This is a genomic window from Dactylosporangium sp. NPDC049742 (assembly GCF_040674675.1).
Lineage (GTDB): Bacteria > Actinomycetota > Actinomycetes > Mycobacteriales > Micromonosporaceae > Dactylosporangium > Dactylosporangium maewongense.
Map to the genome: position 1 here is coordinate 1 of NZ_JBFANF010000026.1, position 56,632 is coordinate 56,632.

General features: G+C 72.2%; 49 protein-coding genes and 4 pseudogenes (1 of these 53 cut by a window edge). 30 read left to right on the plus strand and 23 right to left on the minus strand.

Annotated elements, in window-relative coordinates:
- The first annotated feature begins 11 nt into the window (after positions 1-11).
- The 4 genes from AB0J72_RS28615 (at position 12) to AB0J72_RS28630 (ending at position 3,377) form a co-directional block, all read left to right on the plus strand.
- Complete coding sequence (locus AB0J72_RS28615) at positions 12-122, plus strand: hypothetical protein (RefSeq protein ID WP_363404094.1); 111 nt, start codon at positions 12-14, stop codon at positions 120-122.
- Positions 123-209: 87 nt separating this feature from the next.
- Positions 210-839, plus strand: a complete 630-nt coding sequence (locus tag AB0J72_RS28620) for a hypothetical protein (protein ID WP_363403852.1) — start codon at positions 210-212, stop codon at positions 837-839.
- Positions 836-1,645 carry a protein phosphatase 2C domain-containing protein gene (locus tag AB0J72_RS28625; RefSeq protein ID WP_363403853.1) on the plus strand — a complete coding sequence of 270 codons (810 nt, stop codon included), beginning with the start codon at positions 836-838 and terminating at the stop codon, positions 1,643-1,645. Before AB0J72_RS28620 ends, AB0J72_RS28625 begins: the two co-directional genes overlap by 4 nt.
- Positions 1,646-1,682: 37 nt before the next feature.
- Positions 1,683-3,377 carry an Hsp70 family protein gene (locus tag AB0J72_RS28630; protein WP_363403855.1) on the plus strand — a complete coding sequence of 565 codons (1,695 nt, stop codon included), beginning with the start codon at positions 1,683-1,685 and terminating at the stop codon, positions 3,375-3,377.
- Positions 3,378-3,387: 10 nt separating this feature from the next.
- On the opposite strand, the gene AB0J72_RS28635 is transcribed toward AB0J72_RS28630, so the two are convergent.
- Both AB0J72_RS28635 and AB0J72_RS28640 read right to left on the minus strand, forming a co-directional pair.
- Entirely contained in the window at positions 3,388-3,801 is a 414-nt protein-coding gene (locus AB0J72_RS28635) for a GntR family transcriptional regulator (protein ID WP_363403856.1), read from the minus strand.
- Positions 3,802-3,953: 152 nt separating this feature from the next.
- Positions 3,954-4,556, minus strand: coding sequence for a TetR/AcrR family transcriptional regulator (locus AB0J72_RS28640; protein WP_363403857.1), 603 nt, complete (start codon positions 4,554-4,556; stop codon positions 3,954-3,956).
- A gap of 91 nt (positions 4,557-4,647) precedes the next feature.
- Here AB0J72_RS28640 and AB0J72_RS28645 point away from each other — a divergent pair, with 91 nt between their 5' ends.
- The gene (locus AB0J72_RS28645; RefSeq protein ID WP_363403859.1) at positions 4,648-5,268 is read left to right on the plus strand and encodes a (2Fe-2S)-binding protein; all 621 of its coding nucleotides are present in this window, start codon (positions 4,648-4,650) and stop codon (positions 5,266-5,268) included.
- A gap of 165 nt (positions 5,269-5,433) precedes the next feature.
- On the opposite strand, the gene AB0J72_RS28650 is transcribed toward AB0J72_RS28645, so the two are convergent.
- From AB0J72_RS28650 to AB0J72_RS28660, 3 genes are all read right to left on the minus strand, one after another.
- Positions 5,434-6,159, minus strand: a complete 726-nt coding sequence (locus AB0J72_RS28650) for a zf-HC2 domain-containing protein (RefSeq protein WP_363403861.1) — start codon at positions 6,157-6,159, stop codon at positions 5,434-5,436.
- On the minus strand, positions 6,156-6,665 hold the full coding sequence (locus AB0J72_RS28655) for a sigma-70 family RNA polymerase sigma factor (protein ID WP_344503270.1): 510 nt from the start codon (positions 6,663-6,665) through the stop codon (positions 6,156-6,158). Before AB0J72_RS28655 ends, AB0J72_RS28650 begins: the two co-directional genes overlap by 4 nt.
- A 100-nt stretch (positions 6,666-6,765) precedes the next feature.
- Positions 6,766-6,930 carry a hypothetical protein gene (locus AB0J72_RS28660; protein ID WP_363403863.1) on the minus strand — a complete coding sequence of 55 codons (165 nt, stop codon included), beginning with the start codon at positions 6,928-6,930 and terminating at the stop codon, positions 6,766-6,768.
- 532 nt (positions 6,931-7,462) lie between these two features.
- Here AB0J72_RS28660 and AB0J72_RS28665 point away from each other — a divergent pair.
- Positions 7,463-8,374, plus strand: a complete 912-nt coding sequence (locus tag AB0J72_RS28665; protein WP_363403865.1) for a CHAT domain-containing protein — start codon at positions 7,463-7,465, stop codon at positions 8,372-8,374.
- Positions 8,375-8,950: 576 nt separating this feature from the next.
- Here AB0J72_RS28665 and AB0J72_RS28670 read toward each other — a convergent pair.
- The 3 genes from AB0J72_RS28670 to AB0J72_RS28680 form a co-directional block, all read right to left on the minus strand.
- Positions 8,951-9,658: a YcnI family protein gene (locus AB0J72_RS28670; RefSeq protein ID WP_363403867.1), complete on the minus strand. Its 708-nt coding sequence runs from the start codon at positions 9,656-9,658 to the stop codon at positions 8,951-8,953.
- An 80-nt stretch (positions 9,659-9,738) separates the two neighbouring features.
- Complete coding sequence (locus AB0J72_RS28675; RefSeq protein WP_363403869.1) at positions 9,739-10,203, minus strand: vitamin K epoxide reductase family protein; 465 nt, start codon at positions 10,201-10,203, stop codon at positions 9,739-9,741.
- 2 nt (positions 10,204-10,205) lie between these two features.
- Positions 10,206-11,072 (minus strand): DUF929 family protein, encoded by an 867-nt coding sequence (locus AB0J72_RS28680; protein ID WP_363403871.1) that lies wholly within the window; start codon positions 11,070-11,072, stop codon positions 10,206-10,208.
- A 248-nt stretch (positions 11,073-11,320) separates the two neighbouring features.
- Between AB0J72_RS28680 and AB0J72_RS28685 the strand changes: the two genes are divergently transcribed.
- The 4 genes from AB0J72_RS28685 to AB0J72_RS28700 all read left to right on the plus strand — a co-directional run bounded on the left by AB0J72_RS28685 (position 11,321) and on the right by AB0J72_RS28700 (position 14,850).
- Positions 11,321-12,136 (plus strand): cyclase family protein, encoded by an 816-nt coding sequence (locus tag AB0J72_RS28685; protein WP_363403873.1) that lies wholly within the window; start codon positions 11,321-11,323, stop codon positions 12,134-12,136.
- 61 nt (positions 12,137-12,197) lie between these two features.
- Positions 12,198-12,671 carry a M15 family metallopeptidase gene (locus AB0J72_RS28690; RefSeq protein WP_363403875.1) on the plus strand — a complete coding sequence of 158 codons (474 nt, stop codon included), beginning with the start codon at positions 12,198-12,200 and terminating at the stop codon, positions 12,669-12,671.
- A 32-nt stretch (positions 12,672-12,703) separates the two neighbouring features.
- Entirely contained in the window at positions 12,704-13,156 is a 453-nt protein-coding gene (locus tag AB0J72_RS28695; protein ID WP_363403877.1) for a hypothetical protein, read from the plus strand.
- A 764-nt stretch (positions 13,157-13,920) separates the two neighbouring features.
- Positions 13,921-14,850 (plus strand): helix-hairpin-helix domain-containing protein, encoded by a 930-nt coding sequence (locus AB0J72_RS28700; RefSeq protein WP_363403879.1) that lies wholly within the window; start codon positions 13,921-13,923, stop codon positions 14,848-14,850.
- A 565-nt stretch (positions 14,851-15,415) separates the two neighbouring features.
- Here AB0J72_RS28700 and AB0J72_RS28705 read toward each other — a convergent pair.
- The 4 genes and pseudogenes from AB0J72_RS28705 to AB0J72_RS28720 form a co-directional block, all read right to left on the minus strand.
- Positions 15,416-16,036, minus strand: a complete 621-nt coding sequence (locus AB0J72_RS28705; protein ID WP_363403881.1) for an LUD domain-containing protein — start codon at positions 16,034-16,036, stop codon at positions 15,416-15,418.
- A gap of 395 nt (positions 16,037-16,431) precedes the next feature.
- Positions 16,432-17,886 (minus strand): annotated as a pseudogene (locus AB0J72_RS28710) (LutB/LldF family L-lactate oxidation iron-sulfur protein); the annotation flags it as partial.
- On the minus strand, positions 17,883-18,608 hold the full coding sequence (locus tag AB0J72_RS28715) for a (Fe-S)-binding protein (RefSeq protein WP_363403883.1): 726 nt from the start codon (positions 18,606-18,608) through the stop codon (positions 17,883-17,885). The pseudogene AB0J72_RS28710 and the gene AB0J72_RS28715, both read right to left, overlap by 4 nt.
- Positions 18,609-18,611: 3 nt before the next feature.
- Positions 18,612-19,643, minus strand: a complete 1,032-nt coding sequence (locus AB0J72_RS28720) for a LacI family DNA-binding transcriptional regulator (protein ID WP_363403885.1) — start codon at positions 19,641-19,643, stop codon at positions 18,612-18,614.
- A gap of 115 nt (positions 19,644-19,758) precedes the next feature.
- Between AB0J72_RS28720 and AB0J72_RS28725 the strand changes: the two genes are divergently transcribed.
- The 8 genes from AB0J72_RS28725 to AB0J72_RS28760 all read left to right on the plus strand — a co-directional run bounded on the left by AB0J72_RS28725 (position 19,759) and on the right by AB0J72_RS28760 (position 29,415).
- Complete coding sequence (locus tag AB0J72_RS28725; protein ID WP_363403887.1) at positions 19,759-21,270, plus strand: sugar ABC transporter ATP-binding protein; 1,512 nt, start codon at positions 19,759-19,761, stop codon at positions 21,268-21,270.
- 168 nt (positions 21,271-21,438) lie between these two features.
- A complete protein-coding gene (locus AB0J72_RS28730) occupies positions 21,439-22,458 on the plus strand; it encodes an ABC transporter permease (protein WP_363403889.1) in 1,020 nt (339 codons plus the stop codon).
- Positions 22,455-23,468, plus strand: coding sequence for an ABC transporter permease (locus AB0J72_RS28735; RefSeq protein WP_363403891.1), 1,014 nt, complete (start codon positions 22,455-22,457; stop codon positions 23,466-23,468). Before AB0J72_RS28730 ends, AB0J72_RS28735 begins: the two co-directional genes overlap by 4 nt.
- 53 nt (positions 23,469-23,521) lie before the next feature.
- Positions 23,522-24,574 carry a rhamnose ABC transporter substrate-binding protein gene (gene rhaS, locus AB0J72_RS28740; RefSeq protein ID WP_363403893.1) on the plus strand — a complete coding sequence of 351 codons (1,053 nt, stop codon included), beginning with the start codon at positions 23,522-23,524 and terminating at the stop codon, positions 24,572-24,574.
- Between the two features lie 11 nt (positions 24,575-24,585).
- Positions 24,586-24,909: an L-rhamnose mutarotase gene (locus tag AB0J72_RS28745; protein WP_363403895.1), complete on the plus strand. Its 324-nt coding sequence runs from the start codon at positions 24,586-24,588 to the stop codon at positions 24,907-24,909.
- Positions 24,906-26,084 (plus strand): L-rhamnose isomerase, encoded by a 1,179-nt coding sequence (gene rhaI, locus AB0J72_RS28750; RefSeq protein ID WP_363403897.1) that lies wholly within the window; start codon positions 24,906-24,908, stop codon positions 26,082-26,084. Before AB0J72_RS28745 ends, rhaI begins: the two co-directional genes overlap by 4 nt.
- Entirely contained in the window at positions 26,081-28,066 is a 1,986-nt protein-coding gene (locus tag AB0J72_RS28755) for a bifunctional aldolase/short-chain dehydrogenase (protein WP_363403899.1), read from the plus strand. The genes rhaI and AB0J72_RS28755 overlap by 4 nt, the downstream gene beginning before the upstream one ends.
- The gene (locus AB0J72_RS28760; protein ID WP_363403901.1) at positions 28,063-29,415 is read left to right on the plus strand and encodes a rhamnulokinase family protein; all 1,353 of its coding nucleotides are present in this window, start codon (positions 28,063-28,065) and stop codon (positions 29,413-29,415) included. Before AB0J72_RS28755 ends, AB0J72_RS28760 begins: the two co-directional genes overlap by 4 nt.
- Positions 29,416-29,795: 380 nt before the next feature.
- On the opposite strand, the gene AB0J72_RS28765 is transcribed toward AB0J72_RS28760, so the two are convergent.
- The 7 genes and pseudogenes from AB0J72_RS28765 to AB0J72_RS28795 all read right to left on the minus strand — a co-directional run bounded on the left by AB0J72_RS28765 (position 29,796) and on the right by AB0J72_RS28795 (position 36,606).
- Positions 29,796-30,443, minus strand: coding sequence for a 4'-phosphopantetheinyl transferase superfamily protein (locus tag AB0J72_RS28765; RefSeq protein ID WP_360566979.1), 648 nt, complete (start codon positions 30,441-30,443; stop codon positions 29,796-29,798).
- Between the two features lie 761 nt (positions 30,444-31,204).
- On the minus strand, positions 31,205-31,858 hold the full coding sequence (locus AB0J72_RS28770) for a transposase (protein WP_363403903.1): 654 nt from the start codon (positions 31,856-31,858) through the stop codon (positions 31,205-31,207).
- Between the two features lie 89 nt (positions 31,859-31,947).
- Positions 31,948-32,283 (minus strand): annotated as a pseudogene (locus tag AB0J72_RS28775) (transposase); the annotation flags it as partial.
- A gap of 239 nt (positions 32,284-32,522) precedes the next feature.
- Positions 32,523-32,627: pseudogene (locus AB0J72_RS28780) on the minus strand (IS5/IS1182 family transposase); the annotation flags it as partial.
- A gap of 346 nt (positions 32,628-32,973) precedes the next feature.
- On the minus strand, positions 32,974-33,978 hold the full coding sequence (locus AB0J72_RS28785; RefSeq protein WP_363403905.1) for a hypothetical protein: 1,005 nt from the start codon (positions 33,976-33,978) through the stop codon (positions 32,974-32,976).
- Between the two features lie 79 nt (positions 33,979-34,057).
- The gene (locus tag AB0J72_RS28790; RefSeq protein ID WP_363403907.1) at positions 34,058-35,497 is read right to left on the minus strand and encodes an FAD-dependent oxidoreductase; all 1,440 of its coding nucleotides are present in this window, start codon (positions 35,495-35,497) and stop codon (positions 34,058-34,060) included.
- Positions 35,494-36,606, minus strand: coding sequence for a polysaccharide pyruvyl transferase family protein (locus AB0J72_RS28795; RefSeq protein ID WP_344503305.1), 1,113 nt, complete (start codon positions 36,604-36,606; stop codon positions 35,494-35,496). Before AB0J72_RS28795 ends, AB0J72_RS28790 begins: the two co-directional genes overlap by 4 nt.
- Positions 36,607-36,692: 86 nt before the next feature.
- Here AB0J72_RS28795 and AB0J72_RS28800 point away from each other — a divergent pair, with 86 nt between their 5' ends.
- From AB0J72_RS28800 to AB0J72_RS28820, 5 genes are all read left to right on the plus strand, one after another.
- Positions 36,693-37,709, plus strand: coding sequence for a potassium channel family protein (locus tag AB0J72_RS28800; protein WP_344503306.1), 1,017 nt, complete (start codon positions 36,693-36,695; stop codon positions 37,707-37,709).
- A gap of 1,473 nt (positions 37,710-39,182) precedes the next feature.
- Positions 39,183-39,770 carry a hypothetical protein gene (locus AB0J72_RS28805; RefSeq protein ID WP_363403909.1) on the plus strand — a complete coding sequence of 196 codons (588 nt, stop codon included), beginning with the start codon at positions 39,183-39,185 and terminating at the stop codon, positions 39,768-39,770.
- Positions 39,771-39,843: 73 nt separating this feature from the next.
- Positions 39,844-40,407: a sigma-70 family RNA polymerase sigma factor gene (locus AB0J72_RS28810; RefSeq protein ID WP_363403911.1), complete on the plus strand. Its 564-nt coding sequence runs from the start codon at positions 39,844-39,846 to the stop codon at positions 40,405-40,407.
- 141 nt (positions 40,408-40,548) lie between these two features.
- On the plus strand, positions 40,549-41,529 hold the full coding sequence (locus AB0J72_RS28815; RefSeq protein ID WP_363403913.1) for a hypothetical protein: 981 nt from the start codon (positions 40,549-40,551) through the stop codon (positions 41,527-41,529).
- Between the two features lie 89 nt (positions 41,530-41,618).
- On the plus strand, positions 41,619-44,525 hold the full coding sequence (locus tag AB0J72_RS28820) for an RICIN domain-containing protein (RefSeq protein ID WP_363403914.1): 2,907 nt from the start codon (positions 41,619-41,621) through the stop codon (positions 44,523-44,525).
- Here AB0J72_RS28820 and AB0J72_RS28825 read toward each other — a convergent pair.
- A complete protein-coding gene (locus tag AB0J72_RS28825; protein WP_363403916.1) occupies positions 44,522-45,421 on the minus strand; it encodes a pirin family protein in 900 nt (299 codons plus the stop codon). The genes AB0J72_RS28820 and AB0J72_RS28825 overlap by 4 nt on opposite strands.
- Positions 45,422-45,477: 56 nt before the next feature.
- Between AB0J72_RS28825 and AB0J72_RS28830 the strand changes: the two genes are divergently transcribed.
- The gene (locus AB0J72_RS28830) at positions 45,478-46,044 is read left to right on the plus strand and encodes a hypothetical protein (protein WP_363403918.1); all 567 of its coding nucleotides are present in this window, start codon (positions 45,478-45,480) and stop codon (positions 46,042-46,044) included.
- Here AB0J72_RS28830 and AB0J72_RS28835 read toward each other — a convergent pair.
- Positions 46,041-47,075, minus strand: coding sequence for an ROK family protein (locus AB0J72_RS28835; RefSeq protein WP_363403920.1), 1,035 nt, complete (start codon positions 47,073-47,075; stop codon positions 46,041-46,043). The two genes, AB0J72_RS28830 and AB0J72_RS28835, sit on opposite strands and share 4 nt — an antisense overlap.
- Positions 47,076-47,174: 99 nt before the next feature.
- Here AB0J72_RS28835 and AB0J72_RS28840 point away from each other — a divergent pair, with 99 nt between their 5' ends.
- The 5 genes from AB0J72_RS28840 to AB0J72_RS28860 all read left to right on the plus strand — a co-directional run bounded on the left by AB0J72_RS28840 (position 47,175) and on the right by AB0J72_RS28860 (position 53,944).
- Positions 47,175-48,497 (plus strand): hypothetical protein, encoded by a 1,323-nt coding sequence (locus tag AB0J72_RS28840; RefSeq protein ID WP_363403922.1) that lies wholly within the window; start codon positions 47,175-47,177, stop codon positions 48,495-48,497.
- A gap of 99 nt (positions 48,498-48,596) precedes the next feature.
- Entirely contained in the window at positions 48,597-50,912 is a 2,316-nt protein-coding gene (locus AB0J72_RS28845) for a hypothetical protein (RefSeq protein ID WP_363403923.1), read from the plus strand.
- Entirely contained in the window at positions 50,909-51,991 is a 1,083-nt protein-coding gene (locus tag AB0J72_RS28850; RefSeq protein ID WP_363403925.1) for a DegT/DnrJ/EryC1/StrS family aminotransferase, read from the plus strand. The genes AB0J72_RS28845 and AB0J72_RS28850 overlap by 4 nt, the downstream gene beginning before the upstream one ends.
- Positions 51,992-52,037: 46 nt before the next feature.
- The gene (locus AB0J72_RS28855; protein ID WP_363403927.1) at positions 52,038-53,003 is read left to right on the plus strand and encodes a glycosyltransferase family 2 protein; all 966 of its coding nucleotides are present in this window, start codon (positions 52,038-52,040) and stop codon (positions 53,001-53,003) included.
- Positions 53,003-53,944 carry a WxcM-like domain-containing protein gene (locus AB0J72_RS28860; RefSeq protein ID WP_363403929.1) on the plus strand — a complete coding sequence of 314 codons (942 nt, stop codon included), beginning with the start codon at positions 53,003-53,005 and terminating at the stop codon, positions 53,942-53,944. The genes AB0J72_RS28855 and AB0J72_RS28860 overlap by 1 nt, the downstream gene beginning before the upstream one ends.
- Here AB0J72_RS28860 and AB0J72_RS28865 read toward each other — a convergent pair.
- Entirely contained in the window at positions 53,912-54,553 is a 642-nt protein-coding gene (locus AB0J72_RS28865; protein ID WP_363403931.1) for a response regulator transcription factor, read from the minus strand. The two genes, AB0J72_RS28860 and AB0J72_RS28865, sit on opposite strands and share 33 nt — an antisense overlap.
- Positions 54,517-56,346: a sensor histidine kinase gene (locus AB0J72_RS28870; protein WP_363403933.1), complete on the minus strand. Its 1,830-nt coding sequence runs from the start codon at positions 56,344-56,346 to the stop codon at positions 54,517-54,519. Before AB0J72_RS28870 ends, AB0J72_RS28865 begins: the two co-directional genes overlap by 37 nt.
- 133 nt (positions 56,347-56,479) lie before the next feature.
- Between AB0J72_RS28870 and AB0J72_RS28875 the strand changes: the two are divergent.
- Positions 56,480-56,632, plus strand: a pseudogene (locus AB0J72_RS28875) (ABC transporter ATP-binding protein); its annotated part runs 489 nt beyond the window's last position; the annotation flags it as partial.

A 56,632-nucleotide genomic window follows, 5' to 3' on the forward strand; every position in this document is an offset into this window, starting at 1 on the left:
CCGAGAAAACCGTGAAGAACCACCTGAACCACGTCTTCGCCAAACTCCACGTCCGCAGCCGCACCGAGGCCGTCGTACGGTGGAGCACGCCCGACGACCCGGGTGGCCCCACCCACGGCTGACTGCGGCGCCGCGGCTCCTGATAGGCTCATCGGGCCGTTCTCCTTCGGCTTTCCTGGCTTCTCGCGGTGCAAACGTGAAGGAGGAGCATGGCGGACACGACCTTGTGCACGTTCGCGGAACTGGAGTTTCTCCTCCGCTCCGCCGCCGGCCCACACGGTGAGCGCACCGCCGCGATGGACGGCGTCCGGCGCCGGCTCGCCCTGCAGCCTGAGGCGGCCACCGACATCGTCACCGCTGCCGGGGTCGCGTCGCTGCTGGCCCGCGGCCTGTGCACCGACGAGGGCGGCGATGTAGTGCCGGGCCCGTTGGTCCTGGGCGCGGTCGCGGCCCTGTCGACGCTGCACACGACGACGGAGGCGGCCGGATCGACCGGCGACAAGACCATCGCGATGCACGTGTTCAGCGGCACCGCCGGCCGCGTCGCAACCTACCCGGGGCCGTTCGGACTCTTCGGGATCGAGGTCCTCGACCCGGCCGAGCCCCTCGCGTCGCCGCTGGCCAGGTTCGTCGACCGGTGCACGGCCGGCGAGGGCGAGGCGGCCGTCGCGATCGCGTCGGACGGCGCGGGAGTCGCGATCGCCCGCGACGCCGACGGGACCTGGATGCTGTCGGCGGACGACGGCTCGGGGCCGCTCTCACCGGTCGGGCGGGACGACGTCGTCGCCGCGCTGGTGTCGCGGTTCGGCGGCATCACGGTGCGGGGCGGTGTCTTGTGACGACAGTTCGGGCCGGCGCCGCCAGTGACGTCGGCCGGGTGCGCCAGCGCAACGAGGACAGCGCCCTGGTCGTCGACGGGGTGTATGCCGTCGCCGACGGCATGGGCGGGCACGCCGCCGGCGACATCGCCAGCGAGCTCGCCGTCGTGGCGCTGCGGCGGCTCGCGGACCTGCCGGACCGCACCCCGCAGGACGTGCACGACGAGATCGCCCGCGCCAACGCCGACATCCTCGCCTCCGCCGTCGAGCACCCCGTCCGCACCGGCATGGGCACCACGGTCACCGGCCTCAGCCTCGTGCTCGACGGCGACACCGAGCGCTGGGCGGTGTTCAACGTCGGCGACTCCCGCGTGTACCGCTTCGACGGCGAGGTCCTCACCCAGCTCACCGTCGACCACACCGCACCCCAGAGCGTCACCCGCCGCCGCGGCGTGATCACGCGGGCGCTCGGCACCAGACCCGCACCCCCCGCCGACCTGTGGGTCCTGTCGCCGGTGCCGGGCGAGCGCTTCGTCGTCTGCTCCGACGGCCTGTCCCTGGAGCTGACCGACGACGAGATCGCCGCCGCCCTGCGGGCCGAACCGGTCGCCCAGGACGCCGCCGACCTCCTCGTGCACCGGGCCGTCCTCGCCGGCGGCCGCGACAACGTCACCGTCGTCGTCGTGGACCACCTCGCGACCGGTCCGGACGCCGGCCCGCGCACCCGTGGCGCCCACGCCGCCCCCGAGGACGAGGACACCGACCCGGGCCTCATCACCTATCTCGGCCTGGACACCGACCCGCTCGGCATCCCCACGCGCCCCTGACCGTCCGCCGCGGCGGGCGGCCTGGCACCATCGGGCGATGCATCTCGGCATCGATGTCGGCACCGGCAGCACGGTCGCCGTCCTCAAGGACGCCGCCGGGCGGGTGACGCCGCTGCTGTTCGACGGGTCGCCGCTGCTGCCGTCGGCGGTGCACCTCGACGTGGCCGACGGGGTGCTGGCGGTCGGCGCCGCCGCGCTCCGGGGCGGGGCCGGGGATCCTGAGCGGTTCGAGCCGCATCCGAAGTCGCACGCCGACGCGGAGAGCGTGCCGCTCGGCGGGGTGGACGTCCCGGTCGTGCACCTGTTCGCCGCGATCCTGTGGGCCGTGCACGCCGAGGCGCTGCGGGTCACCGGCGGGGCCGCGCTGCAGGAGGTCGCCCTCACCCACCCCGCGTCCTGGGGCGCCCACGCCCGCGGCGCGCTGCTGACCGCCGCGTCCATGGCGGGGTTGCCGGCCGTCAGGCTCGTGCCGTCACCGGTCGCGCTCGCCGGCACCCTCGCCGCGCGGGTGCCGGTCACGTCAGGGCGGAGTTTCGTCACGTACGAGCTGGGCGCCGCCACCTTCGAGACCGCCGTCGTCCAACCCTCCGCCGACGGCCCACGGATCGTCGCCTCCGCGGGCCTGGCGGGCGCCGGCGGCCTGGACCTCGACGCGGCGATCGCCGCCCACCTGCGCGCGGCGGCCCCGGGCGGCGGCTCCGGCGCCTGGCGTGGGCTCCTGGAGCAGGCGCGGCGCGCGAAGGAGATCCTGGCCACGGGCGTGCCCGTCACCGTCCGCGTCGCCGCCGGGGTCGACGTGACCCTGACCCCGGCCGACCTGGAGCGGATCGCGACGCCCCTGCTGCGCCCCACCGCCGAGCTGACCCTGCGCACCATGCGGGCCGCCGGCGTCGACGAGACGTCGGTCGAAGGCGTGTACCTGGCCGGCGGCGCCACCCTGCTGCCGCTGGTCGCGACCCTGCTCCACCGCGTCACCGGCATCGAGCCGGTCGCCGCCGAGCACCCGAAGCTCGCCGCGGCCGAGGGCAGCCTGGCGGTCCTGAGCGGGTTCCCCCGGCAGGCGGCCGCCCCCGCCGCCGCGCAGCCGGCGCCGAGACGGCCGGACGGCGACGGCGCGCACCTGTGGAGCTGGCTGCCGGCCTCCCGGACGCCGGTGCCCGGCGACGTGTGGCGGGACGCGCCGTTCCACCCGCTGCACGTCGGCCTGCCCTCCGGGAGCGGCTGGACGATCCGCGCCCGCTTCACCGAACCCGAGCGGACCGTGTTCCTCGCCCGGGCCGGCGGCCCGCTGCTGTTCCGCAGCGTCGAAGGGCTCACGGAGTACCTGCTGGACGACGACACCCACGAGCTCGCCGCCGTCCCGGGCTGGGACGCCGCCCGCGAGCGGTTCGTGACGCTCGTCAGCTACCCCGGCGACGAGGACCTGATCGACCTGGACCTGGTGCAGTACAACCTCAGCCACCCGCCGCAGCAGTGGCTGCCCGACCTGCTGATCGGCGCCCGGGACCTGGCCGTCGAGCTGGCCGAGGAGTTCGACCTGCACGACGTCAGCGCCCTCCTTGCCCCCGGCACGCTCCTCGACACCGTCGACGACCTGCTCCGCGCCGCCGACCAGCCCTTCGCCGCCCGCTCCAGCCGGCGGCGGCTCGCCACCATCGACGCCGACACGGTCCGCTCCACCTGGCACGCCATCGCCACCCGCCTGGACGGCGTCGCCGCCTGGTCCGACTGACCGCGAGGGCTCACGGCAGCCGCAGCCCGTACCGGTCGGCGGGATGGACCTCCTCCGCGGCGCCGGTGCGCACGACCAGCACCGGCACCCCTTCCGGCAGGTCGAAGCGCTCCCGCTCGCGCCGCGTCGGCATCCGGGCCGACACGACCCCGCCGGGCGGCACGTCGAGCACGTCGTCGGGGATGCCCAGCGGCCCGCGCGTGGCCCGGCCCGCGACCGGACCGACCCGGATCGACTTGTCCGGGGCCAGGAACAGCAGCCCCTCCCGCCGGAGGACGGCGATGCCCTTCAACGCCGTGTCCCGGCCGACGCCGTGCTCGTGGGCGAGCGCACCGGCACTCGGGATCAGCGACCCCGGGCGCAGCGTCCCGGCCATGATCTGGGCCCGGAGTGCGTCGGCGACCAGCTCGTACCGTGGCGGCATGCGCTGACTGTAGCCACTAGGCCACAGGTGGGGGAAGCGTCAGTTCGCGACGGCACCAGGGCACGTCGGGGACGCGTCAGTTCGCGGCGGCACCCAGGGCACGTTGGGGAGGCGTCAGTTCGCGGCGGCGCCCAGGGCACGTTGGGGAGGCGTCAGTTCGCGGCGGCACCGAGGGCGCGCAGCGCGAAGTCGGTGACCTGGCCGGCGGCGGCTTCGGCGGCCTCGGGCGACGGGCTGGCGGCCATCCGCTCCTGGAACGCCGCGGACAGCGCCGCCGTGATCGTCCGGGCGTCCGCCTCGGGGTCGGCCCACGGCAGCGACCCGTCCACGCGCCCCCGCTCCAGGATCGCGGCGATCGCGCACCGGTGCGCGCCGAGCTGGCGCGCCCGCTCCGCCGCATAGCCGGCGGTGCCCATCAGCTCGCCGCACGACATGACGAGGACGCCTCGCCGGCGCCGGCTGTCGGCGGTCAGCGACAGGAACCCGCAGATCCACGCCCGCAACGCGTCCGGCGGCGTGGCGGCGGAGTCCGCGGCCGCGGTCAGCTCCGCGTGGACCCGGTCGCTGTCGCGGCGGAACATCGCCAGCAGCAGCGCGTCCTTGGAGCCGAAGTGCCGGTAGAACGCCCTGGTGGACAGGCCTGCGGCGGTGAGGACACCGGTGACGGAGAGGCCTTCGCCGCCGGCGTCGACCAGGCAGCGGTGCGCGGCCTCGATGATCCGCGAACGCTCGCCGGTGTCTGCGGTCACGGACATCAGCCCATGGTATCGCCTGCGCCACGGCGCGATCCGGTCATCGTGCGGTGAACGCGCCATCGGTCCGTGTCACTGGATTACGCTGCGCCTCGTGAACCCGTATTTCGTCTGGGAGGACCGCGCCGGGGACGACTGGCGGCCGTTCACCGACCTGCTCGCCCCGGCCGTCGCGGCGGAGCGGGTCGGGGTGGCGCGCGAGACGCTCCTGACGATGTTCGGGCTCGACCCGGCGGTGGTGCCGGTGCGGGTCGTCGCGTCGGTGACGTTCCTCGGTGTCGCGTCGCGGCTGCTCGCCCCGCCGCTGCTCGCCCCCCGCTATCCGGATCCGGGGCAGCTGTTCTGGAAGCCCGTGCCCGCCGGGCCATGGCCGATCGCGTGCACCGCCGCCCCGGCCGACGGGCCGCTGACGCGCGACGCCTTCCGCGAGCGGATCCTGCTGGGGCTGGTCGCGCCGTTGCTGGAGGTGTTCCGGGCCGAGTTCCGGCTGTCGCCGAAGGTCCTGTGGGGCAACGTCAGCTCGGCCCTCGCCGGCGCCGCCGGCCAGCTCGACGACCCCGCGGTCTGGGCGATGGTCGCCGAGCTGCTGACCGCCGGCCCGCTTGCCGGCACCGCCGACCTGCACGGCCGCGCGCTGCGCCGGCGCAACTGCTGCCTGTACTACCGCATCCCCGGCGGCGGCACCTGCGGCGACTGCGTCCTGCGACGGCCCTGAACCCGGCTCGGTCCTCTCAGCAGGTGGCCGTCGTGGTCGGCGCCGGCTCAGTCCTTGGCGGCCGTGCCCAGCAGGCGGCCGTCGTGGTCTTCGCGGTCGGGCCGGCTCAGTCCTTGGCGGCGGTGCCCAGCAGGTGGCCGTCGTGGTCTTCGCGGTCGGGCCGGCTCAGTCCTTGGCGGCGGTGCCCAGCAGGTGGCCGTCGTGGTCGGAGACGGTGACCTTGTCGACGTTGGGCAGCTGGATCGAGCTGGCGCCCGTCACGCGGGCCGAGGCCGACGTGGTGCGGCCCCAGCACGCGGCCTGCTCCTCCTGGCCGCCGCGGCCCACGACCCGCAGCACGAACGGTCCCTCGCCGGGCAGGCCGGTCAGCTCCAGGGCCACCGACACGCCCCACTGCCGCGGTGTCAGCGTCGCCCGGCCCGACATGGCGCTGCCCGCGGCCGCGACGAACTGGACCACCGTCCCGGCGGCGGGCGACGGTGACGAGGACGGCTGCGTCGACAGCTGGGTCACCGACTGCGGGACCGTCCGTGGTGTCGCCGTCGGTACCGGCGACGACTCCGGCCAAACGGCGAACGCGACGGCTGCCAGCACGACGGCGGCCGTGGCGACCCCCGCGACCAGCCGCGCCCTCCGACGGCGCTCCGGCAGCGCGGCCCGGCGCAGGAACGCGTCGAGGCCGTCGCGGGTCGGGGCCTCCAACGGCGCCGGCACTGGTCCGGCCGGCAGCCGTTGCAGCAGCTCGGGCACGGGGGCGAGCCGGTCGACCTCGGCGCGGCAGCCGGCGCAGCCGCTCAGGTGCGCGTCGACGAGTGCCTGGTCGGCGTCGTCGAGCCCGCCGAGGACGTACCCACCGAGCAACGGACGCACCGCGTCGTGCTCGTCGCTCATCGCAGCACCCCCATCTCCTCGAACACCGCGCGCAGCGCCCGGACCGCATAGTAGGCGCGCGACTTGACGGTCCCCTCGGGCACGGACAGGTGGCGGGCGGTGTCGGCGACGGTCCGCCCGTCGTAGTAGACCGACTCCACCACCTGCCGGTGCTCCACGGACAGCCGGTCGAGCGCGGCGCGGACGAGCCAGCCCTCGACGAGCTCGTCGACGTTGTCGGCGTCGGCGACCGCGGCGATCGCGTCAGGGTCGTCGACGAGCCGGGGCCGCCGCTGGTCGGCCCGCCACGCGTTGCTGACCACGTTGCGGGCGATCGTCAGCAGGTACGCACGCGTGGTGTCCCGGCTGACATCGATCCTCCCGATGTGCTTCCACGCCCGCAGGAGCGTCTCCTGGACGAGGTCCTCGGCACGATGGCGGTCCCGCTCGTACCGTGACACGAAGCCGAGCAGCACACCGTAATGCTCGGTGTACAGCGCGGTCATCAGCTCCTCGTCCCTGGTCAACCGGCTCCCCCTCGTCCGCGCGCGTCCTTGAGAGGTGTACACCACCAAACGGTTGCGGGTTCAACCACCTGCCACCGACGTACTCCGGCGGTGCCGGCCGTCACCACCAGTTGAACGGACTGAGCGCCGCCACCTGATCAGGAGCAATGAGGAGCAGGACACAGCCGCCCAAACAGCACAACATCGCCACCACGACACCCACCGAGACCAGCACCCACGTCACAACCGCCGGCTGATCGTCGCGAGGCGCCTCCACCAGCAACATCCTCCGGCTCACGAACCCGGACCAGTAGCCCTCTGCGCCATGTATCGCCGCCCACTCCCAACCCGCAGGCCGGACCGCGCAAGCGTTACCTCCGGCGTCCAGGGCTGCCCGCACTGGAGCCTCGGCGGCCCAGGATCTCCGGGCCCTCCCGCCGATCCAAACGCAGGCAGGCCGGGCATGTTGACTTTGTTGACTCGGAAGGGGCAACTGGTTCAAATCCACTATCGCCCACCAGCTCAGAGGCCATGTCGAGCGATCGACGTGGCCTCTTTTGCTTGGCGGATGACCAAGTGGGTGACATAGCCCACGTTGCGTCGACATAGATCACCCGTGGGGGTGGCGGCAACGCGAAAACTGGTTAGGTTGACACCCGAAGAAGCTCGCTGAAGCCCGCGCCAGGCAGGCAAAGAAGACCGACGAGGCTGCCGGATACCGGCAGCGAGCGGCAAAGAGTTCGTCTGCTTCCTCGCATAATTCGTATCTGCGGCAAGCGGACTCGGCTGAAAATGCCGCTCTTGCCGAGGGCAAGAAGGTGGCCGACGAGAGCAAGCGTGTCGCGGAGTGCTCCAAGAAAGAGGCCGCGCTCAACAATGATTTGAACGCTGCACTGACGCGCGAGGCTGCGGCAGCCGAGCGGGACCGAAAGCGTAGGGAGGCGGCCGAAAAGCAGAACCGTCAGCGTGAGGCGGACGCGCTGAAGAGGCGCTATGAACAGCAATTGCGCGCGGAACGCAACAAGACGGCAGCCATGATCTCAGCTAGTGAGGGCAGAATGTCGGCGGAGATAAGCAGGCTTCGGCCCCCGCAGGTGGAACCACTTCGCATCCTGTACCTGACAGCAGCCTCGCGGGGAGACCTCCGTGTTGATGAGGAGATTCGCCGCGTCAAGGCAGGTGTGCAGGCAGCAACCCACCGGGACCTGGTGCAGATTGAGCATCTGCCCGCAGCTACCCCATCAGACTTGTTGGACGGCTTGTCCCGTTTCAGACCACACGTTGTTCACTTCTCGGGTCACTCGAACGAGACGGTGTTGGTCTTCGACACGGGGAGCGACGCACCCAACCCCGGTCAGCACATCACTGCCCAGGCCTTTGCTCGGGCGATGAGCGCAGTCGACCTACCGCCAACGCTTGTCGTTCTCAATTCCTGCAAGTCGGAGGCCCAACTCGCTGGGCTCCTCGATGCCGTGCCGATCGCTATCGGCATGAGCAGCAGCGTTAAGGACGGCGATGCGATGACTTTTGCTACGCGGTTCTATACGGCGGTCGCAGACGGTCAATCCGTCAATAGTGCCTACCTCATGGCCAAGGTCCAGATGGAATTCAACGGTCTGACCGGCGCGGATTTGCCCGCCCTGACGAACGCCGACGGGATTGATCCGGCAGAGGTGAAGCTTGTCATCCCGCCGGCTGGTGGCACACCTTCAGTAGACCAATTGGCATAAGCGGTGCTGTCCAGACGCATGCACTGGACGGCACTCCTGGAGGTAGCCCGACGTAGGTTCCGTTTGCTACGTATCGGCGAAGATCCGATCCATCGCCGTCGCCCCGTCGAGCAGCATGGGACGTTCTCTGCGTCCAGCCCGGCAGTCCTTGCCGCGGTCCGGGAGCCTCGGCGGATGTTCGCGGCGTCAAGCGTGGCGCTGCTGGCCGTAGCGAAGACGAGATCACTCTCCTCCAACTCCCGACCGACCTTGGCGCGTGCCTTCTCCTGCCGTTCTCGACCGTCACACCTGTATGGACGGTGGCAGCGGCGGGTCGGCGTCGGGCTGGCCGTCGAGGTCGACGTGCGACCACGTGAGCGCCCGCAGTTTCCCCGTCCGCGCTCCGGTCGGCAGCGACACGACGATGTATGCGTGCAGCTGGGCGCCGTCGGCGCGACCTGCATCGCCACCTCGATCGCCGCGGTCGCGTCGGGGCGGTGGGCTGGCCGCTACCCGCCGGCTGGTGGGTTGATCAAAAAGCGGATCCGGTCGTGGTGGTGACCGGATCCGCTGTTCGATCAAGCGGGGGTGGTGTTGTCAGGAGGTTCGGGAGCGGCGGAGGGACAGGATGGCGACGACCAGGCCGGCCAGGCCGAAGACGAGGCCAGCGATGCCCAGGCCGATGGCCGTACCCTCGCTGCCGCTGTCGCCGTCATCGTCCTTTGCGGCGACCGAAGCGGCAGGTGCGGCGGATGCGGTGGCGTCGGTCTTCTTGGTGAGCTTGAGGACGGGGGCGGGGTGTTCGGCCTCGGCGCCGGCGGCGGGTTCGTCGATCCAGCGGACGATTTCGCCGGTGGAGTAGGTCTGGAGGGCCTTGAAGACGATCTGGTCGGTGGTGGGCAGGGGGCCGAGTGAGACGTCGAACTCCTGGAACTGGTGTGGCTTGATCTCCGCGCCGGCTGATGCGGTCCAGGTGATTTTGGAGACGGCGTCGGTGAGCTCGCCGTCGTCGGTCTTGATCGGTGTGGCGAGTTTGCTGGTCTCGGCGACGGCGGTCCAGCCCTGGATCGGTTTGAGTGACACCGATGCGATCGGCTTGTCGGTGGGCAGCGCGATCTCGAGTTTGGTGGTGGAGGCGTCGTCGCGCTCGTTCGGCACCCGGAACGTCACCTTGGTGTAGCCGCCCTGCGTGGCGGTGTTGGGGTTGACGGTGACGTGAGCGGAGGCGGCGGCGGGGAAGGCGAGTGCAGCGGCGGCGGCCGCGGCGACGGCGACACCCGCGCGGACCACGTGGGTCAGGCGCATGATGCGGGCTGTCCTCTCGGGCAGGAACGACAAGGTCAACCGGGTAGTCGCCCCGGACCACCGGAAAGTTCCCCGCGGTTCTACGCTAAATCCGCCGGGTCGGCGTACGCCGTGCCGAGCGCCGTGACGGCGAAGAGGCCGATCGCCAGGACGTGCACCGCCGTGCACCACAGGCAGATCGCGTCGAGGGTGAAGAGTTCCGCGTAGACGAGCCAGACGACGAACAGCACGCCGACGCCGGTACAGACGAGGCGGGCGAGCCGCACGTCCCGCCGGGGTGTCCGCCACAGGGCCGACAGGGCCAGCATGGCAACGAAGTACAGCAGACCCAGCACCGCCACGGGGATGCCGAGCACCGCGGACTGCTCGCTGGTGGTGACCTTCAGACAGTTGAGCGCTCCCGTGTCCGGGCAGGCGAGGGTCGTCGACGACGTGAAGTGCTCATACGTCAGATACGCGGACACGGCCAGGCCGAGCACGGACAGCACCAGCGAAACGGGCGGCACCCACCGCTGCACCAGCGGGTCGGTGGTGGTCTCGGTCATGCTCAGACCTTTCCCTGGAAGGCGGTCACGGCCTGGGAGGTGCAGACGTTCGCCGGTTTGCCGCCGGTCACCTTGCACAGCACGGCGGTGATCGCGTTGGCGTTGCCGTTGACCGCCTTCGCGATCTCGCTGTTGGGGTCGGACAGCGCCTTGGTCACCTGCTCGGCGGTCATGCCGGCGAGCAGGTCCGGGCTGAACGTCGAGCCGGAGGTGATCGCCTGGTTGGCGTAGTCGACGAACGGGATCGATCCGGCGGACTTCGCGTCCACGTACGGCGGGGCGTTGAACTTCTGCACCAGCTGCGCCTGCTGGGGGGTCAGCTGGTCCAGCGGCGTGTACGAGCCGCCCTTGCGGGTCCTGCCGCTGGTCTCGACACCCTGGAAGGTGAGCACGTCGCTGGTGTACGTGCTGCCGTGGAACGACACCGTCGGCGTGTCGGGGTACACGTCGTCGGACGCCGAAGCGGTGATCGTCAGGCCGCTGAACGTCCCGAACCGGGACAGCGCCACGACCACCGGCCAGCGCTGCGCGGCGCAGAACGGGCAGTACTCGGCGCCGACATACAGCACCAGGGGCTTGCCGCCCTCGGTGAGCACCGGCTGGCCGGTGACCGGCTTCGGCAGGATCTCGGCGGATCCGACGCCGACCTGGTCGAGGACCGCGGGCGGCACCGACGTCAACGCCGCGACGATCGCGGCGGCCGCCTCGCCGGTGGGGAAGGCCGGCGTGGGCTTGGTCTCGGGCCCGCCGGCGCCGCCGAGCTTGGCCACGATCATGACCGCGAACACGACCAGGACGGCGGTGATCGCGGCCGTCGCCTTGCGCATCCTGCCCCGCCTGGCGGTCGCCCGCTCCTGGATCAGTCGCATCCGTCGCGCGTATTCGCGCGAGTCCCGCTGGCGCTTCGACACGCGCAACCCCCCACTCGTCTGCTTATTAGTCGTAACGGACCCGCCCGTTGGTTCCCTCCGTGGCTGAATTTAGGCAGACGCGCGTCCGTCGCACTGGGTCGACGCTCCCGCCACGCCGGGTACAGCGGCAGATCTTGCGCGGGCCGGTGCGGCGGTGCAATGTGGCATGTCGGCACCTGGACACGGACGCGAGGGGCTAAACGACCATGCAGCGACGACATCTTCTGACAGCGGCGGCGAGCGGCGCGGTCGCCGGCGCCGCGGGCCTGGCCGGCACCGCGGCGGCCGCCGAGAGCGGGGGCCCAGCGTTGAAGCCCGGAAAGACCCGGCTGATCAGCCTGTCGCACGTCAACGACCCGGCGACGACCAACATCTACCCCGGCGACCCGGCGTTCGAGCTGGAGACCATCGCCACCATCGAGAACGAGGGCTACTACCTGCAGTACGTCCGCGAGGGCGAGGCGACCGGCACGCACTGGGGCGCGCCCGGGCACTTCAACGCCGGCGAGCCCCTGGCGGACGACCTCGACCCCAACGACCTGTTCCTGCCCGCGGTCAAGATCGACGTGCGGGACAAGTGCGCCCGCAACGCCGACTACGCGCTGACGGTCGACGACGTGAAGCAGTGGGAGCGCCGGCACGGCCGCATCCCCGACGAGTCGATGATCATCATGTGGACCGGCTGGGAGTACAAGTGGGGGACCGACGCGTTCCCGAACCTCGACGCCGACGGGGTCCTGCACCAGCCGGGCTTCGCACCCGAGACGGTCCAGTGGTTCATCGACACCGGCCGGATCGGGCGCAACGGCGGCACCGGCATCGACACGTTCGGCCCCGACCTGGGCACCGACCCCGACTTCAGGGCGTCGCTGCTGGTGTACCGGCGGCACCGCATCAGCCTGGAGATCCTGGCGAACCTGGCCAAGTTCCCGGCGACCGGCGGGTCGATCCTGTGCGGCGGCTTCATCAACGCGAAGGGCTCCGGGTCGACCGCGCTCATCTACGGCGTCCTTCCTCACTAAAGTCGCGCCTCCGGGTGCCGATGCGGTGCGTGTGGAAGGCATCACCGGCATCGCCACCCGGATGGCAGAGATCCGTTCGCAGCTCGCCGCCCTGTCCCCGCCTCCTCCTGCCGTACCTGAGTCGTCCTTCGCCTCCGCGTTGTCGGCGGCGACGTCGTTGCAGGACCGCTACGAGAACGGCCGCATCCCCGTCACGGCGCTCGCCGAGGTCGGCTCGACCGGGCACCGCCTCGCCGCCCCGGCCGCGGCCGCCCTCGAGAGCCTCCTGCGCGCGGCGCAGCGCGACGGCGTGAAGATCGGGATCACCGACTCGTACCGCGGCTTTGACGAGCAGGTCGACCTCGCCCGCCGCAAGGGCCTCTACTCCCAGGGCGGCCTGGCCGCGAAGCCCGGCACCAGCGACCACGGCTGGGGCCTCGCCGTCGACCTGGACCTCGACGCCAAGGCGCAGGCCTGGATGCGGGCCAACGGCGGCCGTTTCGGCTTCACCGAGAACACGCCCCGCGAGCCGTGGCACTGGAAGTTCACCGCCTGAAGTTGTCGTACCCGGCGGCTACGCTGCCGGGCATGGTGTTGTCGTTGCTGCTCACCGCGCATCTCGGCCTGGCCGCCATGTGGTGCGGCTCGATGGGCTACAGCCTGCTGGTCGTCCAGCCGAAGCTGGCCCGCGCCGGGCTCGGCGACGACCAGCTGGAGGAGCTGCTGACGCTGCTCGCACAGGGCAACCGCTGGAAGGTCGTCCCGATCGTCACCGCCCTGCTGGCCACGGCCGCCGCGATCCTCACACTGACGGGCAGTGCCGTCTTCGTCGCGGTTTTGCTCTTGTACGCCGCGGCCGCCGCCGTGTTCGCCGACGTGTCCTGGCGGCACTGGCCGACCCGGGTGTTCGCGCTGCCCGCCGAGCGTCCCGGTCTGCGCCGCGCTCTCCGCTTACGCGCCTGGACGATGCTGGTCCTGGTCGGCGCGGCCTTCACCACCGCACTGTGGACGGCGTCGTGGTCCTGGGCGGGTGCGTCCTGACCCCGTCGGCGGTCGTGGGTGAGCCACCGGTTGCAGCTCGACGGAGCCGTTGCCTATCGACGGGGCCGTGGCCCTCGTCGGCGATGATCAGTGAGGCCGGGCCGTGCGGCGATCGGGGTCCGGGTCGTGTGTAGCCACGTTCATCGGCGCGCTGCTGGCCACGGATGCTGTGATCCTTGCTCTGACGGGCGGTGCTGTCTTCGTCGCGGTTTTGCTCTTGTACGGCGCGGCAGCCGCAACCGCCGTGTTCGCCGACGTGTCCTGGCGGCACCGGCCGCCCCGGCCTTTCACCGGCCGGCGTAGGTCTGGGCGGGTGCGCCCTGAGCCCGGTCAGCGGTCGTGGGTGAGCCACCGGTTCAGCTCGACGGGACCGTGGCCTTCGTCGGCGATGATCAGTGGGCCCGGCCCATGCGGCGATCGGGGTCCGGGTCGTGTGTTGCGATGATCATCGGTGCGCTGTTGGCCGCGGACGCTGTGATTCTTGCCCTCCTGCCGGGCGCTGCTGTCTCCGTCGTGGTGTTTGCTCTTGTACGGTGTGGCCGCCGCCGTGTTCGTCGGCCTGTCCTGGTCGGCGCGGCCTTCGCCTTCGCGCTGTGGACGGCGTCGTGGGCCTGGGCGGGTGCGTCCTGAGCTCGGTCGGCTATGTGTTCCGATCGTCGTTCTGGCGGGTGGTGCTGTGGGCAACGGCCTGGGCCGCCCGCTGTTAGTGTTCGCGGGGCGACCGGCGTCGATGCGTTGGCCGCCCGGCCCGACAGGAGGACCTGATGTATCCGGCACCCGCCGCCCGCCCGAGTTTCGGCTGGAAGCTCCTGCAGAGCTGGTGGGTCCTCATCTCGATCCTGGGGTTCGGCTGCTTCAGCGGCGCGGGCCTGGTCCTCGTCGGCCTGCGCGCCCGGAAGCCGGCGTGGTGGGGCTGCGGCGTCGGGTACCTCCTCATCGGCACCGCCATGGTCGTCCTGTCCGAGAAGGCCACGGTGCCGGACGATCCTTCCAGCGGCGGCGGCTTCGCGGCGCTGTGGCTGGTGCTGTGGGTGGTGTGCGTCGTGCACTCGTTCGTGCTCAACGTGTACTGGCTCCGCTGGCTGGAGCAGCGCCGCGCCGTGGCGGCGTTCGGGTCGCCCGCTGCCTTCGGCTCTCCGGCCGCGTTCGGGTCCCCCGCGGCGTTCGGGTCCCCGGCCGCGTTCGGGTCACCTGCGGCGTTCGGCTCGCCGGTGGGTCCGGCGTCCGCGGTGCCGTACTCCGTGCCGCCGGCCGGCTTCCCTGCCCAGGCGACCCCGCCCGCCGGGTTCAATCCGTACGCGACGCCGGCGGCCGGTTTCCCCGCGCAGGCGACGCCGCCCGCCGGGTTCGGTCCGCAGGCCACGCCGTCGGCCGGCTTTCCGGCCCAGTCCGGCGGGTTCACGTCGCAGCAGTTCACGGTCGACCCGATCCCGTCGACCTCCACCACCCCGTGGCCTGCCCCGACGCCCTGGACGCAGACCGCCGCTTCTGTCGACGTCAACACCGCCGACGCCACGCAGCTCGCCACCCTCGACGACTTCGACCCCGCCCGCGTCGCGTACGTCCTCTCCGAACGCCACCGCCGCGGCGGCTTCACCAGCCTCTCCGAGTTCGCCACGACCGCCCAGCTGTCCCCGCACCAGTTCGACCGCATCCAGCACCGCCTGACGCTCACACCCCCTCGCCGGTACTGATCCGGCGTGTGCCGGCTCCCTCGCACAGCGTGACGCGACTGGATTCGTCGTTGCGCGGGAGGGAGAATGGTGGGGCAGCGCCAATCGGGGGAGGCGGCGCATGTTCGCTCTGCCATTGTCTGAGACGTGTCGATCTGATCTGGTGGCCGGCCAGCACGCCCGCCGCCGCGAGGAACGCCGGCGGGCCAGGGCCGAGTTCGCTGAGGCGCGCACACACGGACTCGCCGCCCGCCACGCTTTGAAGCTGGCCCGCCTCCGCCCGCCCGGACCGCCACCGCTGCACAGGCCACACACTGCCGCCCAGCCCGCTTATCGGCCTGCTGCTGCGGTTCCGCCCACTGCCCGGCCGGCTGTTGTTGTGGTCCCGCACGGTGCGTGTCTTCACCGACGATCGCGCAGACCAGCCGCCCGCACGCGGGTCGCCGCGGTCCAGCTGGCGCTCTTCCCGATCGATCTCGTGCTCGACGCGCTTCCGCCAAAGCTCGCCCCGGTCGACCCAGTTTGTGGAGGAGCTTCGGTCGGGTCGGGCGGGGCTTCGCCGGCGCGTTTGGGTGCGGCGGGGGTGCTAGTGGACGAGGAGGACGACCAGGGTGCGGGGGCCGTGGACGCCTTCGACGCGGTTGAGTTCGATGTCGCTGGTGGCGGAGGGGCCGCTGATCAAGGTCAGGGGGCGGGTCGGGGTGAGGCGGGCGAGCAGGTCGGGGACGGTGTGGACGATCTGGTCGGCGCGGACCACGCAGAAGTGGCGGTCGGGGATGAGGGTGATCGCGCGGCGGCCCTGGTCGGGGCTGCCATCGAGGGCGATCGTCCCGGTCTCGGCGCACGCGGCGGCGCAGGCGGTGGCGACGCCGGCGAAGGTGTCCAGCTCGGCGGCGGTGAGGGTGCCGTCGTCGACGTGGGCGCCCGGGAGCTCGAACGGCAGGGCCGGCGGCACGATCAGCCGGCCGCCGGGAGGCATGGTGGCGTCGAGGGCGGCGCGCAGGTCGGTCTCGAGCGTGGCGGGGGTGGTGGGGACGACCGTGGCCTTGTAGTCGGTCAGGCGGTCGGCGAGCAGGGACAGCAGCTCGGGGGATCCCGCCGGCACCGCCCCCGCGCGCCGGTAGTCCCGTGGCACGGCTGGCACGTCCGGGTCGGGCCCGAGCGCTGCCCGGATGCGGGCCAGCACGTCGGCGCGGGCGTCAGTCATCGGCCCTCCTGCGCATCGAGATGGGGGAGATCACGCCGCTGACCAGAAGACTCACCAGCACGAGCATCAGCGGGCGACCCCGATTCGGGATCAGCTGGCGAACCGGGACGGAGCTCAGAAGCGGGTTCGGGACCGGGGTCGGAAGGCGGACCGGGAAGCGGCTCAGAAACCGGCCCGGGGCGGAGGTCAGCAGGCGAGCCCGGAGGGAGATCGGCAGGCGAGCTGGGCTGAGGGTCGGCAAGCGAGCCGGTCCGGGCGTCAGATGGCGGGCCGGAGTGGGGGTCGGCAAGCGGGCTGGGCTGGGCGTTAGAAGCCGAGCCGGTCCGGGCGTCAGAAGGCGGGCCGAGAACGGGGGCGGCAGGCGAGTTGGGGTGGGTGTCAGAAGGCGGGGCGGGGCGGGTGCGCCACCAGTCGCGGAAGGACTGGGCTGGGGGGCGGGGGAGGTCGCGGGAGGTGGTCCACGCGGACAGGGGTGGGGGCAGGGTCGTGATGTGGTTGGTGCGGCGGCCGAGGAGGCGGCCGAGGCGCAGGAGGCGTTCGGCGCGGCGGAAGCGGGAGGGGCGGGACATCACCCAGGACATGGCGGCCATGGTGATGGCCTCGGGGGAGGGGAGCGGGGAGGCGGCGCGTGCTTCCACGTGGCGGTTTCGCAGGTGTACGAGCATCGAGGGGATGTCGATGCGGACGGGGCAGGCGTCGAAGCAGGCGCCGCAGAGGCTGGAGGCGTAGGGGAGGGAGGCGTTGTCCTCGACGCCGGTGAGCTGGGGGCTGAGGACGGCGCCGATCGGGCCGGGGTAGACCGAGCCGTAGGCGTGGCCGCCGGTGCGTTCGTAGACGGGGCAGACGTTGAGGCAGGCGCTGCACCGGATGCAGTGCAGGGCGGCCCGGCCCGAAGGGTCCGACAGGACGGCGGTGCGGCCGTTGTCGACCAGGACGAGGTGGAAGTCCTGCGGGCCGTCGCCGGGGGTGACGCCGGTCCAGAGGGACGTGTAGGGGTTCATCCGCTCGCCGGTCGACGAGCGGGGCAGCAGCTGCAGGAACACCTCCAGGTCGGTCCACGTGGGGACGACCTTCTCGATGCCCATGACGGTGATCAGGGTCTGCGGGAGGGTCAGGCACATGCGGCCGTTGCCCTCGGACTCGACGACGGCGAGGGTGCCGGTCGAGGCGACCGCGAAGTTGGCCCCCGACACCGCGACCCGCGCGGTCAGGAACTTCTCGCGCAGGTACGCGCGGGCGGCCATCGCCAGCTCGCGCGGATCGTCGGAGAGCGAGGAAGCGGCAGGCATCGTGCGGCGGAAGATGTCGCGGATCTCGGTGCGGTTGCGGTGGATGGCGGGGACCAGGATGTGCGACGGCTTGTCGTCGCCGAGCTGCACGATGAGCTCCGCCAGGTCGGTCTCCCACGCGGTGACACCGCCCTCGGCGAGCGCCTCGTTGAGCCCGATCTCCTGCGTCGCCATCGACTTGACCTTGACGACCTCCGTGGCGCCGGTCGCGCGGACCAGGTCGAGGACGATCGCGTTGGCCTCGACCGCGTCGCGGGCCCAGTGCACGGTGCCGCCGCGGGCGGTCACCTGCTCCTCCAGCTGGACGAGCAGCGTGTCGAGGTTGGCCATGACGTGGCCCTTGATCGCCTCACCGGCGAGGCGCAGCTCCTCCCAGTCGGGCACCTCGGCCACGACGGCGGCGCGCTTGCCGCGAATGGTGCTCGTGGCGTGGCCCAGGTTGCGCCGCAGCTGGTCGTCGGCGAGCGCCGTGCGGGCCGCGACCGGGAACGGGGAGGAGCCACGCAACGCGCCGACACCCCGCGGCGCGTACACCGGCATCCCCAGGAACACGGAGGTCATGTCGCCGCCAGAATTTCTGCGAGGTGCACCGGACGGGCGGCAGTGGACAGGCGGGACAGGCCGCCGCCGATGTGCATCAGGCAGGACGAGTCGCCGGCCGAGACGACCGAGGCGCCGGTGGACAGGACGCTGCGGAGCTTGTCGCTGAGCATGGCCGCGGACGTGTCGGCGTTCTTCAGCGCGAACGTGCCGCCGAAGCCGCAGCACTGGTCGGCGCCGGGCAGCTCGACGAGGTCGATGTCGCGGACCTCGCGCAGCAGCCGCAGCGGCCGGTCGCCGACCCGCAGCATGCGCAGCGAGTGGCAGGTCGGGTGGTAGGTGACGCGGTGCGGGAAGCGGGCGCCGACGTCGGTGACGCCGAGGACGTCGACGAGGAACTCCGACAGCTCATAGGTGCGCTCGCCGAGCTCCTCCGCCCGGTGCGACAGCGCGACCCGGCCGGCCCGGCGGGCGACGGCCGCGTGCTGGTGCCGGATCGAGCCGACGCACGAGCCCGACGGCGCGACGATCGCCTCGTAGCCGGCGAACGTGTCGACCTGGTGCTCGACCAGGCGGACGGCTTCGCGCTGGTACCCCGTGTTGATGTGCATCTGGCCGCAGCAGGTCTGCGCCTCGGGGAAGACGACCTCGTGGCCGAGCCGCTCCAGCAGCTCGACCGTGGCCCGGCCGACCTGCGGAAACATCGCGTCGGCGAGACAAGTCACGAACAGTGCCACACGCATCGATCACCGCCCTTTCGTGGTGGGCCGGCGGGTGCGGGGCCGGCCACTCGACTCGCGGACGATCAGCTCCGGCTGGAACACCACGTGGCGGTGCTCATGGCGGCCGTCGTCCTCGATCTCCTCGAGCAGCAGGGCCGTGGCGGTGCGACCGAGCTGTTCCCGAGGCTGTCGCACGGAGGATAGCGGCACCGCGGCCGCCGCGGCGAACTCGATGTCGTCATATCCCACGATCGCCACGTCCTGCGGCACCCGGATGCCCCGCTGGGTGAGGCCCTGCAGCACGCCGAGCGCGACGAGGTCGTTGGCGCAGAAGACCGCGGTGGAGCCGGCCGCGGCGTCGATCTCGGCGGCGGCCGCCCGGCCGGCGGCGACGGTGAGGTTGGGCGTGGGGACCACCGAGAGCTCGGCCTTCCCGGCCACGGCCGCGGAGATCCCGGCGTGCCGCTCCCGGACCTGGGTGATGGAGGCCGGCCCGCCGACGAACGTGATCCGCCGGTGGCCCTGCTCCACGAGGTGCTCGCCGGCGAGCCGGCCGCCGAGCACGTCATCGACGGCGACCGAGCAGCGGCTGTGCCGGCCGGTGCCGCGGTCGACCAGCACGACCGGGGTGCCGCGCTGGATGAGCAGCTCCAGGCGCGAGTTCGGCGACTCGTCGACGGGCGTGATCAGTACACCGCGGACCCGCTGCTCCTCGAGGAGGTCGAGGTGGCGGTGCTCGCGGCCGGCGTCCTCGCCGCTGTTGCAGACCACGACCATGACGCCGTGCTCCTCGGCGGCCGCCTCCGCGCCCCGGACCACGTCGGTGAAGAACGGGTTGGTCACGTCGAGCACGACGAGCGCGATCTGCCGGCTGTGCCCGGCCCGCAGCTGCCGCGCCGAGTCGTTGCGCACGTAGCCCAGCTCGGCGATGGCGTCGAGGACCCGTTGCCGGGTCGACGAGGCGACCAGCTCCGGTCGGTTGAGCACGTTGCTGACGGTGCCGATGGAGACGCCCGCGCGGCGGGCCACCTCCTTGATGCCGGTCGTGGTGGACATCGATCTCCCGTACCTCTGAAACGTGTCAACTCGAAGAGGGTGTATCCAACCGGTAACGCCATTGAAACCCTTGACGCCATCGACGGTCTGCTTCTACCGTCACTGTAGTCATCGCATGAAACGTTTCACAAGGGAGGACGGCGAGGTGCTGGTTCTCGAGGGCGTGAGCAAGTCGTTCGGCGCCGTGGCCGCGCTGCGCGACGTGCGCCTGGAGCTGCGCGGCGGCGAGGCGCACGCCCTCGTCGGGGAGAACGGCGCGGGCAAGTCGACGCTGGTGAAGATCCTGGCCGGCGCGCACGCCCCCGACACCGGCACGATCACGCTCGACGGGCAGCCGCTGCGGCTCGGCGGCCCCGCCGACGCCCGCGACGCCGGCATCGCCGTCATCTACCAGGAGCCGACGCTGTTCCCGGACCTGACCGTCGCGGAGAACATCTTCATCGGCCGGCAGCCGCTGCGATCGCTGCGCCGCGTCGACACCGCCGCGATGCGGGCCCGGTCCGCCGAGCTGTTCGCCAGGCTCGGCGTGCACCTCGACCCGGACCGTCCGGCCCGCGGGCTGTCGATCGCCGACCAGCAGCTGGTCGAGATCGCCAAGGCGCTGTCGTTCGACGCCCGGATCCTGGTCATGGACGAGCCGACCGCCGCGCTGTCCGGGGTCGAGGTCGAGCGGCTCTTCGCCGTCGCCCGGTCGCTGCGCGACGCCGGGGCCGCGGTGCTGTTCATCTCGCACCGCTTCGACGAGGTCTTCTCCCTCTGCCAGCGGATCACCGTCATGCGCGACGGCCAGTGGGTCTCCACCGACCCCGCCGACGCGCTCACCGTCGACCAGGTCGTGCGGCGGATGGTCGGCCGCGAGGTCTCCACCATGTACCCGCAGCGCACCGCCGAGGTTCGCGAGGCCCGGCTGGAGGTCGACGGGCTCACCCGCGCCGGCGTCTTCCAGGACGTGTCGTTCACCGTCCGCGCCGGCGAGATCGTCGCCCTGGCCGGGCTCGTCGGCGCCGGCCGCTCCGAGGTGATCCGCGCCGTCTTCGGCGTCGACCGGTACGACGCCGGCGAGGTCCGCGTCGACGGCAGACCCCTCGCGAAGGGCAGCGCGTCCGCGGCGATCGCCGCCGGCCTCGCGCTCGTGCCCGAGGACCGCCGGCAGCAGGGCCTGGTGATGGAGCTGTCGGTGGAGCGCAACGCGACCCTGCCGCGGCGCTGGTCGCTGAGCCGGCTCGGGCTGCTCCTCGGTCCGTCGGAGCGCCGCGACGCCCGCACCTGGACGGAGCGGCTGCAGGTGAAGGCGGCCAGGCTGAGCGACCCGGTCGCCACCCTCTCCGGCGGCAACCAGCAGAAGGTCGTCCTGGCGAAGTGGCTGTCGACGGCGCCGCGGGTGCTCATCGTCGACGAGCCGACCCGCGGCATCGACGTCGGCACCAAGGCCGAGGTGCACCGGCTGCTCAGCGAGCTCGCGGACCAGGGCGTCGCCGTGCTCATGGTCTCCAGCGAGCTGCCCGAGGTCCTCGGCATGGCGGACCGGGTCCTCGTCATGCACGAAGGGCGGCTCGCCGCCGACATCCCCCGCACCCGAGCCGACGAGGAGTCCGTGATGCTGGCCGCGACAGGACAGGCGACATGACCGGCCAGCGAAGCGGCTCGGGCCGGTCATCGTGTGGCAGGTTCGGGGCAGGCCGACGCCGGAGCGCAGCGGAGGTGGCGGCATGACCGGCCAGCGAAGCGGCTCGGGCCGGTCATCGTGTGGCAGGTTCGGGGCAGGCCGACGCCGGAGCGCAGCGGAGGTGGCGGCATGACCGCGGTGCTGGACCGGGCCGAGGCGAGGACCTCGAAGCTCACCCACCGGGTGTTCCTGGTCCGGGAGCTCGGCATCCTCGTGGCGCTGGCGCTGCTCATCGGCGGCACCGCGATCAGCAACCCGCGGTTCCTGCACGCGCAGAGCGTCAAGGACCTGCTGCTCGGCTCGACGATCCTGGCGATCCTCGCGACCGGCCAGGCGATCGTGGTCGTCACCCGCAACGTCGACCTGTCCGTCGGCTCGGTGCTCGGCCTGTCGGCGTTCGCGACCGGCACCCTGTTCCTCGACCATCCCGGGCTGCCGATCCCGGTGGTGCTCCTGGCCGGCACGGCGCTCGGCGCGGTGTGCGGCGCGGTCAACGGCGCCCTCATCGCCGCCGCCCGGGTGCCGGCGCTGGTCGTCACGCTCGGCACGCTGTACGTCTTCCGCGGCATCGACTACCGGTGGGCGACCGGCAAGCAGATCAACGCCGCCGACATCCCGCACGGGTTCCTGCGCATGGGCACCGCCACCGTCCTTGGCGTGCCGGTGCTGACCCTGTTCGCGGTCGTCGTCGTCCTCTGCGCCGGGTTCTACCTGCGCTCGTATCGCAGCGGGCGGGAGTTGTACGCGATCGGCTCCGACCCCGCCGCGGCGCGGCTCTCGGGCATCCAGGTGGGCCGGAGGGTGTTCGCCGCGTTCACCGCCAGCGGCGCCCTCGCCGGGCTCGCCGGGGTGCTGTACGTCGCCCGCTTCGGCACCCTCGACGCCAACGCCGGTCTCGGCCTGGAGCTCAACGTCGTCGCCGCGGTCGTCGTCGGCGGGGTCGCCATCTTCGGCGGCAGCGGCTCGGTCTACGGCGCGGCGCTCGGTGCCGTGCTGCTCACCACGATCGCCAGCGCCCTGCCGGTGCTCGGCATCAACCCGTTCTGGCAGCGGGCCGCGATCGGCGCGCTCATCCTCGCGGCGATCGGCCTGGACCGGGTCCTGTCGCTCCGCGTCGCACGCAGCCTGCAGGGAGGCCCGGGCAAATGATCGAGCTCAGCACCACGGCCAAAGCCGCGCCGGCCGCGCCCAGGAGAAGCCTGGTGGTCTCCTGGGACGTCGTGGTCCTCGTGGCGCTCGTCCTGGTCGCCGTCGTCGGCGCCGCGACCATCGACGGCGTCGCCAGCCCGCGGTTCTGGCGGTTCGTGACCCTGGAGGTCGTGCCGATCGCGATCATCGCGCTGCCGATGACCCTGGTCGTCATCACCGGCGAGATCGACCTGTCCGTCGCCAGCACGCTCGGCCTCACCTGCGCCGTCATGGGTGACCTGTGGGCGCACGGGGTCACGTCGCTGCCGCTGCTGATCGCGCTGTGCCTGCTGCTCGGCGCGGTCCTCGGCGCCGTCAACGGCCTGTTCGTCACCGTGTTCGGGCTGCCGTCGCTGGCGGTCACGATCGGCACCCTCGCGCTGTACCGGGGGCTCGCGTACGTCGTCCTCGGCGACAAGGCCGTCGCCGACTACCCGGTCGCCTGGACCGACGCCGCGATCAACCCCATCCCCGGCCTCACGATCCCGTGGGTGATCATCGTCGTCGCGGTCCTCGCGGTGCTGTTCGGGGTGCTGCTGCACGCCACCCCGGTCGGCCGCGGCCTGTACGCGATGGGCAACAACACGGAGGCGGCCCGCTTCGCCGGGATCGCGGTCGCCCGCACCAAGTTCTGGCTCTTCGTCGCCACCGGCACGATGGCGTCGCTCGCCGGGGTCTTCTGGACGTTCCGGTTCGCCAGCGCCCGCGCCGACAACGGCAACGGCCTGGAGCTCGCGGTCGTCGCGGCGGTCCTGCTCGGCGGCGTCTCCATCTTCGGCGGCCGCGGCGGCATGATCGGCGTCATCGGCGCCGTCCTGCTGCTCAGCACCCTCCGCAACGCCCTGCAACTGGCGAACGTGCCGGCGAACACCCTCACCATCATCACCGGCTCGCTGCTCATCGCCTCGGTCGTCGGGCCGAACGTCGTCGGCATGGCGCGCGAGCGCCTGCGCCGGCGGCGCACCACGTAACGACACCCCCCACCCCCGTTTCCGCGCGACCCCCGCTGAAAGGATTCAATCCCATGAGAGCTGGCAAGCTCATCGCGGTCGCGGTAGCCGCCGCGCTCGCGTTCAGCACCACCGCCTGCGCCGAGGACTCCGACTCCGGCAGCACCGGCGACACCGGCACCGCCACCTCCGACACCATCAAGAGCGGCCTGAAGGTCGCGTTCCTGCCGAAGCAGGTCAACAACCCGTACTTCGACACCTCCGACAACAAGGGCGGCAAGGTCGCCGTCGAGGAGTTCAAGGGCTCCTACAGCGAGACCGGCCCGTCCGAGGCCAGCCCGTCGGCGCAGGTCAGCTACATCAACACGCTGTCGCAGCAGGGCACCAACGTGATCGCGGTGTCCGCCAACGACAAGGACGCCATCTGCGGCGCCCTCAACGAGGCCCGCAAGGCCGGCGCGAAGGTCGTCACATACGACTCCGACACCAAGCCCGAGTGCCGCGACCTCTTCATCAACCAGGCGACCTCCGAGGGCATCGCGAAGGTCCAGATCAAGCTCATCTCCGAGGCGATCGGCGCCGACGGCGGCGAGATCGCGATCCTGTCGGCGACGGCCAACGCCACGAACCAGAACGCCTGGATCGAGATGATGAAGACCGAGCTGGCGAAGCCGGAGTACAGCAAGCTCAAGCTCGTCGACACCGTCTACGGCGACGACGACGACCAGAAGTCCTTCCAGGAGGCGCAGGGCCTGCTCGCCAAGCACCCCAACCTGAAGGGCATCATCTCGCCGACCACCGTCGGTATCGCCGCCGCCGGCCGGTACCTGTCCGGCTCCACGTACAAGGGCAAGGTCCAGCTCACCGGTCTCGGCACCCCGAACCAGATGAAGGCCTACGTCAAGGACGGCACCGTCAAGGCGTTCGCGCTGTGGAACCCGGCCGACCTCGGCTACCTGGCCGCCTACGCGGGCGCGTCGCTCGCCTCCGGCGTCATCAAGGGCAAGGAGGGCGACAAGTTCAAGGCCGGCAAGCTCGGCGAGTTCACCGTCGGCAAGGACGGCACGATCCTGCTCGGCGACCCGTTCACCTTCAACGCCTCCAACGTGGACCAGTTCAACTTCTAAGGGGGTTCGGCGTGCGCCGGGTCTGCTTCACCCTCCAGGTCAAACCCGATCGGCTGGATGAGTACCGGCGCCGCCACGCCCACGTCTGGCCCGAGATGCTCGCCGCGCTGCGGGACGCGGGCTGGCACGACTACACGCTCTTCCTCCGCGACGACGGCCTGCTCGTCGGCTACCTCCTCACCGAGGACTTCGCCGCCGCGCAGGCCGCCATGGACGCCACCGACGTCGACCGGCGCTGGCAGACGGAGATGGCGGAGTTCTTCATCAACGGTCGGCACTTCGTCGTCCTCGACGAGGTGTTCAACCTCGACCACCAGCTTGGAGCGTTGCAATGACAGAGCTCGCCCCGGAGACGCGCACGCGTGTCGCGGCCCAGCTGCGCGGCCAGCGGATCGAGACGGCGTCCTGGGCATACGGCAACTCGGGCACCCGGTTCAAGGTGTTCCCGCAGGAGGGCGTGCCCCGTGACCCGTATGAGAAGCTCGCCGACGCGGCGACCGTGCACCGGTTCACCGGCGTGGCGCCGACCGTGGCCCTGCACATCCCGTGGGACCTCGTCGACGACTACACCGACCTCGCCCGCCACGCCCGGGACCTCGGCGTCGCGCTCGGCACCATCAACACCAACGTGTTCCAGGACAACGACTACAAGCTCGGCAGCGTCACCAACCCGGACCCCGGCATCCGCCGCAAGGCGATCGGGCACCTGCTGGAGTGCGTCGGCGTGATGGACCGCACCGGCTCGCGGGACCTGAAGCTGTGGTTCTCCGACGGCACCAACTACCCCGGCCAGGACGACGTGCGGACCCGGCAGGACCGCCTGGCCGAGGCGCTGCGCGAGACGTACGACCGGCTCGGGCCCGACCAGCGGATGCTGCTGGAGTACAAGCTGTTCGAGCCGGCCTTCTACATGACCGACGTGCCCGACTGGGGCACCGCCTACGCGCACTGCCTCACGCTGGGGGAGCGGGCGCAGGTCGTCATCGACACCGGGCACCACGCGCCCGGCACCAACATCGAGTTCATCGTCGCGGTCCTGCTGCGGGCCGGGAAGCTCGGCGGCTTCGACTTCAACTCCCGCTTCTACGCCGACGACGACCTGATGGTCGGCGCGGCCGACCCGTTCCAGCTCTTCCGGATCATGCACGAGATCGTGCTCGACGACGCGCTGACGGAGAAGGGGATCGCGTTCATGCTCGACCAGTGCCACAACCTGGAGCCGAAGATCCAGGCGGTGATCCGGTCCGTGCTCAACGTGCAGGAGGCGACCGCGAAGGCGCTGCTCGTCGACCATACCGCCCTGAAGTCCGCGCAGGACGCCGGCGACGTCCTCGGCGCCAACGAGGTCCTCATGGACGCGTACAACACCGACGTGCGGCCGTTGCTGCGGTCGGTACGGGAGGACATGGGCCTCGACCCGGACCCGATCGGCGCGTACAAGCGGTCCGGGTACCTGGAGAAGGTCCGTGCCGAGCGGGTCGGCGGCACGCAGGCGGGGTGGGGCGCGTGAAGGACCTCATCGCCCGCTCCCGCCGCCTGGGCGCCGACCCCCGCAACACCAACTACGCCGGCGGCAACACCTCGGCCGTCGGCCTCGCCGCGGACCCCGTCACCGGCGGCGACGTGGAGGTGCTGTGGGTCAAGGGATCCGGTGGCGACCTCGGCACGCTCACCGAGGCGGGCCTCGCCGTGCTGCGCCTGGACCGCCTGCGCGCGCTCACCGGCGTGTACCCGGGGGTGGAGCGCGAGGACGAGATGGTCGCCGCGTTCGACTACTGCCTGCACGGCCGTGGCGGCGCCGCACCGTCGATCGACACCGCCATGCACGGCCTGGTGGAGGCCGCGCACGTCGACCACCTGCACCCGGACGCGGGCATCGCCCTCGCCACCGCCGCCGACGGGCCGGCGCTGACGAAGGAGTGCTTCGGCGACCGGGTGCTGTGGGTGCCGTGGCGGCGGCCCGGCTTCCAGCTCGGCCTCGACATCGCCGCCGTCCACCGGGCCAACCCCCAGGCGATCGGCGTCATCCTCGGCGGGCACGGGATCACGGCGTGGGGCGCCACGTCGGACGAGTGCGAGGCGAACTCCCTGGAGATCATCCGGACCGCGACCGAGTTCCTCGCCGCCCGTGGCCGCCCGGAGCCGTTCGGGCCGGTCGTACACCCGCCGCTGCCGCTGCAAGAGCGCCGCTCGCGGGCGGCCGAGCTGATGCCGGTGCTGCGCGGGCTGGCGTCCAGCGACCGGCCGCAGGTCGGGCACTTCACCGACACGGACGTCGTGCTCGACTTCGTGTCGCGGGCCGCGCTGGCCGACCTCGCCGCGCGGGGAACCTCGTGCCCGGACCACTTCCTGCGTACCAAGGTGCGGCCGCTCGTCCTGACGGCCGACGACGTCGCCGAGCAGTTCGCCGCGTACCGCGCCGAGTACGCGGCCTACTACGAGCGGCACGCCACGCCCGACTCGCCGGCGATGCGCGGCGCGGACCCGGCGATCGTGCTGGTGCCGGGCGTCGGGATGTTCTCCTTCGGCGCCGACAAGCAGACCGCGCGGGTCGCGGGGGAGTTCTACGTCAACGCGATCAACGTGATGCGCGGCGCCGAGTCGGTGTCGACCTACGCGCCGATCCCCGAGTCGGAGAAGTTCCGGATCGAGTACTGGGCCCTGGAGGAGGCGAAGCTCGCCCGCCGCCCGAAGCCCAAGGCACTGGCGACGCGGGTCGCGTTCGTGACCGGCGGCGGCTCCGGGATCGGGCGGGCCATCGCGCTGCGGCTGGCCGCGGAGGGCGCCTGCGTGGTCGTCGCCGACCGGGCCACCGATGCGGCCGCGGCGGTCGCCGCCGAGATCGGTACCTCCGACAAAGCGGTGGCCGTCACCGTCGACGTGACCTCCGAGGCGGCGGTCAAGGCGGCGTTCGCCGAGGCGGTCCTCGCGTTCGGAGGCGTCGACCTCGTCGTCAACAACGCCGGCCTGTCCATCTCCAAGCCACTGCTGGAGACCACCGTGGACGACTGGGACCTGCAGCACGACGTGATGGCCCGCGGGTCGTTCCTCGTCGCCCGCGAGGCCGCCCGCGTCATGGTCGGCCAGGGCATCGGCGGCGACATCGTCTACATCGCCTCGAAGAACGCCGTCTTCGCCGGGCCCAACAACGTCGCGTACGGCGCGACCAAGGCCGACCAGGCGCACCAGGTGCGGCTGCTCGCCGCCGAGCTCGGCGAGCACGGGATCCGGGTCAACGGCGTCAACCCCGACGGCGTCGTCCGCGGCTCCGGCATCTTCGCCTCCGGCTGGGGCGCGCGACGCGCCGCCGTCTACGGCGTGCCGGAGTCCGAGCTCGGCGCGTTCTACGCCCAGCGCACGATCCTGAAACGGGAGGTCCTGCCGTCGCACGTGGCGAACGCCGTGTTCGCCCTGGTCGGCGGCGAGCTGTCGCACACCACCGGCCTGCACGTCCCGGTCGACGCGGGCGTGGCCGCGGCGTTCCTGCGATGAACCGCCTCGCGGCCGTCGACCTCGGCGCCTCGTCCGGCCGGGTGATCGTGGGCTCGGTCGGGTCGGGCACCGTCCACCTCACCGAGGTCGCCCGCTTCGCCAACACCCCGGTGCAGGTCCAGGGCACCCTGCACTGGGACATCCTCGGCCTGTACCAGGGGATCCTCGACGGACTGGACGCCGCCGGCCCGATCCAGTCCGTCGGCGTCGACTCGTGGGCCGTCGACTACGGGCTGCTCGACGGCGACGGCCGGCTCCTCGGCAACCCCGTCCACTACCGCGACGCCCGCACCGACACGGTCGTCTCGCCGGTCCCTGCCGCCGTGCACTACGCGGCGACCGGGATCGCCAACCAGCCGTTCAACACCGCGTTCCAGCTCCTCGCGGCCGGCCGCACCGCACAGCTCGACACCGCGCGCACGCTGCTGCTGATCCCGGATCTCATCACGTACTGGCTGAGCGGCACCATCGGCGCGGAACGCACCAACGCGTCCACCACCGGCCTGCTCACCGCCGGCGGCGGGGCCTGGGACCTGCCGCTGGTGGCGCGGCTCGGCATCCGGGCGTCGCTGCTGCCGCCGCTGCGCGACCCCGGCACCGTCGCGGGGCCCATGCTGCACGCCCCCGAGACCCTGGTGACGACGGTCGCCTCGCACGACACCGCCTCCGCCGTCGTGGGCGTCCCCGCGCGCACGGACCGGTTCGCGTACATCTCCTGCGGCACCTGGTCCCTCGTCGGTGTCGAGCTGCCGTCGCCGGTACTGACCACCGACAGCTACGAGGCCGGCTTCACCAACGAGACCGGCGTCGACGGCACCGTGCGCTACCTGCGCAACGTCATGGGCCTGTGGCTCCTGCAGGAGTGCATGCGCGCCTGGGGCCCCGCGGTCACGTTGCCCGACCTCCTGTCGGGCGCGGCCGCGGCACCCGCCCGGCGCAGCGTCGTGGACGCCACCGACCCGCGGTTCCTGGCCCCGGGCGACATGCCGGCCCGCATCGCCGCCACGCTGAAGGAGACCGACCAGCCGGTGCCCGCGGACCCGTACGCGATGACCCGCTGCATCCTGGACAGCCTCGCCCTCGCGTACCGCCGCGCGATCGACGACGCCCGCCGCCTCACCGGCCGCCCCGTCGACGTCGTCCACCTCGTCGGCGGCGGCGCGCAGAACGCCCTGCTGTGCCAGCTCACCGCCGACGCCTGCGAGCTGCCCGTCGAGGCCGGCCCGGTCGAGGCCGGCGCCCTCGGCAACATCCTCGTCCAGGCCCGTGCCCTGGGCCTGATCCCCGCCGACCTGCCGTCGATGCGCGCCCTGCTGCGGCCCTCTCGCCGGTACGAGCCCCGCCCGTAGCGCTGTCGACGGCTTCGATGGCCATCAGAGAGTTCGACAGCCTTTGCGAGTGGGACTACTCGCCGGGCTTCGTCAGGCGTGGAGTGCCAGGCGTTGCTCGGCCTCGTCGATGGTCCGCTCACTGGTCGTCAAGCGCCATGAGCGCGGTATCTGTGCACCTGCTACCTGGCTGCTCTTGAGCTTCTGGGGCCAGGGCCTTGTCAATGCCCTCAGCCGCAGCGCCCGAGCCACAGGCCTCCCGGTCTCCGACGATGCTGTGTGCCTGTCATGCCCAGAACGCTATCGCCCGGGTACGACAAAATCTCAAGGGCAACCGCCAGCCAGCAGAGTCGCCGGCAACGGGCGCGTGCCGGGTGCGCTCAGGGCCCGGTCGAGCGGGGTCATCGTGTGATGTAGCCGGCGGTGCGGATCAGGTCGGGCTCCACCGCGAACCGCCCCCGGAACACCGCCGGCGCCCCCGGCTCCTGGTCGAGCTTCTCCGGCAGGATCGCCGCCTCGAACGTCCCGTTCACCGGGTCGATGGTCAGCCTCGCGTCGTGGAAGTCGAGCCACGTCCCCATGATCGGCGACCACATCTTGTACACCGTCTCCTTGGCGCTGAAGTGCACCGCCGGCCACCACGGCTCATCCGCCCGCTCCGCGCACCAGGCGATCTCCTCCGGCAGGCAGATCGACGCGACGATGTTCGCCGGCAGCACCGTCCTGCGCTCCGCGTCGATCCCGACCGCCCGCAGCTCGGGCACCCGCCCGACGGCGACCGCGCAGTACCCCTTGGTGTGCGTGATGCTCCCGGTCGTCCCCGCCGGCCACACCGGCGCCCGGCTCGGCGCCGACAGCACCGGCGCCCCGTGCACCCCGACCCGGCTCAGCGCCCGCCGCGCGCACACCCGCCCCGCGGTGTACTCCCGCCGCCGCCCGTCAACCGCCCGCGGCGACAACCCGGCCGCCTCGTCGGGCAGCAGCACCCCCGTCCAGTCGTCCTCCCCAGCCACCTCAACGACGACGATCTCTGGCAACAGGTCCCGCACGACCCGGAACTCTACCCGCCACCACCCCTCCCCGCCGCGCTCGTCCTGCCCGCCAGCCACCACCCGCGTCCCACGGTCCACGAAGCTCGACGCCAACCAACCATCCCCGACGGGGCGCCGCCGGACCCATGCTCGGCACGGCCCACACCCCAACCACAGGCGCCGGCTCGACCACCCCACACCGCTCGAAGGTGACACCACAACACCGGGACCTCGACGGCAACCTCTCAGGTGCGGGCGGCGCGGCAGCGACGACCCTGTCGTGCCGGTCCTGACCCCGGCGCCGGGCATCGAGGGTGCGCATCAAGCCCGTTCCAGGGCGGGTGGATCTGGGCAGGCAATCGAGGAGGACCCGAAGCAGATCCTGTGGGCCGGCCCCGGATGTGGGGTGGACACCCGGATGAACCCGCTGGCCAGAGTCTCGTCGCCGGTGTTGACCCGGTGTGGCAGCGATGACGCGCCTGCATGCCCGCATCGGTGCCGGGTGGCGGCGGGTGGTGCAGCCGCTTGCCGCCCGGTGCTGGGCCCACCGCGGGGTGTTCGCCCTTGCCCACGCCCGGCCCCCTAGGAACACGCCCTGTCCGCCGTGCACCGCTCCTTCCTGCTGCCGGCGAAGCGGTCTCGGGTGCCGGATCCACGGGACGAAGCGACCAGGTCTGTCTCGCGGATCGTGGCTGTCGGCGACGGCACGTAGCCAGGCGGGCATCTCGACCAGGTCGAGGGTGGCTTGGTAGTGGCTGCCCAACTTGATGCCCAGGATGTCAAGGGGTTGAGGGTTGGCGTCGGGTGATGAGTTGGTAGAGCTCGCGGGCGATGTATCGCTTGAGGCAGCGGATGGCTTCGCGGCGGGTTTTGCCTTCGCTGGTGCGTCGTTCGACGTAGGCGCGGGTGCGTTGGTCCCAGCGGAGTCTGGTGATGGTGATGGTGTAGAGGGCGGAGTTGGCGCGGCGGTCGCCGCCGCGATTGAGGCGGCGACGTTGGGTCTTGCCGGATGAGGCTTCGATCGGGCTGACACCGCAGAGGGCGGCGAACGCGGCCTCGCTGGTCATGCGTTCGGGGTTGTCGCCGACGGCGAGGAGAAGCGCGCCGGCGGTGTCGGGTCCGACGCCGTACTGTTGAAGCAGCGTGGGCGTATGGGCGTCGATCGCTTCGGTGATGCGGGCGGTGAGCTGTTCGATCTCCGCGGTGAGGTGGGCGACGCGTATGGAGAGCAGCTGCAGCGTGTATGCCGCCGCGGACGCCGGGTGGGTAGGCGCATCTGTCGGCAGTTCGGTGCATCGGCGGATGAGCTTGGGCAGGCTGAGTCCGGACAGGGCGTCGCGCAGCGCCGGTTCGGCGCGGATGAGGACGGCCTTGAACTGGTTGATCGCCCGGGTGCGGGACTTGGTTGCGGAGTCTTTGGCCAGTCGGAACATGCGCAGATTTCCACTGGGCCGTCGCTGGACTTGGCCAGGGTGGTCGCGCGGCCGGACAGGACGGCTCGGGCGGCGGATTCGGCGTCGATGGCGTCGGTCTTGCCGCGCCGGCGTCGTTCGCTGTGGTCGGGTTGGTTGACCTCGATGACCTTGACGCCGGCCTGGCGGAGGTGCCGGTTCAGGGCGACGCCGTAGGAGCTGGTGCACTCGACACCGGCGCGCCGCACGGTCCCAAACGTTCGTGCCCATTGCAGTAGTTGCTGGTAGCCAGCCGTGGTGGTCGGGAAGGTGTTGGTGCCGGCCAGGGCGCCCATCGTGGTCAGCGTCGCTGCTACGTGCACGTCCTTGTGGGTGTCCACGCCGAGAATGACTTCGGCCGCGTGGGGGCCGTGACTGAGGGCAGTGCGGTCGGGCATGCTGAGCATGGTCGGTCGGCTCCTGATGGCTCGGGAACGGATGGGCCGTCACCGGGCCGGCAGGGCGGTAAGGACTGTGATGGTGCCTTGTTCGCAGCAAGGCCCCTATTGAGACACGTCAGCCGGTCCAGTGGCAGAGCGTCGCCCCAGAGCCTCGGTCGACAGATCAAACTCAGGGCACGCACATTCCGGCCTGTCGTAGCGCGGGTCAGACCACGGCTCCGAGGCGACCCATCAATATCCTCACAGTCGTAGCGGGTGGCCGGTCCGCGCCGGTTGAAGCCGCGTTCGACCTGGTTGCGGCGTCGATAGGCGGCATGGTGGAAGTTCGGTGGCCTGCCGCCGGCGCAACCGGGTCGCTTCGGCCGGCGAACTGGTCGTTGGGTTCTGGGATGCCGCGGTCACGCTCCGTGAACGCAGCAGGCTCTGGTTGGCCCCGGGATGAGTAGGTTCTGTCGCCGGTCACTGAGTCCGGGTGTATGCGTGGGCGTCCGGACCGGCGAGGCTCCGCGACCGACACCTGCTCCAGCAATGGCTCCAGCCGGCGGGTGTCGGCGGCCTGCGCTGGCGTGATCCGAGGTGGCCAGAGACCGGCCGTGCTCGTCGGGCAGGTCGAGTCGACCTGGGTGCCCGGTCGATGTCACCGCCTCGGCGAGTGCGACGACCCGTTGCTTGAGCAGCCCCGCGGGGCGGGGGCGCTCAGGTGGCAGGGGGTCGGGTCGATGGGGTTAAGAGGCCGCCGAGTGCGGCGCCGGCCAGGGCGGTCAGGACGACGACGCCCGACCACAGCTCCTCCGTCCAGGCCACCCCCAGCGAGAGCTGGACGCCGATCAGGTGCGTGGACCAGATCAGCGGCGGGACCAGGGCGCCGAGCGTGACCGGGACCAGGTCGGGGCGCTGGGCGGCGACCCACTGGACGGCGAGGTCGGCGAGGACGGCGCCGAGCAGCGGCCAGAGCTGGGCGGCGAGGTGCTGGAAGTCGTTGAACACGCCGTCGGGGATCGAGGCTGCCGCCACCACGACCGTGACCAGGCCGGCGGGGACGCGGCCGAGACGGGTCCAGGTGAACAGGCAGGCGGTGACGACGAGCACCGTGAAGGCGAGGTACTGCGCGAGCCCGAACGCCTGCCCGTTGCGGAAGCCGTTGAAGGCGGCCGGCGCGTCGGTGAACGGCGACAGGTAGTTGAGGAAGAAGGCCGCGACGCCGACCGCGCTCAGCAGACTCAGTAAGACAGGCAGGTCGCCGGCGAGGGAAGGGGCGGCGCGGCGGGCGGCGGCGGCGCGGACCGGGGTGGTGATCATGAGCGTGCCGGCGGTGAGGAGGAGCAGGTGCGGCGGGCTGAGGAGGGCCTCCAGGCTGGCCTCGACGCCGAACAGGGTGTGCCAGGTCATGTCGACCACGCCGCCGACGGCGAAGAGGACGGCGCCGAGCAGGCCGAGTCCGTAGCCCGCGGGGACCCAGTCGCGGACCGGGCCGGCCGGGCGGCCGCGCCACAGCACGGACGGCACGATGGCGAGGGCGAGTGCCGCATAGCCGCTGTAGAGCACGCCGTGCCACGGGGTGAAGAACGTCTCCAGCTCCGGCACGTGCGAGTGCGCCCAGCCGTCCAGGTACAGGCCACTGGTGAGCCACAGCGTGGCGAGCGCCGCGGCGAGGTCGCGGCGCGTGGTGGACTGCGGCCGGTGCGAGACAGCCAGAACCATGGATCGATCCTGACGTATCGCGCAGACCCAGGCGACCCCGTTCCCCCGAAATGGACGCAGCGTGACGCCGCCGGCACGGTCAGCTCAGCGAGGCGCCTTGCGCACGCAGTACACGCTGAATCTGCGTGACAGGAATCTCCCGCGGTGGCTTCCCGGCCCGCGCCGCCAGGGCCGCGCACACGCCAGCTGCCTGGCCGGTCGCCATGGAGATCGGCATGATGCGGTAGGAGCTGTGCGCCACGTGGTCGCCGGAGATGCAGCGGCCCGCGACGAGCAGGCGGTCCACGTCACGGGGCAGCAGCGTGCGCAGCGGGATGTCGTAGGAGGTGCCCTGCGGGAGGCGGCGCAGGATGGTGCCGGGGCCGTTGGGGTTGTGGATGTCCACCGGGTACGCGCCGCGCGCCACCACGTCGGTGAACTTCCTCGCGTCGAGGACGTCCTGGCCGGTGAGCTGGTAGTCGCCCAGCACGCGGCGGGTCTCCCGTACGCCGACCTGCACGCCGCTCTGGATGACGTAGGAGGACTCGAAGCCGGGCACCCTCGTGCGCAGGAACCGCGAGATGCTGTCGAGCTGCTGATGCATGGTCAGCTCGGCCCGGGTGAGGTCCCACACGCTGATGCCGAGGCCGCCGAAGCGGGTCGAGTTCACCGACACCTCACCGGAGTGCGGCGTGGCGAAGAAGAGGATGTCCTCGCGCGGCAGGTCCAGCTCACCGGCGTCCCGCGCGGCCCGGATCAGGTCCCACAGGCCGTGCACGCCCTTCCATTGATCCGGATGCTCCTGTACGTACGACGCGAACCCGTCGCGCTGCATCTCGCCGATCCGGAACATCAGCGTCATCGGCTGGGTCAGACCGTCCTCGGGGCGGCCGACCTCGAACGGCGCGCCCGCCGACGCGGCCAGGTCGCCGTCGCCCGTGCAGTCGACGACCACGTCGGCGTCGATGACGACCGGGCCTGACTTCGTCTCGAACACCACCCGCGACGAGTCCGGCAGCGTGATCAGGTCGGAGGCGAACGCGTGCAGCAGCAGCTTCACGCCCGAGCCGCCGAGCATGTCGTACGTGACGAGCTTGAACACCTCTGGATCGAACGGCACCGTGTAGCCGGTGTCCGGGGCCGGCCTGATCGCCCCACCGGCTCTGACCAGGCGGTCCAGCAGCATCCACAGCACACCGGCGACGACCGGCTCGCCCTCGCCGTGGTCGGTCGGCAGCAGGCGGCTGTCCTCGCCGCCGACGGCCTGCTTCATCTCGTTGTGGAAGCTCATGAGCGGCATCACGAGCGCCGCGGTGGCGTTGCCGCCGAGGAACCCGTAGCGCTCGACCAGCACGACGTCGGCGCCCGCGGCGGCCGCGCCCATCGCCGCGCCGAACCCGGCCGGGCCTCCGCCGACGACGAGCACCTCGGTGTGCCCGCCGTACTCCGCTGTCCTCGGCGGCAGGTGTACGCGGTGCGAGTCCGCCGGCTTCGCCAACGCGGCCGTGTTGTTTCCTTCGTTGCGTTCCGGCTCGCTCATGCCGCCACTTTCGTCCGTTCGAGCTGGGCGTCGAGACGGCGGCCGGTCTCCGTGGCGCGCTGCTTGAGGGCCGCGACCCGCGACGCGGTCTCGTCCAGGCGCTGCGGCCGCTCGTCCCACAGCCGGTCGACCTGGGCGAGCAGCGGGCCGGCGGCCTCCCGGACCACCCCGCGGGGCACCGGCGCGCCGATGCGCTGCGCGAAGTCGAAGACCTTCCCCGCGTACGGCAGCGCCAGCAGCGGCACGCCCGCCAGCGCGGCGAACATCAGGAAGTGCAGCCGCATGCCGACCGCCAGCTCCAGGTGCTTCATGAGGCCGAGGATCTGGCCCGGCCGGAAGTCGCCGTGCAGCACCCGGCACTGCTCCGCCGCCGTCATCCGGGCCAGCACCGCGTGGGCGTGCTGGATGTCGGAGCGCTCCATCGGCACGAACAGCAGCGACGCGTCGAGCCGGTGCACGATGAAGTCGCCGACGTGGGCGAGCAGCTGGTGGTACCCGTCGGCGTCGAGGTGCTGCGCGGCGCGGCCCGGCTCGCGGACGCTCATGCCGACGACCCGCCGCCCGTGTGGCAGCGAGTCGCTGAGCAGCCCGGCGTCGAACTCCTCCGGCGTCAGCAGCAGCGCCGGGTCGGCGGTCACGGAGACGCGGCAGGTCACCCCCGCCTCCTCGAGCGCGACCTTCGACTCCTCGTCCCGGACGGTCACCTCGACCGCCTGCGCGAGCACGTCGCGGGCCATGGCGCAGTCGATCTCCTCCGTCAGCGGGCCGGCGCCCAGCGCGTACGTGAAGACCGGCACCCGCTGCTCCTGCGCCGTGCGCACCACCCTGAGGTAGCGGCGGGCCTCCGTGTCGTACAGGATGCCGCCGCCACCGAGGATCAGCAGGTCGAGCCGCCGGAGCTCGGCCGCGGTCCGGTCCCGGCTCACGCCCTCCCAGGGGGCGACCTCGACGTCCGGGTGTGCCGCCGCCGTGTGTCCCGGCTCCCGCGAGAACACCAGGACGTCGACGTCCGGGCGGCGGGCACGCAGGTCGGCGAGGACGCTCGTGAGGATGGCCTCGTCGCCGAGGTTGCAGCCACCGTACGAGCCGAGCACGCCCACTCTCGTCATGGCGGCTCGCTACCCAGGCATGGTTCTGTCATACCTGGCCCGTATGGTGGGTTTCGACCATTCGGGCAATCCGTGGAGCGAAGCACGTGATCCAGTTTCCGGCTGTGCGGCGGGGGCCACTGCGGGCGATCAGCGCCCGGCTCGGCTTCGCGGTCCTGCTCGTCTCCGCGATCGTGCTGGTCATTTTCGTCGACCGCGACGGCTACCGGGACGTCAACGAGGACGGTCTCACTCTCCTCGACTGCTTCTACTATGCGGTCGTCACCCTCTCCACCACCGGCTACGGCGACATCACTCCGGTGTCGGAGACGGCCCGCCTCGCCAACATCCTGATCATCACTCCGGCCCGCGTGCTCTTCCTGATCATCCTGGTCGGCACCACCCTCGAAGTCCTGACCGAGCAGTACCGCACCAACCTCAGGTTGCAGCGGTGGAGGAAGCGCGTGAAGAACCACGTCATCGTCTGCGGCTATGGCACGAAGGGCCGAGCGGCCGTCGGCACCCTGGTGGAGAACGGTCTGGACCGGGCGCAGGTGGTCGTCGTCGAGACCAACCCGGCCGCCGTCCGGCAGGCCCAGGCCGACGGCCTCGTGGTCGTCGAGGGCTCCGCGACCCGCTCCACGGTGCTCAAGGAGGCCCGCGTCGAGGATGCCAAGGCGATCATCATCGCCACCGACAGCGACGACGCGTCGGTCCTCGTCACGCTCACCGTCCGCCAGCTGACCGCCGGCAAGGTCTCCATCATCGCCGCCGCCCGCGAGGCGGAGAACGCGCCGCTGCTCCGCCAGTCCGGCGCCCACCACGTCATCGTCTCCTCCGCCACCGCCGGCCGGCTGCTCGGCCTGTCGACGACCGCCCCGCCGCTCATCGAGGTCGTCGAGGACCTGCTCACCCCCGGCCAGGGCATGGCCCTCGCGATGCGCTCCGCCCGCCGCGACGAGGTCGGCTCTTCGCCGCGCGAGCTGACCGAGCTGGTCATCGCCCTGTTCCGCCGCGGCAAGGTCCTCTCCCTCGCCGACCCCGAAGGCACCACCATCCAGACCGGCGACATGGTCGTCTACGTCCGCGACGACCGCCCCCAGGCCGTCCCCGCAATGCCGTGACCCACCCCGCCACCCGCCCAGCACCAGGGCCCTTCCGCCACGCTGGTCCTGCCCGCGCCGCCACTCGGCTGGCTCGGGCCGGCCGCACTGGAATCGCTCGCGGCGCTGCTCGGGTGGCATGGGGTGGCCGTGCTGGTTCCGCTCGCGGCGCCGCTTGGGTGGGCGGCCGCGCCGGAACTGCTCATGACGCAGCTCGGATGGTCTGCCATGGCCACGCCGGATCTGCTTACACCGCTGCTTGGGTGTCTTGTCGTTGCCGCACTTGTGCCGCTCGCGGCGCTGCTTGGATGGGTCGCTTCGCCGGAACTGCTCGGGTGTTTCGCCGTGGCCGCGCTGGTTCCGCTCGGGTGGCATGGGGTGGCCGCGCTCGCGGTGCTGCTTGGATGGGTGGCTTCGCCGGTGCTGTTCGTGGCGTTGCTCGGGTGGTCTGACGTGGCGGCACTGGTGCTGTTTGCGGTGTCGCTTGGGCGGCTTGTTGTTGGGGCGTTTGTTCCGCTCGCGGCGCTGCTTGGGTGGGTAGCTACGCCGGCGCCGCTCATGTTGTTGCTCGGGTGGTCTGCTGTGGCGGCACCGGTGCTGTTTGCGGCGCCGCTGGGTCGGCTTGTCGTTGCGGCGCTTGTCCCGCTCGTGGCGCTGGTTGGGTGGGTAGCTGCGCCCGTGCTGTTCGAGATGTTCGGGTGGTCTGCCGTAGTGCGGCTTGCCGGGCTGCTTGGTTGGGTTGAGGTGGCTGCACCGATGCTGTTCGTGGCGTTGTCTGGTTGGTTCGTCGTGGGGGCCGTTGCGCTGTTCGCGGGGTTGCTTGGGTGGTTTGGTGTGGCCGGGTCGGCACCGCTCGTGGCGCTGGTTGGATTGTTGGCTGTGGGTGTGCCGGTGGTGGTCGGGGGGCTGGTGAAGTGGTCTGCCGTCGGCAGGTCGGCCCGTGCCGCGGCGCAGGGGCGAGGCGAGGTTCGAAGGGCGGGTGCGGTGCCGGTGCTGGGGGCTGCCCGAGGGTTGGTTCCTGCGCGACGCCGGCTGGGTCTGCTCCGGGCCATTGCCACATCCGCACCGGCAGGCGCACCGTCGCCGGCGTCGGTGGCCTGTGCGGCGCAGAGCCTGGACGCGGGCGAGGGGGCGGCTGTGGGTCGGGTCCGTGCTGTGGCTGCGGTGGTCGGCGTGGTGCGGAGGTCGGGCGCTGGCGAAGGGGCGGCTGCGGGGCGGCGTCGTCGTGTGGGTCGAGTTCTCGCTGCGACTGTGGTGGTTGGTGCGGCGCGGAGGATCGGTGGTCGTTGGTCAGGTGGGGGTCGGCGCTTCCTCGTGGGGCGAGGTCGAGGTGGGGGCGGGTTGGTGCGGAGGCTGGCTGTGGGGTCGGGGGCGGGGTTGCGGCCATCTGGTGTCGGTCGGGGGCTGGGGATGGTGCTCGCGATGGGGATTGGGTGGGGGTGTCGACGACCTGCGTCTGGGCGCCGTAGCGGGGGCGGTTGGCGACCTCGGGTGGTGGGGCGGCGGCTGCTGGCGGGGGTGGTGCTCGGTGCCGTGCTGGTGTTCGGGTGGGCTGCGCCGGCGGGGGCGCATGGTGGGGCGTCCGTCACCATTCACTCGGATGGGCGGGGGTCGGTGTGGATCACTGCTCAGTGGCAGGACGGGCATCCGATCAACGAGCCGATGGTGGTCACGCTGTCCGCTGGTCCTGCGGGAGCGTCTGCCGGGGCTCCGGGGAGCGGGCAGGCGTCGGCGATCGTGGGGGAGCGGCTGACGCAGACGGGGGACGAGCGGGGGACGCAGACGTGGAGTGGGGTGCTGCCCGCCGGCACGTGGCGGGTCGCGATCGACCTCGGGGCGCCCGTTGAGGGGCATTGTCAGGCGCTTGTTCCGTCGGCCGGCAGTACCGGTGCCAGTGTGCAGGCGGTGGAGGTCGCGTGCCTGATTCCGGCGACCGGTGCCACGGCGGACGGCCAGGGTGGCGGCGCGGGGTCGTCGGCTGGGAGTCTTGCGCCGCTCTGGGTCACCCTGTCCGTGCTGGGCATCGCGGGGCTGATCGGGGCCGAGGTGGTGCGCCGGCGCCGCAGCCAGGGGAAGACGTAGACGGTGGTCACTGGGTGGGACGGTGGGCGAGGCGGTGGGGGCGTTGGCGGGAAAGGGCGTTAGGCTTCCTCGCGTGACTGGTGAGGCCGGCGTGGAGGCAGCTGACCCGGCGTCGGACCCGGCGACGGCGGCGCTGCTGGCGGCTCGCGGCGGTGACCGGGGTGGGGCCGGGGCGTTCGTCCGGTTGACCCAGCCGGAGGTGTGGCGGTTCGTCGCCGCGCTGGTCGGGGTGGGGCATGCCGATGACGTGACGCAGGACACCTACCTGCGGGCGTTCCGGGCGCTGCCGGAGTTCGCCGGGAGGTCGAGTGCGCGCACGTGGGTGCTCGCGATCGCGCGGCGGGCGTGTGCCGACCATGTGCGGGCCGCGGTGCGGGGGCGGCGGCTCGAGGCGCGGGTCGCGGCGGAGCCGGAGGAGCTGGCCGGGGGCGACCATGCGGGACTGCACGCGGCCGCCGACCTGGTGGCGGGGTTGCCGGCGGAGCGGCGGGTGGCGTTCGTGCTGACGCAGGTGCTCGGGCTGTCGTATGCCGAAGCCGCCGAGATCGAAGACGTCCCCGTGGGCACGATCCGGTCCAGGGTCGCCCGTGCCCGCGCCGACCTGGTCGCCGCGATCGCCGCCGCCCGAGCCGGATGACACAAAGCACCAGTAACCGGATGACACACAGCACCAGCAAGACGACACGAGCACCAGCAAGCCGATGACACACAGCACCAGCAAGCCGACGACACACAGCACCAGCAAGACGATGACGCGAGCAGCAGTAAAGACGATGACGTGAGCAACAGCAGAACAGCAGCAAGAACAGCGCTGGCCGTGGTGCTGGGGGTCCTCGCCGCGCTCGGGTACGTCGCGCCGGCCGGAGCGCACGGTGCCGACGCCCCCGCCGCCGTCGACTACGTGGTGCGCGTCGACTCGGTGTCCGAGCCGGGGGTCACCGTCCGGGCGGTCGAGGGCGGCGCCCGCCTGGAGCTGCGCAGCGCGTCGGACCGAACCGTGGTCGTGCTCGGCATGCAGGGGGAGCCGTTCCTCAGGATCTCCGGGGACGGGGTGGCCGAGAACCGGGGCTCCCCGACCTGGGCGGCCAGCCGCTCCCTGACCGGCACCGTGAAAGGCGCCGCGTCCGCGGCACCGCAGTGGCACCAGGTGTCCCGGCAGCGCACGGTGCGCTGGCACGACGAGCGGGCGCGGGAGCTGCCGGCCAGGGCGTGGAGCGTCCCCCTCGAGATCGACGGGACCACGCCCGGCATCATCCGCGGCGTCGTCACGAAGGCGGAGCCGCCGGCGACCGGCTGGTGGTGGTCCGGTGCGCTGCTCGCGGCGGTGGCGATCGGGCTGGCGACGCCCAGGTCACGGATCGCCCTGGCGGTGGTCGCCGGGGTGGCGGGCGCGGTCGTGGTGGCCTGGATCGTGGTGAGTGCGCAGCTGGCCACGTCGCCGGCCGAGAACCTCGGCACCCAGCTCCTGGCCAGGCTGTGGCCGCTGCTCACCGGGGTCGGGGTGCTCGCGGCGGCCGGGCTGCTGGCACTGAGGAAGAGCGCCGCGAACCTGGTGGCCGCCATCGGCGGGGCGTGCCTCGCGGTGATGACCGGGTTCGCCGACGCGGGCGTGTTCAGCAACGGCGGCCTCGCCGGCCCGGGCTGGTCGAGGTGGGCGGTCGCCACCGCGCTCGCCGGCGGTCTCGGGCTGATGGCCGGCGGCGCGACGAGCTGGTACAGGACGCCGGTGAAAGACCGCACAAGCGAAGACGATAAATAAACAAAATCCAACGGGTTCTTTCATAAAGGCGCGTTACTGCGCATAATCGGGCATCGATGTTCCCCGCCAGGAGCAAAGGAGTCCGGTCCATGGACCGCAGAACGTTCGTCGCGAGCGGTGTCGCCCTCACCGGCGGCGCGATCGCCCTGTCCACCGCAGTTGCCAGCCCCGCCGGCGCAGCGGTGCGCACGGCGAAAACCGTCACGCCCGGTGCCCGGGGCGGTCACTACTGGCCGAACCTCGCCCCGCTGAAGGCGACCGCGTTCCTGAAACTGCCACCGGGCGCGGTCCAGCCCCGCGGCTGGCTCCGCACACAGCTCAACATCGAGGCCGACGGTCTCTGCGGCCGGATGACCGAGGTGTCGGACTACCTGCAGTACTCCGGCAACGGCTGGGTCGACAAGACCAAGGACGCCTGGGAGGAGCTGCCCTACTGGCTGCGCGGCTTCGGCGACCTCGGCTACGTCACCGGCAACACCCGGATCCTGACCCTGGCCCGCCAGTGGATCGACGGGATCATCGCCAACCAGGCCGCCGACGGGTTCTTCGGGCCGAACGCGCTGCGCACGTCATTGGAGGGCGGCCCGGACTTCTGGCCGCACATGCCGCTGCTGGACGCGATCCGCTCGCACGCCGAGTACAACGAGCGCAACGGCACGCCCGACAACCGGGTCAACACGTTCATGCGCAAGTACTTCCAGTTCCAGAACGCGCAGCCCGCCGCCGTGTTCAACCGCAGCTGGGCCGCCCTGCGCTGGGGCGACAACATCGACAGCGTGTACTGGCTGTTCAACCGTACCGGCGAGACCTGGCTGCTCGACCTGGTGCGGAAGATCCACGCCGGCTCCGCGGACTACACCAACGGCATCCCCAACTGGCACAACGTGAACCTGGCGCAGGGCTTCCGCGAGCCGGCGCAGTTCGGCCTGCTCGACCCGGACCCGAAGTTCCCCGCCGCCACGTACCGCGACTACGACACCGTGATGGGGCTGTACGGCAACTTCCCCGGCGGCGGGTTCGCCGGCGACGAGAACTGCCGCCCCGGGTACACCGACCCGCGCCAGGGCTTCGAGACCTGCGGGATCGTCGAGTTCATGCACAGCCACCAGATGCTCGCGCGGATGACGGGCGACTCGATCTGGCTCGACCGGTGCGAGGACCTCGCGTTCAACCTGCTGCCCGCCTCGCTCGACCCGGCGCAGCAGGGAATCCACTACATCACGTGCGCCAACAGCATCGGCCTGACGAACGCGACCCTGACCCAGGGCCAGTTCCAGAACGGCTTCCCGATGCTCGCCTACATGCTCGGCATCCACAACTACCGCTGCTGCCCGCACAACTACGGCATGGGCTGGCCGTACTACGCGCAGGAGCTGTGGTTCGCGACCTGGGACAAGGGCCTGTGCGCGGCGATGTACGGCAACTCGCAGGTGACCGCGAAGGTCGGCGCCAACGCCACCACGGTCACCGTCACCGAGGACACCGACTACCCGTTCAGCGACACGATCACGCTGACCATGGGCACCCCCGGCGCGGTGGCGTTCCCGCTGTACCTGCGGATCCCGAAGTGGAGCACCGGCGCGGTCGTGCGGGTCAACGGCACCGTGGTCACCGGCACGGTCGAGGCGGGCTCGTTCGTCATCGTCGACCAGACCTGGAACAACGGCGACAAGGTCACCGTCACGCTGCCGATGCGCACCACCGTGCGGACCTGGGCGAAGAACGGCAACGCGGTCAGCGTCGACAACGGCCCGCTGACGTTCTCGCTGTCGATCGCGGAGCGCTGGCAGCGCATCGGCGGCACCGACGCGTGGCCGACCAACGAGGTGTACGCGAACTCGCCGTGGAACTACGGCCTGCTCATCGACCCCGCCAACCCGCAGGTCACGGTGACCCGCAAGACCGGGCCGCTGGCGGCCAACCCGTTCACCCGCGACGGCGCGCCGATCTCGCTGAGCGTCACCGCGCGGAAGATCCCGAACTGGCAGGCGGACGCCGAGGGCGTGGTGCGCACGCTGCAGCAGAGCCCGGCCCGCTCCACCCAGCCGAACGAGACCGTGCAGCTGCTGCCGATGGGCGCGCAGCGGGTCAGGATCACCACGTTCCCGCGGGTCAGCGACGGCGCCGACGCGGTCGACTGGGTCATTCCGGCCACCCCGTCCGCGTCGTACTGCAACCCCGGCGACTCCGTCGCGGCCCTCAACGACGGCAAGGTCCCGAGCAGCTCCGCCGACGGGAGCATCCCGCGGCTGACGTTCTGGAACCATCTGGGCACCAGCGAGTGGGCGCAGCTCACCTACTCCAGCGCGATCACCACCAACGCCGTGTCGGTGTACTGGTTCGACGACACCGGCACCGGCCAGTGCCGGGTCCCGCAGTCGTGGCAGGTGCAGTACCGCAACGCCGGCGGCGCCTGGGTCGCGGTGTCCGGCGCGTCGGCGGCCGGCACGGCGCTCAACACGTTCAACCGGGTCACCTTCACCAGCGTCACCACCACCGCGATCCGGGTCGTCGTGCAGCTCAAGGCCGGCGTCTCCGGCGGCATCCTGGAGATGCGGGTCGAGGGCAGCACCGCCCCGATCACCTGGAAGCGGATCCAGAACAAGAACAGCCTGAAGGTCCTCGGCGTCGACGGCATGTCGACCGCGAACAGCGCGAACGTCGTGCAGTTCGACGACAACGGCACCGCCGACCACAACTGGCGGCTCGTCGACGCCGGCGGCGGCTGGTTCAAGATCGTGAACCAGAACAGCGGCAAGATGCTCGCCGTGCAGAACATGTCGACGGCCAACTCGGCGCTCGTCCAGCAGTTCGAGGACAACGGCTCCGCCGACCACCTGTGGCGGCTCATCGACAACGGCGACGGCTGGGTGCGCATCCAGGTGCAGCACAGCATGAAGGTGCTCGGCGTCTCGGGCATGTCGACGGCCAACTCGGCGCAGGTCGTGCAGTTCGACGACAACGGCACCGCCGACCACCTGTGGCGCCTGCTCTAGCTCGCCCGCGCGCGCGGCCGGGGCAGCAGCCGGGTGGTGGGCAACGCGGGCGCCGGCAGCGGCTCCTGACCATCCGGCACGACCCCGAACCGGGACGATCCCGCCTGCCACTCGTCGCGCGCTTCCACGATCTCCTCGTGGGAGCGCGCGACGAAGTTCCACCACATGACCAGGTCCTCATCGAGGGGCACGCCGCCGACGAGGAACAGCCGCGCGCCGCCCTCCGACGCGAGGCGCAGCGACGAGCGGCCCTCGGGCAGGTGCAGCAGCGAGCCGGGCGGCACGTCGACCCCCTCGACCCGCGCGCCGCCGTCGGTGACGACCACCCCGTGCTCATAGGTCGGATCGATCGCGATTTCCGCCGGTGTACCGGCATCGAGGCGCACCTCGGCGCCGACCAGCTCGCTGTGCACCGCCGCCGGGGACGTGACCCCGCCCAGCGAACCGACCGCGACGGTCATCCGTACACCTGCCGCCTCCGCGACCGGGAGATCCGCCAGGTGCTCGAACCGGGGCTCCTGCCACCGCGCGCCGTCGGGCAGCGCCACCCACAGCTGCACCCCGTGCAGCAGCGGCGGCTTCTCCGTGGGGGAGTCCTCCGAGTGCGCGATGCCGCGCCCCGACGTCATGATGTTCAGCTCGCCGGGGCGGATCAGCACGTCGGAGCCGAGGCTGTCGCGGTGCCGGATCTCGCCGTCGAAGAGCCAGGTCACCGTCTGCAGCCCGATGTGCGGGTGCGGCGGGACCCGCATCCCCGGCTGCCCGGTGACCTCCTCCGGCCCGAAGTGGTCGAGGAAGCACCACGCGCCGACGGTCCGCCGGACCTTGTTGGGCAGCGTCCGCCGCACCACCGAGTAGCGGCCCAGCGGCACGTCCCGGCCCTCGAGGAGTTCCATCGTCCGATTCTCCCTCCGGCGCCCGGCGGCAACCACGGACGGGTAATTTGTCCGATGTGATGGCATTGGTGGTGGCGGTACTGGCGACGCTCGCCGCTGGTGCCGCCGTGTTCGTCGCCTTCCAGGCGCTGCGGGGCGTGCAGCGCGCGGTGGCCGGCGCCGCCGGCCTGCTCGCCGCGTATCAGCTGGCCGAGGCGCGCGCCGACGCCGAGCGGGTCTGCGCGTGGGCGGTCAGCGAGCGGGAGACGTTCGAGAAGATCATCACGCGGGGTGTGGTCGGCGCCGCGATCCGCAACGCCGGCCAGACGCCCGTCTACGACCTGGAGATCGTGTTCCGGGACCCGCCCGCCGCCTGGACGGCGATCAGAAGGGTCCGGATCGTGCCGCCGGCCGAGCAGCCCGAGGTGTACGCCGGCTTCGACGAGGAGAACACCGACGGGCCGGTCGAGCGGGACCGGATCAACGAGGACGGGACGATCCGGCTCGCCCCGTCCGCCGACATGCACGTCGAGCTGCGCTTCACCGACAGCCGGGGCCGCCGCTGGCAGCGCGACGACAAGGGCGTCCTCAACCAGGTCGGCGAGAACGTCCCCCGCGCCCCGGCGCCGGTGGAGACCTCCTAGAGGCTCGCCGCCGCGGCGATCGCGGCGCCCCGGGCGCCCGCCATGTCGCGGTCCGGCACGAGGGCGAACGTGGCGACCGCCGCCTGCTCCTCGCGCAGCAGCGTGTACTCGCGCACCCGCGCCAGGAACCACTCGCGGAAGTGTGCGGCGGCCTCGACGACGCCGCCGCCGACGAAGTAGCAGTCCGGGTCGGTGAAGTTCGCCGCGATCGTGAACAGCCGCCCCAGCCCCATCGCCTGCTGGTCGAAGATGCGCAGCGCCAGCTCGTCGCCCTGCTCGGCGAAGGACCGGACCTGCTTCGCGGCGGCCTTCACCGAGTCGGCCCGGTGCAGCGGGTGGTCCGGGAAGCGGGTCAGCCAGTACGGCAGCAGGTTGCGCACGATGCCGGTGAGGGAGCTGACGCTCTCCACGTCGCCCAGGAACCCGCAGCCGCACGACGGCAGCGGCTGCCCCTCCTCGAGCAGGCCGTGCATCGGGATGTGGACGTGGCCGAGCTCGCCGGCCATCCCGGCGGCGCCCTTGACCACGTTGCCCTGCTCGATCACGCCGCCGCCGAGCCCGGTGCCGACGATCGCGGACACCGACGACCGCTGCGCCGCGTCGGCGCCGAAGTGCACGTGGTGCGCGTAGAGGGCGGCGGCGTTGCCGTCGTTGTTGTAGATGACGGGCAGCCCGAGCCGCTGCTCCAGGGCGCCGCGGAAGTCGAAGCCCCACCAGGCCTGCTGGGAGAAGTTCGTCGAGCCCTTCGAGGAGATGACCCCGCCGGCGGTGGCCGGGCCGGGGGTGTCGAGGCCGACCGCCGCGACCCGCGACCGGTCGGTCTTCGTCACCGCGAGGATGTTGTCGAACGCGCCGGCGAGGGCCTCGACCGCGACCGCCGGCCCTTCCAGGACCCGGCTCGGGACCTCGACCAGACCGTCGACCAGGAACGCCCCGTCGCGGGAGAGCACGGTGGCGTTGTTGGCGGTGCCGCCGTTGTCCAGGCCGACGACGACCCAATCCTGCGCGCCTGCATCGAGCACTGTGCTCATCGGTCCAGCTCCTGGGGGAAAGAAACGAACGTAAGCGGCGAACACGGTACCGCACCCCGTACCCGCGCGGGTCCGACGATCGTTTGGACCCTTGTGGTGATGGTGCAGGAGCGGCAAGCGCACCGCACCGTCAGCAAACCGGCGCACCGCGTGGCGGCGGTGGCGCTGTTCGCGGCCACCCTCGCCCAGGGCCCCGCGGGCGGGTTCGTCTATGACGCCGCCCGGTACTTCGACGGCTCCCTGGCGCTGTTCACCGGTGCCGGCGTCGTCGCGGAGGGTGACCTCGGCTTCCGCGGCGTCCTGACCACCGCGGTGTACGCTCCGGCCGCGCTCGCCGAGCACCTGGTCACCGGCGCCGGCCGGTACGCGGTCCTGGCGGAGAACGCCCTGCTCGTGGCGGTCGTCGGGGCGTTCCTGCTGCCCCGCATCGCCCGGCCCCGCGGCACCGGCGGGCACCCCGCGGCCGTCTGGCTGTGCGCCGCGCTGACCTGGCTCGTCGCGGCGAGGTTCGCGCCGTTCCCGCTGATGGACCTTCCCGCCGCCGCGGCGTTCCTGACCGCCGTGTGGCTGGCGCGGCGCGAGCCGGCCCGCTGGACCCTGCCGCTCGCCGGGCTGGCCGCCGGCGTCACGCTCAACCTGCGGCCCGCGTACCTGCTGCCCCTGGCGGCGCTCGGCGCGGTGGTCGCGGTGACCCGGCGCCGCCCGGCGGTCTGGTTCGCGGCCGGGCTCGCCGCCGGCTCCCTGCCGCAGATGGCGTTCAACGCGCTGCGCGGGTTCGCGCCCGGGCCGGTGCCGCCCGGCACCGCCGGCCTCGCCGGGTTCCAGGCCGGCTACGCCTCGTACGTCGTCCGCTACGACACGGTGACGACCGGCGGGGCGCCGCAGCAGTTCTTCTGCCACCCGTCGATGGCGTCGGCGGTCGCCGGCGACCCCGTCGACTCCACCGGCGGCCTCGTCCGGGCGGTGCTCGGCAACCTGCCGGAGTCGGCGCTGTTCCTCGTGGAGAAGGTGGCCGCCGCGCTCGCCTGGTCGTGGTCGACCCCGTACAGCACCCGGGCGGCCGCCGAACACTACGACCTCGCGGTCCCAATTGTCCTGATCGTCGTGGCCGGGATCGGCGCCGCGTGCCGCACCTCCGGCGCCCGCCCGCTCGCCGTCCTCGCGGCCGGGACCGCCGGCTCCCTGATGACCTCGGCGACCGAGGCGAGGTTCGCGCTTCCCCTGATCCTGCTTGCTGTCGCGGGCTGTGGCCTGCTGGTTCAGGGGCCACGGCTACAGGCTGGTGAACGACACCTTTCCTGGTACAGTGTCGCGGCCGTGCTGTTCGCGGCGGCCGTGCTGTTCGCCGCTGCGGCGGCGGGCCTCGCACATCCGCTGCCGCCGGGGGCAGCGACCGCCGCAACCTGCGCCGCGAACAGGTGATCCGGCGCGACCCACCCGGCACCCGAGCCGTTGGGCGGTGCAGTGAGCACGACACTGGACGCGACACGCGACCCCGCCGCTGGTCCGGGTGATCCACCCGTGACTGACGGTAGTCGCCCGGAACGTGGCGCAGCGCTCGCGCCCGTCCTGTCCTTCCTCCCCCTGGCCGTCGGCCTCGCCGCGGTCGCCGTCCTGCTGCGGTACTACGGGGTGGCGCTGCCGACCACCCTCGCGTTCGCCGGCTGGCTCACCGCCGGGGTCGTGCTGCCCGGCCTGCTGCTGTGGCGGACGCTGCTGGGCCGGTCCGGCTGGCTCGTCGCCGACGTCGTCGCCGGCGCCGCGGTCGGCTACGTCGTCGAGGTCCTCACGTACGTCGCCGCCCGCGCCGCCGGGGTGCCGCTGCTGGTGCTCGCCTGGCCCGCCGGGATGATCGGCGCGTCCCTGCTCGTGCCGCGCCTGCGCAAGGCCTGGCGGGGCTCCGGGGAGCGCGCCCCCGCGCTGTGGTCCTGGTCGATGCTGGCCGTCGTCGGCGTGTTCTGCCTGCGCAGCATCCGCATGTTCCGCTCCCACGGCCTCGGCTGGCCCGTCACCGGCCCGTTCGACGCCGACACCCCGTTCCACCTGGCGCTCATCGCCGAGGCGAAGCAGCACATGCCGATGCAGGCGCCCTGGGTGTCCGGTGAGCCGCTCGTCTACCACTGGTTCGTCTACCCGGAGATGGCCGCCACCAGCTGGGTGACCGGCATCGACCCGCTCGCGCTGCTGGTCCGGCTCACCCCGCTGCCGATGTTCGCCGGGACGCTGCTGCTCGTCGCGGTCCTCGCCCGGCGGATCGTCGGCCGCTGGTGGACCGGCCCGGCCGCCGCCGTCGTCACGATGCTCGTCCTCGCCCCCGACCCGTACGGCTGGCCGCACCCCGACGGCTGGTTCGGCTTCGGGCCCTACGAGGACGGCTCCGTCTACCGCCTGATCGCCTGGACCAGCCCGACGCAGACGTTCGGCGCCCTGCTCTTCGCCGCCGTCGTCCTGCTCCTGCTCGACATCTTCGGCGGCGCTGAAGATGTCGAGCAGGGCGGCTCCGCCAAGGGCCGGTGGGCGCTGTTCGTGCTGCTGCTCGCCGGGCTCGCCGGGGCGAAGGCGCCGTACCTGCCGCTGCTCACCGGCGCGCTCGTCCTCGTCGTCGCCGTCCAGCTCGCCGCCCGCCGCGGCCTGAACCGGCCGGCGCTGCTCGCGACCGTCGTGACCGGCGTGCTCACCGTCGCCTCGACGGTGTTCCTGTACGGCGGCGGCGCCAACCAGAGCCTCGTCGTCGAGCCCCTGGCGACCATGAACGGCTTCGCGACCGTCGCCGGGACCTGGACCGGGTACACCGGCCCCGGCACCCCGGCCGCGCACGCCTGGGTCGCCGCCGCGATCACCGTCCTGTGCTGGCTGTTCATCTGGGGCGGAGCCCTCGCCCTCGGCCGGCGGGTCCTGGACGCGCCGGTGCTGCTGCTCGCCGCGATCGGCGCCGGCGGCATGGGCGGCGTGCTGCTGTTCGGGCACCCCGGCGGCTCCCAGTCCTACCTGATCGTGTCCGCCCGGCCGTACCTCGCGCTCGCCGCCGTCGCCGGGCTCGCCGCGATCGTCGGGACGATGACGTGGGCGCGCGGCGGGGTCCTCGCGCTCGCCGCGGTGGCCGGCACCACGGTCGTCTTCCTGCTGCGCACCGTCGACGGCGCCCCGCCGGCGGGGAACCGGCTCGGGTGGGAGCTCAGCCGCCCGTACGTCGTCCTCGTCGCACTCGCCGTCGTGGTCGTCGCCGCCGGGCTGATCCGCCGCGACGGGCGGATCCTGGCGGTGGCGATCGCGATGTGCGCCGGGTTCGGGCTGTCCACCGCCTACGACCAGACCGCCGTCGTGGTCACCGACACCGCCCGGGGCGGCTGGCGCGCCGTCCCCCGCTCCGAGCAGGTCGCGCTCGACGGCCGTACCAGCGCCATCGACCGCGACACGTGGAACGCCGGCCGCTGGCTGCAGAGCCACGCCGCGCCCGGCGACCTGCTCGCCACCAACGCGCACTGTTTCGGGGTGACACCCGTCGGCGGCATGTGCGACAACCGGCGGTTCGCCCTCGCCGCGGCGAGCGGCCACCGGGTCCTCGTCGAGGGCTGGGGCTTCACCAACAGCACGTACGAGCGGGCCGCCGCCGACGGGGTGCTGCCCTGGTTCGCCGCCTTCTGGGACCCCGCGCGGCTCGCCGAGAACGACGCCGCGTTCACCGACCCCGGCCCCGCGACGATCGGGGTCCTCCGCGACCGGTACCAGGTCCGCTGGCTGGTCGCCGACACCACCGCCGGACCGGTCGGCGACCTGGGCGCGCACGCCCAGGAGCGGTTCCGGGCCGGCAAGCTCACGGTCTATGAGGTGAAATGAACGATCTCGCCGCCCACCACGCGCCGCTCGCCGGCGCCCTCACCGACGCCGTCCGGCGGGTCATCGACAGCGGGTGGTTCGTCCTCGGCCGGGAGGTCGCCGGGTTCGAGGAGGCGTTCGCCGCCTACTGCGGGGTCCCGCACGCCGTCGGCGTCGCCAACGGCACCGACGCGATCGAGCTCGCCCTCGCCGGGGTCGGCGTCGGCCGCGGCGACCGGGTCGCCCTCGTCGCCAACGCCGGCGGCTACGGCACCACGGCGCTGCTCGCCCTCGGCGCCGAACCCGTCTACGTGGACGTCGACGAGGACACCGCCACCCTCGACCCGGCGCTGCTGGACCGGGAGACGTTCGACGCGGTCCTCGTCACGCACCTGTACGGCCGGCTCGCCGACATGCCCGCGATCCTCGAGGTCGCCGCCCGGCATGGCGCGCCCGTGGTCGAGGACTGCGCGCAGGCCCACGGCGCGTCCCGGGACGGCAGGCGCGCCGGCTCGTGGGGCGACGCGGCCGCGTTCAGCTTCTACCCGACGAAGAACCTCGGCGCGCTCGGCGACGGCGGCGCCGTCGTCACCGCCTCCGCCGAGGTGGCCGAGCGGGTGCGGCGGCTGCGGCAGTACGGCTGGGACCGCAAGTACCACCAGGTGACCGGCCCGGCCCGCAACAGCCGCCTCGACGAGGTACAGGCCGCGGTCCTGTCGGTGAAGCTGCCGCACCTGGACGGCTGGAACGCCGCACGGGTCGCGGTCGCCGCCCGGTACCGCGACGCGATCCGGCACCCGAAGCTGACCCTGCCGGAGGTGGCGGCGCCCGGGCACGTCGGCCACCTGTACGTGCTGCGCAGCGCCGACCGGGACGCGCTGTCGGCGCACCTGCGCGCGCACGGCGTGGCGCACGACGTGCACTACCCGCTGCCCGACCACCGCCAGCCGGTGCACGGCGACCGGTTCGCCGGGCTCGAGCTGCCGGTCACCGAGCGGCTGTGCGCCGAGGTGCTGAGCCTGCCGTGCTACCCGGAGCTGCCGGCGGAGCAGATCGACCGGGTGGCCGACGCCGTGAACGCGTTCGGCAGCGAGGCTTGACGTGCCCGGGTTCGAATCCGGCGACACCGGGAAGAAGGACTGAGCCGTGTACTCCCTGATCGTCCCCGTGTACCGCAACGAGGACACCATCCACGACCTGCTCGCCGCGGTCGGCGACCTGCACGACGCGCTGGGCGGTGCCCTCGAGGCGGTCTTCGTCGTCGACGGCAGCCCCGACCGGTCCGCGGAGCTGCTGCAGTCGCTGCTGCCCGCGCAGCGGTTCCCGGCGCGGCTGGTGCTGCTGTCGCGCAACTTCGGGTCGTTCGCCGCGATCCGCGTCGGCCTGCAGCACGCCACCGGCGAGTACTTCGCCGTCATGGCCGCCGACCTGCAGGAGCCGCCGGAGCTCGCGCTGGAGTTCTTCCGGACCCTCGCGACCGACGAGTTCGACGTCGTCGTCGGCACCCGCGAGGGCCGCGCCGACCCGCTCGGCAGCAGGATCGCGTCGAAGCTGTTCTGGGGCCTGTACCGGCGGATGGTCGTGCGCGAGATGCCCAGCGGCGGCGTCGACATGTTCGGCTGCAACCAGGCGTTCCGCGACTGCCTCCTCGCCTGCGAGGAGGCGAACACGTCGCTCGTCGCGATGCTGTTCTGGCTCGGGTTCCGCCGCAAGCAGGTCGCCTACACCCGGCGCGCCCGCATGAGCGGCAGCTCCGGCTGGACGCTGCGCAAGAAGGTCACGTACCTCATGGACAGCGTCTTCGCGTTCACCGACCTGCCGGTGCGGCTGCTGATGGCGGCCGGGGTGCTGGGGCTGCTGGTGTCGGTGGTGCTCGGCGCGGTCGTGCTGTCCGCCCGCCTCGCCGGCCTGTTCGACGTGCCCGGCTACGCCGCGACGATCCTCGTCGTGCTGTTCTTCGGCGGCGTGAACGCGCTCGGCCTCGGCGTCGTCGGCTCCTACGCGTGGCGCGGCTACGAGAACACGAAACGCCGGCCCCTCGCCGTCGTGGCGCGGGACATGCAGTACGCGGGCGCGCAGAAGGTCGTGGTCCGGCAGGGAGGACAGCGCTGATGTCGTACTTCACCCACCCCAACGCCCTGTGCGAGAGCACCGCCATCGGCGCCGGCACCCGCATCTGGGCGTTCGCGCACGTGCTGCCGGGCGCGCGGATCGGCGCCGACTGCAACATCTGCGACGGGGTGTTCGTCGAGAACGACGTCGTCGTCGGCGACCGGGTCACCGTCAAGTGCGGCGTGCAGCTGTGGGACGGCGTGGCCCTGGAGGACGACGTGTTCGTCGGCCCCAACGTCACGTTCACCAACGACCGGATGCCGCGCAGCCGCCAGTACCCGGAGGCGTTCGCCCGCACGACGGTCGAGGCCGGCGCGTCGATCGGCGCGAACGCCACGATCCTGCCGGGGGTCACCATCGGCCGGCACGCGATGGTCGGCGCCGGCGCCGTCGTCACGCGGTCGGTGCCGCCGTACGCGATCGTCGTCGGCAACCCGGCGCGGCTCACCGGCTACGTCGACGCCGCGCCGGTGCCGGCGGAGCCGCACGACACCCCGACCGGCGAGCGGGTCAACGGGACCAAGGTCCGCGGGGTCACCGTGCACCGCCTCGACTACGTGCACGACCTGCGCGGCAACCTGTCGGTGGGGGAGTTCGAGCGGGACATCCCGTTCCCGGTGAAGCGCTACTTCATCGTCTTCGACGTGCCGAACGAGAAGGTCCGCGGCCAGCACGCGCACCGCGAGTGCCACCAGTTCCTGATCTGCGTGCGCGGGCGGTGCAGCGTCGTCGCCGACGACGGGGTGTCGCGGCAGGAGTTCCTGCTCGACAGCCCGGCGACCGGCCTGTACCTGCCGCCGATGACGTGGGCGACGCAGTACCGCTACTCGCCGGACGCGGCGCTGCTGGTCTTCGCGTCGCATTACTACGACGCCGCCGACTACATCCGCGACCACGCGGAGTTCGTCTCAGCCACCTTGGAGATGGGCCAGGACGGCTAGGACCCGCCGGTTGTCGTCGTCGGACACCGGCAGGTCGAGCTTGCCGAAGATGCTGGCGATGTGCTTGCCGACGGCGCTGTCGCTGAGGAACAGCTGCTTGCCGATCGCGGCGTTGGAGCGGCCCTCCGCCATCAGCGTCAGCACCTCCCGCTCCCGCGGCGTCAGCGTGCCCGTCGCCGGCGACGGCCGGGCGACGAGCTTCGCGATCACCGTCGGGTCCATCACGGTCCCGCCGGCGGCGACCCGGCGGACCGCGTCGACGAACTGGTCGGCGTTGAACACCCGGTCCTTCAGCAGGTACCCGACCGCGCCGGTGCCGTCGGCGAGCAACTCCCGCGCGTACAGCTGCTCCACGTGCTGCGACAGCACCAGCACCGGCAGGCCCGGCACCTCCCGGCGGGCGGCGAGCGCCGCCTGCAGCCCCTCGTCGGTGAAGCTCGGCGGCAGCCGCACGTCGACGACCGCGACGTCCGGGCGGTGCTCCAGCAGCGCCGCGAGCAGCGCCGGGCCGGTGTCGACGGCGGCGACGACCTCGAAGCCGTGGCTCTGCAGCAGCAGGACCATGCCGTCCCTCAGCAGGTAGAGGTCTTCGGCGAGGACAACACGCACGGCAGCTCCAGCGTCGCGACGGTCGGCCCGCCGGGCGGGCTGTGCAGGGTCAGGGTCCCGTCGAAGGTACCCAACCGGCGTTCGATGCCGCGCAGGCCGGTGCCCCGCGACGGGTCCGCGCCGCCGGTGCCGTCGTCGGCGACCACGACCCGCAGCAGCCCGTGCTCGTGGCCCAGGTCCACGGTGACCTTCGCGGCGCCGCCGTGCCGGGTCGCGTTCGCGATCAGCTCGCTCACCGCGAAGTAGGCGGCCGACTCCACCGGCGCCGGCGGCCGGCCCGGCAGCGTCCCCGTGACGGTCACGTCGGCGGCCGTGTCGGTGCGGAGGTCCAGGGCGAGGGCCCGCACCGCGTCGGCCAGGCCGCGCTCCGACAGCACCGGCGGGTGGATGCCGCGGACCAGGTCCCGCAGCTCCTCCAGGGCCGCCGCCGCGGTCTCCTTCGTCTGCCTGACGAGGCGCTTGGCGGCGGCCGGGTCGGTGTCCATGAGCCGTTCGATCGCGCCCAGGGTGAGGCCGACCGCGATCAGCCGCGCCTGCGCGCCGTCGTGCAGGTCCCGCTCGATCCGGCGGACCTCGGCGGCCTGCGCGTCGACGGCGTCCGCGCGGCTGCGCGTGAGCTGCTCCACCCGGCGGCGCAGCGCCGCCTCGCGGGTCGGGCGCAGCAGCAGCGCCGTCCACCGCGCGTGGACGGTGACGAGCTGCCCGGCGGAGGCGAGCGCGACCGCGACGAGGCACACCCCCATGATCAGGCCGGCGGTCCGCTCCCCGTCCCACGCGCCGTACCAGGCGGACCACTCCGCGCCGAACACGGTCGTCCACAGCCACGGCAGCGCCAGGCCGAACGCGCCGTAGACCCCGGCGGCGACCGGCAGCCCGAGCAGCACGACGGTGACGACCGGGTCGACGGCCAGCCACACCAGGTCCCGCCACGACGCGACGTCGTGCCACAGCCACAGCCAGCGGGCGTTGAACCCGGCCATCGACTCGGTCTTGTACAGGTTGTTGCGCACCTGCAGCATCCCGTCGGGGCGCCGGTGCGGGCGCAGCTCCGGCTCGTACGGGCGCGGCACCTCGACCCCGCCCCACAGCGCGAACTGCCGGCGCAGGTTCGCCAGCCAGCGGAAGTGCGAGACCGCGAGGGGGATCGTGAAGACGAACCCGAGACCGAAGCCGAGCGTGAAGCAGGCGAGGCTGAACGCCAGCAGCACCACCTCGAGCGCGGCGCAGCACACCAGCAGCCCGGCCCGCCCCCACGCCAGGAGCCGCCGCTGGGTGCGCGCACCGCGGGTCAGCTTCCTGGCCGCCCGGGCCGGGTCCATCGGCGTCAGCATCCACGCCGACCACACCCCCACGGCACGGACCGTCCACGGCGCCACCAGCAGCCCCACCGGCACGAGCGCGAGGACGACGAACGGGAACAGCAGCTGCCACGTCAGGTCCCGCTTCGTCGCCGGGTCCTTCATCAGCCAGTCGAGGCGCTGGAAGAACCGCGGGAAGCGCGGCGTCTTGTAGAGGGTCGCGTCGTGCCGGTACATGCCGTCGGCGTCCGGCTCCGGGTCCGCCGGCGGCGGCCGGTACGGCTCCGGCACCGCCCGCCCGGTCCACGCGGCGAACATCGCCCGCCACCGGTTGGTCAGGCGCCGCCCGTACAGCACCGGCGGCGGGATCAGGAAGACCAGGCCCAGCAGGACCCCGGGGAACATCATCACCAGCGACAGCAGGAACTGCACGAACACGACGACGGCGACACCCAGCAGCACCCCGCTGCGCGTCACACCTCTCACCCAGGTCATGCCGACCAGTCTCGGGTCACGGTCCGCCTCCCACATCGGCCCTGGCCGCCGTCTCCGGGGTGGGGCTAGGTGCACCCCCGTCCGGTGCCCAGCGTCATTCTGCCCGCCGCCCCGCTTCCGCACGATCGACGGCATGGCAGTCATCGAGGTCCACCAGTTGCGCAAGCGCTACGGCGACCGGCACGCGGTCCGGGACGTGTCGTTCACCGTCGAGCGCGGCGAGATCTTCGGCGTCATCGGCCGCAACGGCGCCGGCAAGACCACCACCGTCGAGATCATCGAGGGG

Excerpts from the sequence above, each read along its gene's own strand:
- AB0J72_RS28850 (WP_363403925.1), top strand. The coding sequence starts at position 50,909 with ATGAACGATCTCGCCGCCCACCACGCGCCGCTCGCCGGCGCCCTCACC.
- AB0J72_RS28870 (WP_363403933.1), bottom strand. The coding sequence starts at position 56,346 with ATGACCTGGGTGAGAGGTGTGACGCGCAGCGGGGTGCTGCTGGGTGTC.
- AB0J72_RS28835 (WP_363403920.1), bottom strand. The coding sequence starts at position 47,075 with ATGAGCACAGTGCTCGATGCAGGCGCGCAGGATTGGGTCGTCGTCGGC.
- AB0J72_RS28770 (WP_363403903.1), bottom strand. The coding sequence starts at position 31,858 with ATGTTCCGACTGGCCAAAGACTCCGCAACCAAGTCCCGCACCCGGGCG.
- AB0J72_RS28680 (WP_363403871.1), bottom strand. The coding sequence starts at position 11,072 with ATGCGACTGATCCAGGAGCGGGCGACCGCCAGGCGGGGCAGGATGCGC.
- AB0J72_RS28700 (WP_363403879.1), top strand. The coding sequence starts at position 13,921 with ATGTATCCGGCACCCGCCGCCCGCCCGAGTTTCGGCTGGAAGCTCCTG.
- AB0J72_RS28725 (WP_363403887.1), top strand. The coding sequence starts at position 19,759 with ATGAAACGTTTCACAAGGGAGGACGGCGAGGTGCTGGTTCTCGAGGGC.
- AB0J72_RS28660 (WP_363403863.1), bottom strand. The coding sequence starts at position 6,930 with ATGTTGCTGGTGGAGGCGCCTCGCGACGATCAGCCGGCGGTTGTGACG.
- AB0J72_RS28695 (WP_363403877.1), top strand. The coding sequence starts at position 12,704 with ATGGTGTTGTCGTTGCTGCTCACCGCGCATCTCGGCCTGGCCGCCATG.
- AB0J72_RS28620 (WP_363403852.1), top strand. The coding sequence starts at position 210 with ATGGCGGACACGACCTTGTGCACGTTCGCGGAACTGGAGTTTCTCCTC.
- AB0J72_RS28790 (WP_363403907.1), bottom strand. The coding sequence starts at position 35,497 with ATGAGCGAGCCGGAACGCAACGAAGGAAACAACACGGCCGCGTTGGCG.
- AB0J72_RS28670 (WP_363403867.1), bottom strand. The coding sequence starts at position 9,658 with ATGCGCCTGACCCACGTGGTCCGCGCGGGTGTCGCCGTCGCCGCGGCC.
- AB0J72_RS28860 (WP_363403929.1), top strand. The coding sequence starts at position 53,003 with ATGTCGTACTTCACCCACCCCAACGCCCTGTGCGAGAGCACCGCCATC.
- AB0J72_RS28735 (WP_363403891.1), top strand. The coding sequence starts at position 22,455 with ATGATCGAGCTCAGCACCACGGCCAAAGCCGCGCCGGCCGCGCCCAGG.
- AB0J72_RS28820 (WP_363403914.1), top strand. The coding sequence starts at position 41,619 with ATGGACCGCAGAACGTTCGTCGCGAGCGGTGTCGCCCTCACCGGCGGC.
- AB0J72_RS28795 (WP_344503305.1), bottom strand. The coding sequence starts at position 36,606 with ATGACGAGAGTGGGCGTGCTCGGCTCGTACGGTGGCTGCAACCTCGGC.
- AB0J72_RS28635 (WP_363403856.1), bottom strand. The coding sequence starts at position 3,801 with ATGCCGCCACGGTACGAGCTGGTCGCCGACGCACTCCGGGCCCAGATC.
- AB0J72_RS28675 (WP_363403869.1), bottom strand. The coding sequence starts at position 10,203 with ATGACCGAGACCACCACCGACCCGCTGGTGCAGCGGTGGGTGCCGCCC.
- AB0J72_RS28630 (WP_363403855.1), top strand. The coding sequence starts at position 1,683 with ATGCATCTCGGCATCGATGTCGGCACCGGCAGCACGGTCGCCGTCCTC.
- AB0J72_RS28840 (WP_363403922.1), top strand. The coding sequence starts at position 47,175 with ATGGTGCAGGAGCGGCAAGCGCACCGCACCGTCAGCAAACCGGCGCAC.
- AB0J72_RS28720 (WP_363403885.1), bottom strand. The coding sequence starts at position 19,643 with ATGTCCACCACGACCGGCATCAAGGAGGTGGCCCGCCGCGCGGGCGTC.
- AB0J72_RS28685 (WP_363403873.1), top strand. The coding sequence starts at position 11,321 with ATGCAGCGACGACATCTTCTGACAGCGGCGGCGAGCGGCGCGGTCGCC.
- AB0J72_RS28730 (WP_363403889.1), top strand. The coding sequence starts at position 21,439 with ATGACCGCGGTGCTGGACCGGGCCGAGGCGAGGACCTCGAAGCTCACC.
- rhaS (WP_363403893.1), top strand. The coding sequence starts at position 23,522 with ATGAGAGCTGGCAAGCTCATCGCGGTCGCGGTAGCCGCCGCGCTCGCG.
- AB0J72_RS28785 (WP_363403905.1), bottom strand. The coding sequence starts at position 33,978 with ATGGTTCTGGCTGTCTCGCACCGGCCGCAGTCCACCACGCGCCGCGAC.
- AB0J72_RS28705 (WP_363403881.1), bottom strand. The coding sequence starts at position 16,036 with ATGACTGACGCCCGCGCCGACGTGCTGGCCCGCATCCGGGCAGCGCTC.
- AB0J72_RS28690 (WP_363403875.1), top strand. The coding sequence starts at position 12,198 with ATGGCAGAGATCCGTTCGCAGCTCGCCGCCCTGTCCCCGCCTCCTCCT.
- AB0J72_RS28715 (WP_363403883.1), bottom strand. The coding sequence starts at position 18,608 with ATGCGTGTGGCACTGTTCGTGACTTGTCTCGCCGACGCGATGTTTCCG.
- AB0J72_RS28650 (WP_363403861.1), bottom strand. The coding sequence starts at position 6,159 with ATGAGCGACGAGCACGACGCGGTGCGTCCGTTGCTCGGTGGGTACGTC.
- AB0J72_RS28825 (WP_363403916.1), bottom strand. The coding sequence starts at position 45,421 with ATGGAACTCCTCGAGGGCCGGGACGTGCCGCTGGGCCGCTACTCGGTG.
- AB0J72_RS28640 (WP_363403857.1), bottom strand. The coding sequence starts at position 4,556 with ATGTCCGTGACCGCAGACACCGGCGAGCGTTCGCGGATCATCGAGGCC.
- AB0J72_RS28760 (WP_363403901.1), top strand. The coding sequence starts at position 28,063 with ATGAACCGCCTCGCGGCCGTCGACCTCGGCGCCTCGTCCGGCCGGGTG.
- rhaI (WP_363403897.1), top strand. The coding sequence starts at position 24,906 with ATGACAGAGCTCGCCCCGGAGACGCGCACGCGTGTCGCGGCCCAGCTG.